48 protein-coding genes (2 of these 48 running past the window's edge) are annotated in these 57671 nt (G+C 53.4%); 39 read left to right on the top strand and 9 right to left on the bottom strand.

All coding sequences use genetic code 11. The annotated features are described in order from the left end of the window. The 3 genes in view from MK323_00790 to ccsA are tightly spaced (at most 57 nt apart) and all read right to left on the bottom strand, a layout consistent with a single transcriptional unit that may run on beyond the window. A protein-coding gene (locus tag MK323_00790) for a substrate-binding domain-containing protein (GenBank protein ID MCH2480704.1) crosses the window boundary here: on the bottom strand, positions 1-697 show its 5' portion. 137 nt of this gene lie to the left of the window's left edge; 697 of the gene's 834 nt are visible here — the first part of the coding sequence; its start codon is at positions 695-697; its stop codon lies off the left edge, out of view. A gap of 57 nt (positions 698-754) precedes the next feature. Beyond that, on the bottom strand, positions 755-1399 hold the full coding sequence (locus MK323_00785; protein ID MCH2480703.1) for a DUF924 domain-containing protein: 645 nt from the start codon (positions 1397-1399) through the stop codon (positions 755-757). A 12-nt stretch (positions 1400-1411) separates the two neighbouring features. Continuing rightward, positions 1412-2224, bottom strand: a complete 813-nt coding sequence (gene ccsA / locus MK323_00780; protein ID MCH2480702.1) for a cytochrome c biogenesis protein CcsA — start codon at positions 2222-2224, stop codon at positions 1412-1414. 154 nt (positions 2225-2378) lie between these two features. Here ccsA and ffh point away from each other — a divergent pair, with 154 nt between their 5' ends. The 8 genes from ffh (at position 2379) to MK323_00740 (ending at position 9979) form a co-directional block, all read left to right on the top strand. Next, on the top strand, positions 2379-3740 hold the full coding sequence (gene ffh / locus MK323_00775; GenBank protein ID MCH2480701.1) for a signal recognition particle protein: 1362 nt from the start codon (positions 2379-2381) through the stop codon (positions 3738-3740). Positions 3741-3820: 80 nt separating this feature from the next. Further along, a complete protein-coding gene (gene rpsP / locus MK323_00770) occupies positions 3821-4075 on the top strand; it encodes a 30S ribosomal protein S16 (GenBank protein MCH2480700.1) in 255 nt (84 codons plus the stop codon). A 1-nt stretch (position 4076) separates the two neighbouring features. Continuing rightward, a complete protein-coding gene (rimM, locus tag MK323_00765; protein ID MCH2480699.1) occupies positions 4077-4628 on the top strand; it encodes a ribosome maturation factor RimM in 552 nt (183 codons plus the stop codon). A gap of 35 nt (positions 4629-4663) precedes the next feature. Beyond that, positions 4664-5425, top strand: a complete 762-nt coding sequence (trmD, locus tag MK323_00760; protein ID MCH2480698.1) for a tRNA (guanosine(37)-N1)-methyltransferase TrmD — start codon at positions 4664-4666, stop codon at positions 5423-5425. Beyond that, positions 5409-5756 carry a 50S ribosomal protein L19 gene (gene rplS / locus MK323_00755; GenBank protein MCH2480697.1) on the top strand — a complete coding sequence of 116 codons (348 nt, stop codon included), beginning with the start codon at positions 5409-5411 and terminating at the stop codon, positions 5754-5756. The genes trmD and rplS overlap by 17 nt, the downstream gene beginning before the upstream one ends. A gap of 74 nt (positions 5757-5830) precedes the next feature. Beyond that, entirely contained in the window at positions 5831-7828 is a 1998-nt protein-coding gene (locus MK323_00750) for a hypothetical protein (protein MCH2480696.1), read from the top strand. 2 nt (positions 7829-7830) lie between these two features. Then, positions 7831-8730 (top strand): site-specific tyrosine recombinase XerD, encoded by a 900-nt coding sequence (gene xerD, locus MK323_00745; protein ID MCH2480695.1) that lies wholly within the window; start codon positions 7831-7833, stop codon positions 8728-8730. Between the two features lie 139 nt (positions 8731-8869). Then, the gene (locus MK323_00740) at positions 8870-9979 is read left to right on the top strand and encodes an S-(hydroxymethyl)glutathione dehydrogenase/class III alcohol dehydrogenase (protein ID MCH2480694.1); all 1110 of its coding nucleotides are present in this window, start codon (positions 8870-8872) and stop codon (positions 9977-9979) included. A gap of 66 nt (positions 9980-10045) precedes the next feature. Here MK323_00740 and trxA read toward each other — a convergent pair whose 3' ends face one another. Beyond that, complete coding sequence (trxA, locus tag MK323_00735; GenBank protein MCH2480693.1) at positions 10046-10909, bottom strand: thioredoxin; 864 nt, start codon at positions 10907-10909, stop codon at positions 10046-10048. Between the two features lie 139 nt (positions 10910-11048). Between trxA and MK323_00730 the strand changes: the two genes are divergently transcribed. The 18 genes from MK323_00730 to MK323_00645 all read left to right on the top strand — a co-directional run bounded on the left by MK323_00730 (position 11049) and on the right by MK323_00645 (position 31781). Continuing rightward, positions 11049-11975 carry a DMT family transporter gene (locus MK323_00730; GenBank protein ID MCH2480692.1) on the top strand — a complete coding sequence of 309 codons (927 nt, stop codon included), beginning with the start codon at positions 11049-11051 and terminating at the stop codon, positions 11973-11975. 17 nt (positions 11976-11992) lie between these two features. Further along, positions 11993-12487, top strand: a complete 495-nt coding sequence (locus MK323_00725) for a TlpA family protein disulfide reductase (protein ID MCH2480691.1) — start codon at positions 11993-11995, stop codon at positions 12485-12487. Between the two features lie 114 nt (positions 12488-12601). Beyond that, positions 12602-13480 (top strand): DMT family transporter, encoded by an 879-nt coding sequence (locus MK323_00720; protein MCH2480690.1) that lies wholly within the window; start codon positions 12602-12604, stop codon positions 13478-13480. 206 nt (positions 13481-13686) lie between these two features. Then, on the top strand, positions 13687-14937 hold the full coding sequence (locus MK323_00715) for a Zn-dependent hydrolase (GenBank protein ID MCH2480689.1): 1251 nt from the start codon (positions 13687-13689) through the stop codon (positions 14935-14937). Between the two features lie 149 nt (positions 14938-15086). Then, positions 15087-16493, top strand: a complete 1407-nt coding sequence (locus MK323_00710; protein MCH2480688.1) for an MmgE/PrpD family protein — start codon at positions 15087-15089, stop codon at positions 16491-16493. Positions 16494-16508: 15 nt separating this feature from the next. Further along, a complete protein-coding gene (locus MK323_00705) occupies positions 16509-17015 on the top strand; it encodes a MaoC family dehydratase (protein MCH2480687.1) in 507 nt (168 codons plus the stop codon). A 37-nt stretch (positions 17016-17052) separates the two neighbouring features. Further along, entirely contained in the window at positions 17053-18213 is a 1161-nt protein-coding gene (locus MK323_00700) for an acyl-CoA dehydrogenase family protein (GenBank protein MCH2480686.1), read from the top strand. 25 nt (positions 18214-18238) lie between these two features. Continuing rightward, complete coding sequence (locus MK323_00695) at positions 18239-19426, top strand: CoA transferase (GenBank protein MCH2480685.1); 1188 nt, start codon at positions 18239-18241, stop codon at positions 19424-19426. 32 nt (positions 19427-19458) lie between these two features. Then, entirely contained in the window at positions 19459-20301 is an 843-nt protein-coding gene (locus MK323_00690; protein MCH2480684.1) for an LLM class F420-dependent oxidoreductase, read from the top strand. 157 nt (positions 20302-20458) lie between these two features. Next, positions 20459-21781, top strand: coding sequence for a Coenzyme F420 hydrogenase/dehydrogenase, beta subunit C-terminal domain (locus MK323_00685; GenBank protein MCH2480683.1), 1323 nt, complete (start codon positions 20459-20461; stop codon positions 21779-21781). Continuing rightward, positions 21778-23562 carry a 2-oxoacid:acceptor oxidoreductase subunit alpha gene (locus tag MK323_00680; GenBank protein ID MCH2480682.1) on the top strand — a complete coding sequence of 595 codons (1785 nt, stop codon included), beginning with the start codon at positions 21778-21780 and terminating at the stop codon, positions 23560-23562. Before MK323_00685 ends, MK323_00680 begins: the two co-directional genes overlap by 4 nt. Next, positions 23559-24422, top strand: coding sequence for a thiamine pyrophosphate-dependent enzyme (locus MK323_00675; GenBank protein ID MCH2480681.1), 864 nt, complete (start codon positions 23559-23561; stop codon positions 24420-24422). Before MK323_00680 ends, MK323_00675 begins: the two co-directional genes overlap by 4 nt. Next, positions 24423-25196: a coenzyme F420-0:L-glutamate ligase gene (gene cofE / locus MK323_00670; GenBank protein ID MCH2480680.1), complete on the top strand. Its 774-nt coding sequence runs from the start codon at positions 24423-24425 to the stop codon at positions 25194-25196. It abuts the gene before it with no gap. After that, positions 25193-26167: a 2-phospho-L-lactate transferase gene (cofD, locus tag MK323_00665; GenBank protein ID MCH2480679.1), complete on the top strand. Its 975-nt coding sequence runs from the start codon at positions 25193-25195 to the stop codon at positions 26165-26167. Before cofE ends, cofD begins: the two co-directional genes overlap by 4 nt. Continuing rightward, complete coding sequence (cofC, locus tag MK323_00660) at positions 26167-26901, top strand: 2-phospho-L-lactate guanylyltransferase (GenBank protein ID MCH2480678.1); 735 nt, start codon at positions 26167-26169, stop codon at positions 26899-26901. Before cofD ends, cofC begins: the two co-directional genes overlap by 1 nt. 65 nt (positions 26902-26966) lie before the next feature. Next, on the top strand, positions 26967-29321 hold the full coding sequence (cofH, locus tag MK323_00655) for a 5-amino-6-(D-ribitylamino)uracil--L-tyrosine 4-hydroxyphenyl transferase CofH (GenBank protein MCH2480677.1): 2355 nt from the start codon (positions 26967-26969) through the stop codon (positions 29319-29321). A gap of 14 nt (positions 29322-29335) precedes the next feature. Continuing rightward, positions 29336-30292, top strand: coding sequence for a TIGR03619 family F420-dependent LLM class oxidoreductase (locus MK323_00650; GenBank protein MCH2480676.1), 957 nt, complete (start codon positions 29336-29338; stop codon positions 30290-30292). Between the two features lie 142 nt (positions 30293-30434). Further along, entirely contained in the window at positions 30435-31781 is a 1347-nt protein-coding gene (locus MK323_00645; protein MCH2480675.1) for an aspartate aminotransferase family protein, read from the top strand. Positions 31782-31787: 6 nt separating this feature from the next. Here the strand turns inward: MK323_00645 and MK323_00640 are convergent, their stop codons facing one another. After that, positions 31788-32738, bottom strand: a complete 951-nt coding sequence (locus tag MK323_00640; GenBank protein MCH2480674.1) for a GlxA family transcriptional regulator — start codon at positions 32736-32738, stop codon at positions 31788-31790. Between the two features lie 129 nt (positions 32739-32867). On the opposite strand from MK323_00640, the gene MK323_00635 reads away from it, so the two are divergent. From MK323_00635 to MK323_00625, 3 genes are read left to right on the top strand one after another with little or no spacing between them, the layout of a single operon-like run. Next, positions 32868-34412 (top strand): trimethylamine methyltransferase family protein, encoded by a 1545-nt coding sequence (locus MK323_00635; protein ID MCH2480673.1) that lies wholly within the window; start codon positions 32868-32870, stop codon positions 34410-34412. Positions 34413-34468: 56 nt separating this feature from the next. After that, positions 34469-36895 (top strand): FAD-dependent oxidoreductase, encoded by a 2427-nt coding sequence (locus MK323_00630; protein ID MCH2480672.1) that lies wholly within the window; start codon positions 34469-34471, stop codon positions 36893-36895. Positions 36896-36917: 22 nt separating this feature from the next. Beyond that, the gene (locus MK323_00625; protein ID MCH2480671.1) at positions 36918-37991 is read left to right on the top strand and encodes a TauD/TfdA family dioxygenase; all 1074 of its coding nucleotides are present in this window, start codon (positions 36918-36920) and stop codon (positions 37989-37991) included. A 16-nt stretch (positions 37992-38007) separates the two neighbouring features. On the opposite strand, the gene MK323_00620 is transcribed toward MK323_00625, so the two are convergent. Further along, positions 38008-39735: a gamma-glutamyltransferase family protein gene (locus MK323_00620; GenBank protein ID MCH2480670.1), complete on the bottom strand. Its 1728-nt coding sequence runs from the start codon at positions 39733-39735 to the stop codon at positions 38008-38010. 243 nt (positions 39736-39978) lie between these two features. Between MK323_00620 and MK323_00615 the strand changes: the two genes are divergently transcribed. From MK323_00615 to MK323_00605, 3 genes are all read left to right on the top strand, one after another. Further along, a complete protein-coding gene (locus tag MK323_00615; protein MCH2480669.1) occupies positions 39979-41070 on the top strand; it encodes a TRAP transporter substrate-binding protein in 1092 nt (363 codons plus the stop codon). A gap of 222 nt (positions 41071-41292) precedes the next feature. After that, entirely contained in the window at positions 41293-42315 is a 1023-nt protein-coding gene (locus tag MK323_00610; GenBank protein ID MCH2480668.1) for a TRAP transporter small permease subunit, read from the top strand. A 2-nt stretch (positions 42316-42317) separates the two neighbouring features. Further along, positions 42318-44981, top strand: coding sequence for a TRAP transporter large permease subunit (locus tag MK323_00605; GenBank protein MCH2480667.1), 2664 nt, complete (start codon positions 42318-42320; stop codon positions 44979-44981). Positions 44982-45314: 333 nt separating this feature from the next. Here the strand turns inward: MK323_00605 and MK323_00600 are convergent, their stop codons facing one another. Beyond that, positions 45315-46100, bottom strand: coding sequence for an SDR family oxidoreductase (locus MK323_00600; protein ID MCH2480666.1), 786 nt, complete (start codon positions 46098-46100; stop codon positions 45315-45317). 1209 nt (positions 46101-47309) lie between these two features. On the opposite strand from MK323_00600, the gene MK323_00595 reads away from it, so the two are divergent. The 5 genes from MK323_00595 (at position 47310) to MK323_00575 (ending at position 52193) form a co-directional block, all read left to right on the top strand. Further along, complete coding sequence (locus MK323_00595; GenBank protein ID MCH2480665.1) at positions 47310-47492, top strand: hypothetical protein; 183 nt, start codon at positions 47310-47312, stop codon at positions 47490-47492. 209 nt (positions 47493-47701) lie between these two features. Continuing rightward, positions 47702-48490, top strand: coding sequence for an aldolase (locus MK323_00590; protein MCH2480664.1), 789 nt, complete (start codon positions 47702-47704; stop codon positions 48488-48490). Between the two features lie 15 nt (positions 48491-48505). Then, positions 48506-49330, top strand: coding sequence for a TauD/TfdA family dioxygenase (locus MK323_00585; protein ID MCH2480663.1), 825 nt, complete (start codon positions 48506-48508; stop codon positions 49328-49330). A 106-nt stretch (positions 49331-49436) separates the two neighbouring features. After that, positions 49437-50669 carry an MFS transporter gene (locus MK323_00580; GenBank protein MCH2480662.1) on the top strand — a complete coding sequence of 411 codons (1233 nt, stop codon included), beginning with the start codon at positions 49437-49439 and terminating at the stop codon, positions 50667-50669. Between the two features lie 132 nt (positions 50670-50801). Beyond that, positions 50802-52193: a M20 family metallopeptidase gene (locus MK323_00575; GenBank protein MCH2480661.1), complete on the top strand. Its 1392-nt coding sequence runs from the start codon at positions 50802-50804 to the stop codon at positions 52191-52193. Positions 52194-52211: 18 nt separating this feature from the next. Here MK323_00575 and MK323_00570 read toward each other — a convergent pair whose 3' ends face one another. Together MK323_00570 and MK323_00565 are read right to left on the bottom strand one after the other, a co-directional pair. Further along, the gene (locus MK323_00570; protein MCH2480660.1) at positions 52212-53399 is read right to left on the bottom strand and encodes a beta-lactamase family protein; all 1188 of its coding nucleotides are present in this window, start codon (positions 53397-53399) and stop codon (positions 52212-52214) included. A gap of 47 nt (positions 53400-53446) precedes the next feature. Further along, positions 53447-54433: a dipeptidase gene (locus tag MK323_00565; protein MCH2480659.1), complete on the bottom strand. Its 987-nt coding sequence runs from the start codon at positions 54431-54433 to the stop codon at positions 53447-53449. An 89-nt stretch (positions 54434-54522) separates the two neighbouring features. On the opposite strand from MK323_00565, the gene MK323_00560 reads away from it, so the two are divergent. After that, complete coding sequence (locus MK323_00560) at positions 54523-56289, top strand: hydantoinase B/oxoprolinase family protein (protein ID MCH2480658.1); 1767 nt, start codon at positions 54523-54525, stop codon at positions 56287-56289. Further along, positions 56286-57671 carry the 5' portion of a hydantoinase/oxoprolinase family protein gene (locus MK323_00555; protein MCH2480657.1) on the top strand. 732 nt of this gene lie beyond the right edge of the window, so only the first 1386 of its 2118 coding nucleotides appear in the window; its start codon is at positions 56286-56288; the stop codon falls past the right edge of the window. Before MK323_00560 ends, MK323_00555 begins: the two co-directional genes overlap by 4 nt.

Below are 57671 nucleotides of genomic sequence, written 5' to 3'. Positions count from 1 at the left end.
GGTTTACCAGGATGATGCCGTATGGGTTAAACAACGGCGGGTCACCCTGGAAGAGAATATCGAGCTGTCCTTTGTTGCCGAATTTGAGCCAGGTTGCACGGTCGCTCAGTGTATAAGCGTCCAGCGCGCTCGCCATATTCAAAGTACCCCCCATACCGCGGCCTGTTTCCCGGTACCAGCCGTTGCCTACTTTAGAGGTATCAATACCACTTTGGTTCCAGATTTCCAGTTCTTTTTTGTGGGTGCCACTGTCATCGCCTCGAGAAACAAATAAGCTCTTGTTGGTTGCGATGCGTTGAACGGCGCCAATAACATTGGAAGCGGAAAGGATGGACGCCGGGTCATCGCGAGGGCCAACGAGGACATAGTCGTTGTACATCAGATCATGCCGGGCCACGCCATATCCTTTTGAAACGAACTGGTCTTCCGAGGGGCGATGATGCACGAGAAGGACATCAGCGTCGCCGTTTTGGGCGATACGGAACGCCTGGCCCGTGCCCACCGCAACAACCCGAACCGCAATACCGGTTTGTTCACGAAAGTGAGGTAGCAGAAAGTTGTAGAGACCAGAATTGTCGGTAGACGTCGTGGATGCAACCACGATGAAACGTTCACCGCCATGCGCAGACCATGGCATAAAGACCTGGCCGGCAAGGACTGTAATCAAGAACAGGAAGATTTTTATTGCGGCGTTCATTCGTCTGTTGGTGTCATTCGATCCTTTTGTGTTTGGTCAGTGTTCAGCTGAGTTGATTTATTTTTGGGGCACCCCGAAAGTATCGCCACCGCTGTTCAGGTATGCTTGTTCGGCGGCCGTCGTCGAGCGACCCAGTGCCTGGTTCCGGTGAGGAAATCGACTGAATCTGGAGAGGATATCCTGATGCTTGCGTGCATACTCGACTGCCGATTCCAGATGTTCCCTGAACTCAGTCGGCGCAGTCTGAGCCAATCGTTCGAAAAGTCCAACCGAAGTCACCTGGTCCCTGGGATCTTCGGAGTGTTCAAACGGCAGATAAATAAAGGTCGCTTCCAGTGGGTGGACTTTGCCGTCTATACCGAGATCTATCGCAGCCTGTGCCACCAGCCTGGCTTTGTCGTCATAAGCAAATGAGCGTGCGGTTCCGCGATACATATTGCGTGGAAACTGATCGAGGATCAGGATGAGGGAGATGACGGACAGTGGATCTTTTTGCCAGTGGTCGAACTCGTCGTTGAGCGCCCGGTCAGGTAGATCGCAGTAGGCGCGCCGGATTGTGTCGTCGAATGACTTGCCACCTCCAAACCAGTCGGTTTTACGGTTCTCAAGTTCCTGTGGACACGTCAGGCAGTCCTGGAACCAGAATCGGTGGATGTCGTTCGGGCGCACAGCCAGCGAGGATGCTTTAACACCATCAGTCATCAGAGAAGATGTTCAGTCAGATAACAAAACTTCGAGTATGAAGCGGGTTCCGAAATAACCCAGAACCAGAATAACAAAACCTGCCAGAGTCCAGTTAACTGCTGTGCGTCCGCGCCAGCCGAAGAGCCAGCGACCACCGAGCAGTACGGCAAAGCTCAACCAGCCTAAAACGGCCAGGGTGACGTGATGATTAAATACAAACGGTTGTCCAAACAAGTGATCAGAAAACACCGCACCGCTGATAAGGGTGACTGTAAGCAGGATGAAGCCACTGAAGATCAGTCGGAACAGAATCAGTTCCATGGTCTCCATGGGAGGGAGGCTCAGCCAGAAGCCCGCGGGATGCTTATTCCGGATCAACCGGTCCAGATAAAACAACAGGATCGACTGTGCAACTGCCAGGCTCAGCAGCCCATAGGACAATCCGGCAATCAACAGATGGGTTTTTGCAGCGATACTGCCCAATGCCGGCGCATGCGATGCACCGGGGTAGAGCCACCCGACTAGCACAGCAATTGCGGCGGTCGGCAGGATCAGAATGCCTAGTGAGGTGAGTGGTGCGCGAAGACTGCTGACAATAAACAACACCACGATGAGCCAGGCAACACTGGACAAGGTAGTGCCCAGAGCGAGATTTGGAGAATCACCGGCGCCCAGAATCGTAACCAGAGCGCTGCCGTGCAGCAAAAGCCCGACGGCGAGGACTAGGCGAAGTGCCTTCAGATCGGACTTGCCTTGAGTTTGGGCCAGCCCCATCCATCGAATCGTCAGCGCTGTTGCAGCCACATAGGCGATTACCGCCAGAATATTGAGACTATCTGTCAAGTTGCTTTTCCTTTGGTCAGATACACAGTCAGATGCTGGATTCGATCGAGTAGGAATGAAGACAGAGTGTAGAATCGCAAGGGCAGTTTAGGAAGCCCGAATTCGGAAATAGCTTCTGAGTCATTAATCTCGCACTCAAGGAGAACAGAACTCAATGTTTAATCAACTCGGGGATCGTCTCAAAGAAACCTTTCGTGGTCTGCGCGGTCGCGGCCGGCTGTCGGAGGATAACATCAGCCAGGCACTGCGCGAAGTCCGCCTGGCACTGTTGGAAGCGGATGTTGCTTTGCCGGTCGTCAAGTCCTTTTTAGAGAGGGTGCAGCAGCGGGCTGTGGGAGAAAAAGTGCTGGAGAGCCTCACACCTGGGCAGGCTGTTGTCAGGGTGGTTTACGATGAGCTTGTTGAGTTAATGGGCTCACGAAATGATGCGTTAAACCTCGCAGCTCGCCCGCCGGCGGTGGTTCTAATGGTGGGACTCCAGGGTGCAGGTAAAACAACGACTGCTGCCAAGCTGGCACGGCTGCTTAAAGACCGAGAGAACAAAAATGTGCTTCTCAGCAGTGTCGATGTTTACCGGCCTGCGGCGATGGAACAGTTACGCAGATTGTCTGAGGAGGTCGGTGTTGCCTATTTTGGTGACGGGGACGGTGCTCTGGAAATCGCACGCGGTGCTGTCGCCCATGCAACCACGCAAGTGATGGATGTAGTCATCATTGATACTGCTGGCCGTTTGCACGTAGATGAAGAGATGATGACGGAGATCGGTCGAATCCACAACGAAGTATCACCTGTCGAAACACTGTTCGTGGTCGACAGTATGACCGGACAAGATGCGGTCAACAGTGCCCGCTCTTTTGACCAGGTACTCGAGCTCACAGGGATCGTTCTGACAAAAACCGATGGAGATGCCCGTGGCGGTGCAGCCTTATCCATACGTGAAGTCACGGGTAAACCCATCAAGTTTCTGGGCACAGGAGAGAGTGTCGAGGCGCTGGAGGCCTTTCATCCAGACCGAGTTGCTTCTCGAATCCTCGGAATGGGTGACGTATTGACCTTGGTTGAAGAGGTCGAGCGAAAGGTAGACCGAAAGCAGGCTGAGAAAATCGCAGCCAAGCTCAAGAAGGGTAAGGGCTTCGACTTCGAAGATTTTAAAGATCAGTTGGTTCAGATGGAGCAGATGGGAGGTCTGGCCGGGATGCTTGATAAGCTGCCTGGAATGACGGATCTGCCGGAACATGTGAAAAACCGAGTTAACGACAGTGAAACTCGGCGGACTATCGCCATCATCAATTCGATGACTGCCAGAGAGCGGCTGTTTCCCGCGCTGATCAAAGGATCGAGGCGACGGCGGATTGCGGGTGGATCGGGCACCCAGGTGCAAGACGTTAATCGACTGCTGAAGCAATTCACGCAAATGCAGAAAATGATGAAAAAAGCAAAGGGAAAGGGGGGCCTGGCGAAAATGATGAGTCAGATGAAAGGCGGCGTGCCGGGAATGTCGCCTTTTGGACGTTGATTTTTGGTTTTTGCCCCGGTAGTTGACTCGGAGTTATGCTAAAATCCGCCGGTTTTTGAAGCACATAGTGGAGAATCTGGATGGTTAAGATACGGCTCGCTCGAGGCGGATCGAAGAAAAGACCTTTCTATTCGATCGTAGTGTCAGATCAGCGACGTCAGCCGCGCGGACGATTTATTGAGCGGATCGGGTTTGTTAACCCCATGGCTGTTGAATCGGAAGAATCATTGCGTATCGATACGGAGCGGGCAGACTACTGGATCAGTCAGGGTGCGCAGCCGTCAGAACGGGTTGCGAATATTCTTAAACAGGTCAAGCGCAACGCTGCTGCTTGATATGCGCACTGCCGGCGCCCGGGCCGGTGTACGGTGTAACTCAGTGAACCATGAGCAGGACGGCACAGTGATGGTGGGCCGAATCCGTGGCGTCTTTGGAGTCAAAGGCTGGGTTAGGGTTCAAGATTATTCCAGTCGGGTTGGCGACATCCTGCAATACGACACGTGGTTGTTGAAACAGGACCAGGGCTGGATGGCGCGAACAGTGGTCGAGGGTCGTCTTCACCAGAAAGGTGTTGTCTGTCATCTGAAGGGTTATGACGATCGAGCCCAGGCGACGGAACTGGTGGATGTGGATATTGCTGTAGCGGCAGATCGATTCAGTAAACTCGAGTCTGGAGAATATTACTGGTATCAGCTCGAAGGTCTGGAGGTTGTCAACTTAAGTGGTGAGAGCCTGGGAAAGGTAGACCGGCTGCTCGAGACAGGTGCTAACGATGTATTGGTGTTGAAGGGAGAGCAGGAACGACTAGTGCCCTATACACCGGGGGTGGTCGCAGAGGTCGATCTGAATAGGGGTCGAATTCAGGTCGATTGGGAAAAGGATTACTGACCGGCGCCTGTTGGAGCCGGTAGGGTGGCAGGACGATGCGACTCGACGTCGTCACTATATTTCCCGGTATGTTCGATGCAGTACGCTGCTGGGGAATGACCCGACGGGCCCTGGAATCAGGTTCGCTTGAGTTGGCCCTGTGGGACCCGAGGGAATTTACCGACGATAACTATCGCCGGGTAGATGACCGGCCTTATGGCGGGGGACCCGGCATGGTAATGATGATCGAACCGCTGCGTCGCGCATTGACAGCGGTTCGCGCGGCGGGTGGCGGCAAGGTACTGCACTTGTCTCCACAAGGTGGTAAGCTGGATCAGGCGCGTGTTAAAGCGCTGGCGGATGAAAGTTCGCTGGTACTGTTAAGCGGACGATATGAGGGTATTGATGAGCGTCTGATTGAGACTGAGGTCGATGAGGAAATCTCGATCGGAGACTATGTGGTTGCAGGGGGTGAGTTGCCAGCGATGGTGTTGATAGAGGCGCTGGTCAGGTATTTGCCAGGTGTGCTGGGTAACGAAGGTTCGGCAGCGGCTGATTCATTCAGTGATGGCCTGCTTGACTGGCCGCAGTACACCAAGCCGCAAGCGTATCGTGGTTATAACGTACCGCCGGTGCTGCTGAGTGGTAACCATGACGAGGTCCGTCGCTGGCGACTGAAGCAGGCACTGGGACGAACCTGGATGCGCAGGCCAGACTTGATGGCCAAGAGGAAACTGAACAAGGAAGAGCATCAGTTGCTCGAACAGTACAAACGCGAGCGAGAAGAACGGGAGAGTTCAAATGACCAACCTGATTAAAGAACTAGAGCAGGAACAACTGAAAACCGACCTACCGGAATTTGCGGTGGGTGATACTGTTCGCGTCCAGGTAAAAGTCAAAGAAGCGAACAGAGAACGTCTGCAGGCCTTTGAAGGCGTTGTCATCGCAAAAAAGAACAGAGGGCTAAACTCATCGTTCACGGTTCGCAAGATATCCTATGGTGAGGGTGTAGAGCGTGTTTTCCAGACCCATAGCCCGATGGTGGATTCGATCGAAGTACGCCGACGCGGCGATGTTAGACGAGCCAAGTTGTATTATCTGCGCGGCCGTACGGGAAAATCTGCCCGGATCAAAGAAAAGATCTCCTGATACATCCTCCAACGCTGGTCGCATTGTCCGGCCAGGTTGTGATATGGCCCCCAGCTGCCGGAGTGGGTCCGCGGATGACTTCGCGCAGTGGCCATGCTGCGGTCCCCCACCGTATGTGCAGGTTGTTTAAGTTACTGATCGGATGCCTGTTCAACAGGTGGCAAAATCTGTTGTCCGGCATGGCTGCTGCAGTGTTGCTGTATGCCATGTCACCTAACGTCCTGTCTGACCCGACTAATCCACCGGTATCGCTTCCGCTCTACCTGCGCCAGGCAGCTGACGACACGCGTTTGTGGTTGCCGCAACTAGATATTGGTTTCAGGACTCAGATTTCGGTCCAGCAGAGTCTGTTGCCGGAGCCTGGTACCACTGCCCCCGAGTTTTTACCGGTAGACACATCGACTACGCTGGCCCGGATCCGCATGCTCCGGCAGGCTGGCGCGTCGGGCCTTGCCCTGGCTCTGCTGAAGGAAATAGAAATCGAGCACAAATCTGATTGGCTGGAGTGGGAGCAGGAGTTGTGGTTGGCACTGAGGGCGGCGGGTCACTCCACGATGTTGCTGTCACGTCTTCAAACCGCGTTGTCGAGGCTCGATGGCGCGCTTAAGGCCCGGGTCTATGTCGACATCGCCGGTGTGCACATTGATCAGGGTGATCCGAGGCGTGCACGGTCAGTGCTGCGTGCGATGTGGGTTGACAGCGAGCCTGACAACCAGATCGCGATGACAGCTAGGCGGTTGATGATCGATGCTTACCGAACCGAAAAACTGTTTCAAGATGCGGATGCGGCCTGCAGCCGATTTCAGGCCGAGTACTATCCAGATGAAGCGAGCTGGGGGGAGTTGAGGGCCACGATATTGCTGGAGTCCGGTCGACCGGGGGAGGCTTTACGCTATCTGATTGGTCAGCAAGGGGCAAAAGCCGAGCGATTGCGTTTCATCGCGCGACTCAGGGAGGGTTCCTATACCGCAGACGACGTGCTGACTCGCCTCGGCCTATCGGCAGAACAGCCGAACGTCAGGGTAGATGCACACTTCTATTGGGGGATAGTGGCGGAAGCCGCGTTGCTGGCAAAGGACTGGTCGTCTAGGGTTAAAGCACTGGAATGGTTGTTGGTGCCCGGTGTGACGATAGAAGCTCCTATGCTGCCACCGACACGGGTCCAGTTGTTGACTGCCTATGACAGACTCGCTGCGGAGATTCTCCCGGCGATCCCCTATGTGTCACAGGACCCGGGTTCCTGGATCAATGCCGTAGAGGGTGCGGGTGTTGGGCTGGAGGGACAGCGGGCGTTGCTGGTGACCATGCTGCGTTCGGGCATCGAGGAAGATGCAGTCGGGATCCTGACGCGTTCTCTGGTGGAGTCTCTGATTGAAGCAAAATTATCGCCGTTGGTGCTGCTCTTGTATGGAGATGCTGCCCCGATGGGATCAGAGAGTCAGATCGAGGATGATCTTCTACAGACCCTGGCTCAGGAAGCGGTACAGAACCGGCGCTATGCGCTGGCCTCCCGTCTCTCGGGCAGGATGCGTGCACCGCCTCCAAACATGAACGAAGGAGAATGGGTGCTCCGACGGTCACGAATCCAGATATTTGCAGGGCAGGCAGATGATGGGTTGATCGCAGTGGTGGATTGGCTTTCGGGGAGCGATCAGCTGTCGGAAGGAATGCTAGACCGTGTCATGCAAGTGTTTTTTGATCTTCAGACTATTGGCAAACACGCACTGGCATTGAAGGGGTTTGCGCAGGCCGCCAATCTGGTCCAGACGCCCCGCCAGCGGCAGGAACTGCTTTTCTGGATGGCCGAATCCCACGCTGCTCTGAATAAACATGTGCGAAGTGCGGACTTGTTCCTGCGTTCGGCGGTGGTCGATACCAGTGCTGCCACGGCATCGCGGTGGAATCAGAGTGCTCAATTCAAGGCGGCTGTACAGCTCACACAGGCCGGCTTGTTGGTCGACGCTCGGATGGTTTATCTCGACTTGTTGCAGCAGGCTGATGACCGAAATCAACAGTTGGTTCTCAGACAGAAAATTCAAGATCTGGATCTGCGCAAGGCCTGGAGTCAGTAAAGATGTCTGAAAAACGAAATTTCCAGCTAATCGATCAGTTTCTAGACGCAGTCTGGCTGGAATCCGGGTTAAGCGCCAACACCCTGGCGGCCTATCGGTCGGACCTGAGGAAGGTGTCCAATTGGCTAGGAAAACAGAAGCGTTCTATGGAAAAAGTTTCCAAGTCTGAGCTTCTTGACTATCTGGCGCACACAGTCCGCTCGGGGATCAGTGCAAGATCTTCAGCACGGCAGCTATCGAGCCTGCGCCGTTTTTACCGTCATCTTGCCCGGGAGGGAATAGCTGAGACAGATCCGACGTCAGATCTACAATCCCCGGTTATCGGCAAAGCACTGCCTAAGACACTGTCTGAATCCAGTGTAGAGCAACTTCTGGCGGCGCCGACTGAAAACACAGCACTCGGTATTCGAGATCGAGCGATGCTTGAGACGATCTATGCCACCGGGTTGCGGGTTTCAGAACTGGTAAATCTGACACTGAGTGAACTCGATGCCACTGCGGGCCTGGTGCGAGTGACCGGGAAAGGGGGGCGAGAGCGTATCGTTCCACTTGGCGAGGAGGCACTTACGTATCTGGGGCAGTACCTGAATGATGCCCGACCCGAGTTACTGGGAGACAGGGTTTCCGAAGCGGTTTTTGTCACGCGCCGAGGCGGCCCGATGTCGCGGCAAGCGTTCTGGCAATTGATCAAACGCTATGCGACCGTGGCTGGTGTGGGCGACGCGCTGTCGCCACATTCTCTCAGGCATGCTTTTGCTACCCACCTTCTTAACCATGGCGCAGATCTTCGCAGTGTGCAGATGCTGCTGGGCCATTCCGATCTTTCAACAACGCAAATCTATACCCACGTCGCACGTGCCCGTCTGCAGGCACTGCATGCTGAGCACCATCCCCGCGGTTAGTCAGGGACGGATTCTTGCTTCGAGCTGGGCATGAAAGCCGTCGAGGTCGCTCAGTCATCGGCGGATTCTGGCTGCAACCCAGGTTCGCTATAATTGTGCGAAATTGACTGCTTAAACAAAAATCAGGAGTTACATCATGATAGCCAGTCGTGCCGCTGTTGCCCACGAGGCCGGTAAGCCACTCAGCATTGAAACAGTTAATGTAGACGGGCCTCGCGAAGGAGAGGTTTTGGTGGAGATCAGGGCGACGGGTGTGTGTCACACCGATGCGTTTACCCTTTCTGGAGAAGATCCGGAGGGTCTTTTCCCTGCCATACTCGGACACGAAGGGGCCGGTGTGGTGGTCGAAGTCGGGAAGGGCGTGACCACGCTGAGCGAGGGCGATCACGTCATCCCACTTTACACGCCGGAATGTCGCGTGTGTGAATACTGCACCTCGGGCAAAACAAATCTGTGTCAGGCGATTCGTGAAACGCAGGGGCGTGGCTTGATGCCGGATGAAAGCAGTCGTTTCTCACTGGGCAATGACAAACTATTCCATTACATGGGCACATCGACGTTTTCAAACTACACCGTATTACCTGAGATTGCTGTCGCCAAAATCCGCTCTGATGCGCCGTTTGACAAAGTCTGCTACATCGGTTGCGGTGTGACCACCGGCATCGGTGCGGTGATTAATACTGCCAGGGTAGAACCTGGGTCAAATGTAGTCGTGTTCGGCCTAGGCGGTATAGGCCTGAACGTTGTTCAGGGCGCAAGGCTCGTTGGCGCCGACATGATTATCGGTGTTGACCTGAATCCCGAGCGTGAGTCTCTGGGGGAAAAGTTCGGCGTAACCCATTTTGTCAATCCAAGCGAGGTAGAAGACGACCTGGTTGCGCATCTGGTCGATCTCACGCGGGGCGGTGCAGACTACAGCTTTGAATGTATCGGCAATGTAGAAGTAATGCGCCAGGCGCTGGAGTGCTGCCACAAGGGCTGGGGTGAAAGTATCATTATTGGTGTCGCACCTGCAGGCGCTGAGATAGCTACCCGGCCGTTTCAGTTGGTAACCGGCAGAGTCTGGAGAGGCACTGCTTTTGGTGGTGCCAGAGGTCGGACAGAGGTTCCGCGGATTGTTGACTGGTATATGGATGGAAAGATCAATATCGATGACCTGATTACACACACAATGCCGTTGGAAGAAATCAATTCAGCCTTTGATCTGATGCACGAGGGTAAGTCTATACGCAGCGTTGTGACCTACTGACATTGTTCGAGAGCGCATCTCTCAATTGACTGTTTTGCGTGACAGTCCGGTTGTACCCTGCTGCGGTCAGTTTAATGCTTGGGCCAGCAGGCGTCGATAACGAACGACGTGCTCGTTTGAATTACCCAGGGCTTCGAACATCTGTAACAGCGCTTCACGCCCGGAGTCTCTGAATTCTTTACGACCACCCTTGACGATCTCCAGGGCCTGGGACATGGCACCGTCGATGTCGTCCTCTAGAAAAAGAAGTGTGCTGAGTTGTCGGCGTACTTCGTAGTTGTCAGGTGCAGAGGCGATCTGCATTCTGAGCGACTCGGCGTCGAATTCTGGCCCCGCGAGTTCATTCATATCGATTTTTATCAGCAGCGCTTTGTATTCGGCATCCTGCTGTCTGGACAGGGTAACTGTTTTGAGGGTAATCCGCGCACCGGTCGGGTCTCCATCAGCAAGCTGATACGACGCCAGTCTAAATTGGAGTTTGTCGTAGTCCGGATCGTCGGCTAAAGCCTGCTGCAGCAAGGCAATGGCTTCAGAACTATTACCGTTATCAACCAGTTCAGCGGCGTTTTTCAGAGCCTCATCCGCTGGTCGATCTAGGTGCCGCTCAAGAAACTCCCGAATCGATTTTTCTGGAAGTGCGCCAATGAATTCGTCGGTAACCTCCCCATCTTTAAAGAGTTTCACCGTTGGCAGGCTGCGGACACCGTACTGTGCTGCAATTTGTTGTTCGCTGTCTGTATCTACCTTGGCCAGTTGAAACTTGCCGGCAAGTTCGTCAGCCAGTTTTGCGAGTATTGGCACTAACATCTTACACGGGTTGCACCATTCAGCCCAGAAATCAACCAATACAGGAAGTTCTCTGGATCGATCGATAACCTCATGTTCAAAAGTTTCTTGTGTAACGTCTATTGAAAAAGGATGATCTGTCATCTGTCTAGAATCCGGACAATAAGTTTTAGTGAGTGGAATTATGTGGGACTGTAATCAGTATTATCTACAAAACAGTCCTTATTTGTGTGCAATCGTTCGTATTCTTAGATTTCGATGAATACAGCTTAGATAGTTGACTATGCCAAATTCAAAACCTGTTACGGAGCAAATGTTGCTGGCTTGTGCCCCCAGTTTGTTCGTGGTTTTGTGGAGCACAGGTTATATCGGCGCGCGACTAGGTCTTCCGTATGCCGAGGCAGGAACCTTCCTGATGCTGCGGTTCGCGCTGGCTGCAGTATTCATGGTCGTGCTAGTGGTTGCCTGTCGTGCACCACTGCCGACAAATCTGCGTGACTTGGTGCACTGTGCTGTCGTCGGAGTCTTGGTCCATGGGTTGTATTTATATGGAGGGTTTGCTTCGATCCAACAGGGACTAACGCCGACCACTGTCTCGGTTGTTGTGGGTATGCAACCAGTGATTACGGCTGTGTTGATTGGCCCAATTTTGGGTGAGACCGTGAATATCAGGCAATGGGGAGGCTTCTTTCTAGGTACGCTCGGCGTGATTCTGGTTATCATGCCTAATTTTGTCGGCATCGGCATCAGCAGTGGGGCGCCTGCAGTGATTCTATCTCTGATCTGTGTATTGAGTATCAGTGTTGGAACGCTGTATCAAAAAAGATTTTGCACTTCTGTCGATCTACGTTCGGGTACGATGATACAGCTCATAGTTGCTGCGCTGATGATGTGGTGGGTCTCGAGCCAGTTCGAAGATGGACACGTCGAGTGGAACGGTACGTTCGTATTTTCATTAATCTGGTTGGTCTTGGTGCTTTCAGTAGGTGCTTACGCGTTGTTATGGTGGCTGGTTCGCCGAAAGTCGGCAACCAACGTGGTTAGTCTTTTCTTTTTGATGCCACCCGTTACCGCTATATTCGACTGGCTTCTTTTTGATCAAAGGGTGTCCTTGATAACGCTGATGGGTATCGTTATTGCTGTGGCGGGTATTGTGATTGTTATTCGATACGGGCCGCAGTCGTCGTCTGCGGCCTCACGTGCCCAGTGATGTGAGTCATAAACGAGATGCGATCTATATTGGCGGTTGTTGTCTGTACGGCATTGCTGATGTTTTGCCCAGAGAGATCATTTGGGCAGCAGATGTTCGAGAATTTCGAGGGCCAACCCGTAACGATCGAGCAGTATTTTGATGGAGAGCACTGGCTTGTTGTCGTGATCTGGTCATTCAGGTGCCCAATTTGTCAGAAAGAATTACCAACCTATGCAGATTTGGCCCGTCGACAACAAAGTGGAAGGTTCATAGTCATAGGTTTATCAATAGATGGTCAAGAGGGTTTCGGTGGTGCTTGGGCACTGTTGGAAGAGTTAGGTAACGACTTTAAGTCTCTGATCGGGGAAGCAGACGGGGTTGCAGATTTCGTCTTGTCCCATAGCCGTCAGCCTTTTCGGGGTACACCCACTATAAGGATCTTTAATCCCAGTGGAATTCTCGTTGCTTTTCAGGGTGGCCCTGTTCCGGTCGATTCTATCGAGGGTTTTATTGCCCAACGTTCTAACTGACCGTAGTCATTCTCTGGGTTAGAGCGCCGATGGTATTTTGCCGGACGGTACGCGTCCCTAATATGATGTTGTGGTAACAGCACCGACTATCCCCTGGGAAAACTGGAGAATGTCTTGAGTTCTGATTACCGTAAAGGTTTTTGGCTAACACTGGCAGGTGTTCTTATCTTTACGCCAGATGCCTTGCTGATCCGACTTGCCGATGTAGAGTTCTTCACGCTTGTTGTTTATAGATGCACGATTGCTGGTCTCCTGATGTTGGTGGGATATTCCCTCTACTGTGGAAGAGATTTCGTACGTCACATACTGATGATTGGTTTCTGGGGTCTAGTAGTGGTCGTGCTCGAGGGTGCGGCAAGCTGGACATTCTACTTGGCGCTGGAGCGAACGCCGGTAGCGAACGTCCTTGTCATATTTGCAAGTACACCATTGATTGCCGCACTCCTGACCCGAATATTTCTGGATGATGTGATCGAGCGACCCACATGGCTCGCCATCTGGTCTGCAGGTCTTGGCCTCGTGGTCGTGGCAAGTGGTGGCGTGACTACCGGTAACTGGCTGGGCGATCTGCTAGCACTGATTAATGCTGTTGTTATTGCTGGCGTGTATACAGTGATTCGTCGTAGACGTGATCTCAATATGATTCCTGCCGCTGGTTTGGGACTATTGTTAGCCGCGTTTGTCGCCTATCCATTTGCCCAGTTTCCTAGTTTGGGGTTACATCAATGGTTGATTTTGGTGATTGGGGCTAGCGTTGTGTTGCCCGTGGCGCTCGCACTTGTGACTCTTGGGCCACGCTATCTCCCAGTACCGGAGGTGGCCATGCTAACTCTTTTGGAGACAATTATCGGTCCGGTGTGGGTTTGGTTGGTGATTGGAGAGGAGCCTGGTATTAGAACCCTACTGGGTGGTAGTGTTGTTGTTACTGCATTGTTTTTTCATGCACTATGGCGGTTCAGGAAAACTCGACAAGATGCATCGAGCCTACCGTGAAAAAAGTACTCAGGCCATCGAACCCGCAGTGTTGAGAAATTGACCCGTGCCGGGACAAGTGCTAGAAAGATTGTTCGAAATCAGAATGTACGGTAGCGCTAGTCAGCGTTCATTTTACTGGTTGTACAATTGATTTAGCCGGTGCCGCGTGTTGCACAGGGCGTTGGACGGTTTAAGACCTGCATAGAGTGACCAGGAGCAGATGTATGAAAAACGATAAACCGCGTCAGATAAACGCCGAGCGTTTATGGCAGAGCCTGATGGACATGGCCCAGATCGGGGCTACAGAAAAGGGCGGGTCTTGCCGGCTGGCGTTGACCGATGAAGACAAGGCCGGCCGCGATCTTTTTGTACGCTGGTGCAAGGAAGCCGGCTGCAGTATTTCTGTAGATAAAATGGGTAACATTTTCGCTTGTCGTGCGGGTAGTGAACCCGAATTGCCATCAGTTATTGCCGGCAGTCATCTGGACACCCAGCCAACCGGCGGGCGATTTGATGGGGTATACGGGGTGCTGACCGGACTGGAAGTTATTCGGACCCTGAACGATCTGGGTATAGAGACAAAGCATTCTGTTGAAGCGGCGTGTTGGACCAATGAAGAAGGCAGCCGTTTTGCCCCAGCTATGGTCGCCTCGGGCGTTTTCGCTGGGGTTTACGACCTTGACTATGGTTTGAGCCGGTCGGATGACGAGGGCCGGAGTATGGGAGAAGAATTGCAGAGAATCGGATATGCCGGCTCAGAACCCATGGGACGTCCTCTGCACGCCTATTTTGAGGCGCACATCGAACAGGGCCCAATTCTTGTCGAAGAGGGAACGACTATTGGCATCGTAACCGACGCACAGGGGCAAAGATGGTACGAAATCACGCTGACCGGAGTTGAGTCTCACGCCGGCCCGACACCGATGGATCGGCGTAAAGATGCACTTGTTGGAGCTGCCCGGATCATCGGACGGGTTAACGAGATCGGTTTGTCGCATGCTCCTTTGGCCTGTTCGACGGTCGGTATGATAGACGCCTACCCCAACTCCAGAAATGTCATTCCTGGTCGGACCTTCATCACGGTTGATTTCCGCCATCCTGATGATGACGTGTTAAGTCAGATGGATCGAGAGCTGCGCGAAAGCGTGGCTGATATCTGTCAGAAGTCAGGACTTGCATACAACTTGGAACAGATCTTCTACTATGCACCGGTTTCGTTTGACCAGAGCTGTATCTCGGCTGTGCGGGCAGGTGCTGCGCAGGCGGGATACTCGGCGCGGGAGATTGTGACCGGTGCCGGACATGATGCCTGCTTTGTTGCCCAGACAGCGCCAACATCGATGATATTCATTCCCTGTGTTGACGGCATCAGCCATAATGAGGTTGAGGATATTAAGCCTGAGTGGGCCACTGCCGGTGCCAATGTTATGTTACAGGCGATACTGGAAAAATCAGGCGTGTCCGAACAGCCATGAATGTTAGAAAGATTTGCCGGCAAAAGCCGAGTGCCGACAGAAAAGCTGTGTATTAAGGGTCCGCTGTGGTTGGACCCGGCACCCATTGCCGATTATGATCTGGCGTTCGACTGTTGCGATCTTGTTACAGCAGAAACGGAGTGACCAAGATGAAATCAGAAACTGCCAACCTTGCACAATTTGTCGCTGACCTTCAGTTCAGCAAGCTNCCACAAGATGTTGTTGAGCGCACCCGCTTGCTGGTGTTGGACCATGTGGGTATTGCGCTGCGGGCCCGCCATGCGGCCGCTTTGAATTCTGCCATGCCAGACTCCCTGGACGTGCTTGGGCTTTCAGGCGGTGACGCAGTGGTGATTGGAGATGAGCGGAGTTACTCGCCCGCGGCAGCGGCGTTTTACAACGGAAATCTTGCACATTCACTCGATTTTGATGACACCCATGCGCGGGGCTCAATCCATCCCAGTGCCCCTATCGTCCCCGCAGCACTTGCCGCGGCAGAGATCACCGGGGCCGATGGTCAGCGCGTTGTCGCTGGCATTGTGGCGGGTTACGAGGTTCAGATCCGACTCAGCATTGCGCTGAATCCCACAGAACACTACAACCGGGGTTTTCATCCAACGGCAACCTGTGGTGTATTTGGTGCTGCGGCTGCAGCTGGCAGCATTCTGGGACTGACCGTCGATCAGATCGTCAGCGCATTCGGGCTTTGCGGCAGTCAGGCAGCGGGTTCCATGCAGTTCCTTGTTGATGGAGCCTGGAACAAGCCCTTTCACGTGGGTTATGCCGCAATGGGTGGACTGGTGTCGGCGGTGATGGCGTCTAAAGGATTTATCGGATCCAGGGAGTCGCTGGAAGGTACTAAAGGTGGTTTTCTTAAGGCCTATGCGCCCGATGCAAATCCCGCTGAGGTGACTGCAGGATTGGGTGAGATCTATGAAACCATGAACATCGCAGTAAAGCCCTATCCTTCCTGTCGTTACGGCCATGCTGCGATTGACGCACTCATTGCGATCAGGGCGGCCAATGATGTCGACTACCGTGCCGTCGAGGCCATAGAAGTCGGATTGCCCCGGACCGGCTGGAACCTGATCGGTGATCCGGAAAGTGAAAAACAAAACCCGAAGAACTACGTCGATGGCCAGTTTTCAATGGCTTTCGTCGGTGCGGTTGCTATTCGTGAAGGGCGGATGGGCTGGGATGATTATGAAACTCATCTCAATGATCAGGACACCCTGGCGCTGTGTAAGAAAGTCAAAGCGGTGGTTGATGACCGGGCTGAGGCGCATTATCCGTCAAACATGAGCGGCGTAGCGCGAGTGGATATCGGGGGTAATAGTTTTGAGCAGATGGTGGTTGACCCGAAGGGCGAGCCAAATAATTTTCTGAGTGATGCTGAGATGCGGGGTAAGTTTGATACGCTTGTTGCGCCTTATCTAGACTCAGATACCCTTGACCGGCTGGCAGAAGGAATACTCCGGCTCGATGGACAAAAGAATATCCACGGACTGCTTGACCTGACGCGTACCCAGCAGGCAGCAGCGCTCAAGGCTGTTTAGGTCGACTGCATTTCGATGGTTGTTGAAAGAAAAGAGGTGGGCCCTGGACGATATCGGGAGTCCTATGGTCGTTACTTCGAAGACTTTCAGATTGGTGATATTTACGAACACCGGCCGGGAAGAACGATCACGGAAACCGATAACACCTGGTTTACGCTGTTGACAATGAATACACATCCGCTCCACTTCGATGTTGAGTATGCAGCTAAAACAGAATTCGGCAGGCCATTGGTGAATTCGGCATTGACCTTATCGATCGTCTCTGGCATGAGTGTGAGCGACCTCAGCCAAAAAGCAATTGCCAACCTGGGTTGGACTGACATTAAGCTGACCGCGCCGGTCTTTGCTGGAGATACTTTGTATGCGGAATCGGAAGTGCTGGACAAACGAGAGTCCAAAAGTCGTCCGACCCAGGGAATCGTGTCTGCCCAGACCACGGCGATGAAGGCCGACGAAACTGTCGTGATGACCTACCAACGAGCTTTCCTCGTGCCCAAACGAGGTTATGCAGTGGACGATTAACCAGTCGTCGGTTCAGGCCAGCAAGAGGTAACCATTCATGAGTGGTGTAGAAATGCGCACCAGCGAAGAGGCGATGATGCTGGATTCCGTTGACAGGTTTCTGGAGCGAGATGTGCGTCCCGTTGCCAGGGAGTTGGAAGCCAGCGATACCTACCCACAGTCCATTGTTGATCGAATGATTGAATTGGGACTGTTCGGCGCTACGATTTCGACCGAGTATGGTGGTCTGGGACTGTCTGCCACGACCTATGCGTCTATCGTTGAGCGGATATCAGCAGTGTGGATGTCGGTATCAGGACTATTCAACTCCCACCTTATTATGGCTGCTGCCGTTCAGCGGTTTGGCACAGAACGCCAGAAAAACCACTATCTCCCCAGATTTGCATCCGGTGAACTGCGAGGGGGAATCGGGCTGACCGAACCCGACTGTGGAACTGATCTGCAGGGAATCCGAACCCAGGCTGTCGGTGAAGATGATCATTACGTGGTTAATGGGGCCAAGACCTGGATAACCAACAGTGCCGAGGGCGGTATTCTGGCTGTGCTGGTGAAGACAGACCCGCGGGCCGAACCCGCATACCGCGGTATGAGTTTGTTATTGATAGAGAAAGGACCGGGTTTTACGGTTGTGCGAAAGCTGGATAAGTTGGGGTACAAGGGAATTGACACGGCAGAGTTGTTGTTTGAGGATTGCAAGGTCTCACGCGCCAATCTTGTTGGCGAAGAGGAGGGGCGAGGCTTGCAGCAGATACTGTCAGGTCTTGAACTGGGGCGGATCAATATTGCAGCTCGGGGTGTTGGGTTAGCCCGCGCTTGTCTTGAGGAGTCGATCGCCTACGCCCAGGTGCGAAAGAGTTTCGGTAAACCCATATGCGAACATCAGGCGATTCAGCTTAAGCTGGCGGATATGGCCACGAGGGTGGAAGCCGCTCGGCTTCTGACAGAATCTGCAGCACAGGCGTATGACAGTGGCGAGCGTTGTGATATGGAAGCCGGCATGGCGAAACTGTATGCGTCTGAAGCAGCCATCAGCAACAGTGTTGATGCGATGCGTATTCACGGCGCCTATGGTTATTCGCGTGAGTTCAATATTGAGCGCTATTACAGGGATGCGCCGCTTCTGGCAATTGGTGAGGGCACCAACGAACTGCAGCGAATTATCATTTCCAAGCAACTGGTAGCGCGCAAAAAAGTATGACTGTTAGCCCGTTAAAGATCCGTTGATGTTGCCGTTGGCAGCTGTCCGAGTCGTCGCCGTCGAACAGTATGGCGCTGGCCCGTTCGGGACGATGTTTCTGGCTGACCTCGGCGCAGAGGTGATCAAGATTGAAAATCCTTCCGACGGCGGTGATATCTCCCGAGACGTCGGCCCTTACTTTTTTGAAGACCGGGACAGTTACTTTTTTCATGCCCTAAACCGAAACAAGAAAAGCCTCACCCTGGATTTGAGCAGAGCGGGATCTAAGGAAGTATTTCACGACCTTGTCAGGTCGGCTGATGCTATCTGCTCAAATCTTCGCGGCGATGTTCCCGAAAAGTTGGGTTTGACCTATCAAGATCTCAATACAGTTAACTCGGCTATTGTCTGTGCACACCTGAGTGCGTATGGCCGCGAAGGGCCGAGAGCCGACTGGCCGGGCTACGACTACCTCATGCAGGCCGAGGCGGGTTATCTTTCGCTGACGGGTGAGCCTGGGTCTCCGCCTGCGAGGTTCGGTCTTTCTGTGGTCGATTTTATGACAGGTCTTGGATTGGCCTATGCCATTTTGGCCGGCTTGACGGGTGTACGATCGACCGGGATTGGCCAAGATATGGACGTCAGCCTGTTTGATTTTGCTCTGGCAAACACCAATTATCTTGCAGCATGGTACCTCAACGAAGGCAGTACGCAGGAACGTCTACCTCGGTCTGCACATCCGTCTCTGGTGCCATGTCAGCTTTACCGCACCGCTGACGGATGGTTGTTCATTATGTGCAACAAAGAAAAATTCTGGTTGGCTCTATGCGATGCGATTGCCAGACCGCAGTGGAAAGGAGATGCACGGTTCAGTTCTTTTAAAGAAAGATTGGTACACCGGGACCATTTGACCGAACTGATCGACGAGGCACTGACGTCGCAAACGACTGAACAGTGGCTTGATAAGTTGTCCGGACTCATCCCGGTCGCACCCGTGAATGATATCGCCCAGGCGCTTGAAAACCCTTTTGTGACAGAACATGGTCGGCTGCAGACTTTAACCCACCCGACGAAAGGGGATTATCGATTGGTCGCAAATCCAGTACATGCAGGTGCTGGCAAGTCACCGTCAAACCCGGCGCCACGCCTGGGAGAGCATACTGAGCCATTGCTTAAAGACTTGGGTTACAGCGAAACCCGTATCCAAGGGTTGCGCAGTGACGGTATCATCTAACTGACTGTAGAAAATCTGGAGGAGTTTACGATATGAAATTTGGGGTATTTGTTTTTCCGACTGAGTATTCAATATCAACACAGGACCTGGCAATGGGTCTTGAAACGCGGGGCTTCGAGTCAATGTTCGTGTGTGAACATACACACATCCCGGTCAGTCGCTGTACACCATTTCCGGGCGGGGAGCCGTTGCCCAAAGAATACTCTCATACACTGGATCCTTTTGTTGCCTTGTCAACTGCCGCTGCAGTCACGGATACGCTGCGTCTGGGAACGGGGATCTGCCTGGTGGCTCAACGCGATCCCATTGTTACAGCCAAGGAAGCGGCTAGCCTGGATCTGGTTTCGGGCGGTAGATTCGAGCTGGGGATCGGAGCTGGCTGGAACCAGGACGAAATGGAGAATCACGGGACGCTTTACGAGACTCGATTCAAGGTCATGGCTGATCGCGTGAAAGCGATCAAAGCTCTGTGGACCCAGGAGGAAGCCAGCTATTACGGTGAATTTACGCAGTTTGAGCCGGTGTGGTCGTGGCCAAAACCGGTTCAGAAACCGCATCCGCCGGTGCTGCTGGGTGGGGACACCCGGCATTCCCTACGTCGAGTACTGTCCTTCTGCGACGGTTGGCTTCCGCGCGGAAATATGGCGATGGCAGACCCGCACAAGGGCATGGCAGAGCTTCGAAACTGTGCGGAAGAACTAGATCGGGATGCCGCATCAATTCCGGTTAGCGTATTCCGTGCACTGCCTGAAGAAGATTACTTGAACAAGTGTCGGGAGGCGGGCGTCACACGGGTGCTGTTCCAGGTGCCGTCCAAGAGCAAGGATGAAGTCATGCCATTGCTCGATCAGTATGCGACATTGTTTGATCACTGAATTGCCGGTACGTGGGTGAAGCTTGAGGCAGCTCATAGCAGTTAAAATACCGGTGTTTCAACAACCACTACATGACCGATCGGTGTAAACCAACCCACTAAGACAGGCCATAACGACAACCACCCGGTTATACGTTGACATCACGCCTGATTTAAATATGACAGATGACTTAACCAAACAAGTCCAGAAGCGTTACCACGCACTGCTTGAAGAGGGTGCCGATCCGAATGAGTGGGCATACGCCTGGCGCTCGGAGTACAACCGGGGAGGGTTCAAGGCCGTCGACTTCCTCATGGAAGAGGTGGTCAATCCCGGTAAGTGTATCGGCTGTGCAGCGTGCCTGACGATATGTCCGGTTGATGTTTTCGATTATGAGAACGAGAAACCGGTCGACGTGCGAAACAGTGCCTGTGTTTTTTGTGAGTTATGTGTGGATGCTTGTCCTGTTTTGCGACCGACTGATCGGGACCTGGCCCAGCAGATTGAATTGCGCCAACCCGTTATGGACGATGGGTTTGGGCCTTACGCCTACGGTGTACTCGCGCGTACCACAAAGGAATACATATTGGAAGCCGGTCAGGATGGAGGCATCTGTTCAGCGCTTGGTATACATGGTATGCAAACAGGGCAGTTAAAGGGCATGGTGGTGGGCAATGAAGATCCAGACAATCCGCAGATGGGTTACGCCCATCTGGCGACTACCCCTGAGGAAGTAATTGCGAGCGCCAGGTCGCGCTATTCCTACCAGCCAAACACACTGGTTCTGGTCGAAGCCATGAAGCGGGGCATCGCACCGCTGGCGGTTGTAGGTGTGCCGTGCCAGGTCGACGGTGTACGGCAGCAGCAATATTCCAGTATTCGGCTGGACGTAGCTGAGTGGTACAGGCAGAACATCGGACTGGTGATTGGACTTTTTTGTTCTGAGGCCTTTACCGAAAAGGGTATGGACTGGCTGGCGGACGATCTGGGAGTGTCCAAGCGCGATGTTACCAATATCAATATCAAGGGCCGGCTTGAGATTAAGTTGCGGGATGGCCGAGAAGAAACCCGTTCGCTGAAAGCTTTCGGTAAGTATGCCAGGCCTGCCTGTCTTTATTGTATGGATTACGCTGCTGACAATGCGGACATCGGGTTGGGTGGTATCGGACTCAACGGCTGGACGTTTACGGTTATTCGGACAGAGACTGGGCACAGGGCCTGGCAGGCACTGATCAAGGCCGGTTGGGTCGAGATCAAGGAACTCTCCGAGATGCCCAAGTCCAAAGAACTTTTGAGCCGTCTTGCGCGTTATAAACGCAACCGGCCTTTGCCTGCGCTGATGCCCACTCATTTAGAGCGTGAACTGATTGGAAATCTCGATCCCAAGCACTATTACCGGGGTTGGGAGGACGGCCATTCCGCAAAAGAATGGCGGCCTTTGCCTCCACCACCGCCCAAAAAGAAAGATACAGCCGCGAAGAAGCCAGGGAACGGTTCATGAACGGGGCTAGACCACGGCTTGAGGATCTAAGCATCATTGTCTCGGGCCAGGGAGGCGACGGTTCACTGACTGTCATCAATATTCTGGCAGACGCCTTACGATCAGTCGGATTTCGTGCTTACACAGAACGTGATGTGCTGTCGCGTATCAAGGGGGGCATCGTGACTGCGACCTTGCGTGCGTCTAAAGAGGAGCACCTTGCGATCGGTAGCCAGATCGATTTGATTGTGGTGTTTGATCAATCTGCGATTAAAAAGAACGCCCACCGACTCAATGACCGAAGTATTGTGATTCACGACAATTCTGGTGGTGATCTACCGCCCAACAGTGGTGTGCCTGAGGGAGCGCGGGTGATCGGCATTCCATTCAGTCGGCACGCAATCCGGGAATTTCGCCAGGATATTTACAAGAACAGTGTTTCGTCTGCGGTCATCGGCCGTTTGATTGGGTTGAGTGATGACGACATGCACCAGTCGTTCGAGAAGCGATTTGCCCGTCGGGGCGCACAGGCGCTCAAATACAATCTGGACGCTTTGAAACTCGGCCACGAACTTTCCGATGAGGTTGGGCTGACGGCTGACAACGGTCTTTACGAGATCGTCAGTACCGATTCGCACCCCCAGATGTTGATTACCGGCAACGAAGCTGTGGCGTTCGGTTTTGTGGTTGCGGGCGGACGATTTTTCGCCGGCTATCCGATAACGCCGTCAACAGATATCATGGAGTGGCTTGAAAAATGGCTGCCCAAGTTCGGAGGTATCGTGCGGCAGGCTGAAGACGAACTGTCAGTGGTGAATATGGCAATCGGCGCAGCGTTGACGGGCACGAGGACGATGGTTGCAACCTCAGGGCCCGGGTTGTCTCTGATGCAGGAGGGTATTGGTCAACTGGGGATGGCAGAAATCCCGCTGGTCGTGGTTGATTCTCAGCGCAGTGGTCCCAGTACGGGCATGCCGACTAAACCTGAGCAGAGCGATATAAATTTACTGGTTTATGGGGGCCATGGCGATTTTCCTCGCGTAGTGCTTGCCCCCAGTACACCAGAAGAGTGCTTCGGTATCACAATAACGGCCTGTAATCTGGCAGAGCAGTATCAGGTTCCGGTATTTATCGCGCTGGATCAGGGGCTGTCGCAAAACCTTGCCACCATCGACCCAATCGACCCGCAGCGGGTTGTAATCAATCGAGGTGATCGCCTGGATGATGACGCACTTGCAGTTATCAAAACCTATAAGCGCTACGCGTTTACCGACAGCGGTGTGTCGCCTTTTGCACCACCAGGAACGCCCGGGGGGATGTCCTTGGTAACTGGAAATGAGCACGATGAGTTTGGGCAGGTGTCGACAGATCCCGGTAATCGCGTCCGTATGATGCGGAAGCGTCAATCCAAATTGCATACTATGCGACCCGATCTACCATCGGCGATCACTCACGGCAGTGAAACCGCTGATATTGGTTTGATTGGTGTGGGTATGACTTACGGCGTGATTACAGAGGCGCTGGAGATTCTTGACGATAAGGGTATATCGGTTCAGTATCATCAGCCGCGAACATTGTGGCCAATGCTAGATGAGACGCCGGAATTTACCCACCGTATGGGCTGTACCATCGTTGTTGAATACAATTTGACGGGACAACTGGCTCGGCTCATAGTTGCCCATGGCGGTGACGAGTCACATATTCACAGTATCCTGGGCTTTGACGGTGTGCCGCTGCGCGCACATGACTTGGTTCAGAAAACAATTGAAATCCTAGAATCAAGGAGTCATAAGGTCGCATGACAGAGACTTTCACACCTACCCGACCGATCTGGTGTGCAGGCTGCGGTGATTTCGGTGTGTTGGAGGCATTAACACAAGGATTGGATGAACTGGCGGTCCCCGAATATCGGCGTATGATCATTGCCGGCATAGGTTGCTCCGGGTCGCTGCAGAACTATCTAGCTTGTTATGGCTACCATGCGCTCCACGGTCGCGTTCTGCCGACGGCGACCGGGTGCAAGCTGGCCAATCCCGACCTCACCGTCGTTGCAGTCGGGGGTGATGGTGATGGTTACGCTATTGGCGCTGGGCATCTGGTCCACGCGTTCAAGCGTAATCCTGGAATCACCTATATCGTGATGAACAACGGCACTTACGGTCTGACTAAAGGGCAGGCATCACCGACCAGTACGACCGGCTTTCGGGGCAATATCGAAGAAGACCTCGACCCAGTTCTACTGGCCTTGAGTATTCCGGGTTCGACATTCATTGCACGTGGCTATAGCGGCCAGCCTGCACAATTGCTGAACTTGACTATCGCTGCACTGAAACACACCGCTGCAGGACGCGGGATGGCATACCTTGAAGTACTGTCTCCGTGCGTCACTTATAACGACACTTACCGTGAGTGGCGTACCAATGTCTATAACGTCGATGACGACACCGGCTATGACAGAAAAGATCGAGCTGCGGCATTTACTCGAATGACAGAATTGAGGGAGCAGGGGCGATTACCGCTTGGTTTGATTTACGAAGGTGAACGACCAGCGCTGGAATCATTTGTGAGCAATACTGCGTTTGATGTACCCGCTCGACAGGATATTTCTGACCCCAGTCTCGTTGACGGTTACCGTGAAGCATTGCAATCATTCATAAAATAAATGGACGGGTCAAACGACCTATTGCTGACTGCTGTACCGGGCATCCCGCTGATCGATATAGATTGTGATGTTGTTGAGCTGATTCTTGTGGCAATGGCCGAACACGACCTGGCCTTGAAAACCGGGGACATTCTGGTCATCGCGCAAAAAATAGTCTCGAAGTCGGAAGGGCGCATGGTTAATCTCGCCGAAGTTGAACCCGGCGATCAGGCGCATGAACTCGCACGTAAGACCTCTAAGGATCCCCGCCTGGTTGAACTGATATTGTCAGAATCAACGGAAGTGTTGCGCGCTATCGAAGAGCTGATCATTGTTGCGCATCGACTGGGGATTGTTCTGGCAAACGCCGGAATTGATGCCTCCAACGTGGCACCGTCCACTACTGTCGAACAGGTGCTGCTGCTGCCAAAAGATCCCGATGGCAGCGCGCGGGAATATCGCAGGCGTATCAAACAGCAGACCGGCAGCAGTGTCGGCATCATTATTAACGACAGTGTGGGTCGGGCCTGGCGACTGGGGACCACAAGCCTTGCCATAGGTGTGGCCGGTGTAACTGCGCTGGAGGATCATCGTGGAAAGCCCGACCTGTTTGGTGTGTCGCTAAAGGTCAGTGAGGAAGCGATTGCCGATGAATTGGCGAGTGCAGCAACTTTGTTACAGGGCCAGGCGGCTGAAAAAAGTCCCGTGGTGTTGATCCGCGGATTCAGTTCAGGATCAGATGAGCAGTCAGCCTCGTCGCTCATTCGCCCGGTTGACCAGGACCTCTTTAGATGAACAGTGTTGATGCCGATATCACTGACTGTCGTTACGCGATTTTATCGGGCGGCGTCGGTGGTGCCAAGCTTGCGCTCGGGCTATATCTCGAGCAGTCCAGCGAAGAGTTACTGGTCATCGGTAACGTGGGTGACGACTTCAGCCACTGGGGCCTTCATATTTCACCGGACCTCGATACGCTGATGTATACCTTGGCCGGTGTCGCAGATCCGGATCGAGGCTGGGGTAGAGCGCAGGAGTCGTGGACCGTGCTGAACACTTTGTCCGATCTCGGCGGCATCGACTGGTTTCGCCTGGGCGACCGGGACCTCGCGGTACACCTGGAACGCTCTGTTCGCATGGGTGAAGGAGAGACTTTATCGGCGGTCACACGGCACCTGTGCCGGGCCTTCGGCGTTACTGCAATACTCGTACCGCCGACCGATGATGAGGTCCGGACCATAATAGATACCACCGACCGAACCTTGTCTTTCCAGGAATATTTTGTCCGTGAGCGATGTGAGCCGCCGGTAACCGGCCTTCGTTATCAAGGTGCATCCCAAGCCACGCTTTTGCCTGAGATCGGTCGGTTGCTTGCAGGAGATCGACTGGAGGCAGTGATACTGTCTCCATCAAATCCCTATCTGAGTTTGGATCCTATACTCGAGATCGCCGATTTGCGGCACCGTCTGGCAGCATCACCTGCACCGGTGGTTGCTGTGTCACCGTTGATTCAATCTCATGCCTTCAAGGGTCCAACCGCAAAAATCATGATGGAATTAGGGTGTGCGGTCTCAACCTTGACGGTGGCTCAACACTACGCTGATATTCTGGACGGTATTGTGATCGACCCGGCTGATCGGGAGTTATCGGGTGCGATCGAGGATTTAGGCATTAAGGTACGGATTACAGATACCGATATGGCTAACGAACGAGATAAGCGGCTTTTGGCTACCGAAGTGATCTCGTTTTCTGAGACAATAGCCGGGTAGTGTCTATCGAATCCGCAGCGGGTACCGCAATGGCCGATTATTTTCCGTGGGCGATCCTGCCGTTGAAACCGGCTGCTGAGGCCAATTCACGCCTTTCTCCGGTTTTGTCGCCACATCAGCGACGGCAGTTGTACGAGGTGATGCTGGCTGATGTGCTGTCTGCGCTGACTAGCGTCTCATCGATAGGAGGTGTTCTGGCGATCACCAGTTGTTCCGTAGCGATGTCACATCTCCGTCGCGCTGGCGTAGAATCTCTGGCAGACCCAGGTCATGGTGGGCTCAATGAAGCCATTGCCTACGGGTTGACTGAGCTTGATCGACGAGAGATAACTGGCGCATTTACGATACCCGGCGATATACCTGTTGTGACAAGTGATGAGATTTCTGGTTTGATCAGGTCTATACAGGACAACGGTTCGGTCACGATCGTGCCTTCACACGATGATCGGGGAACCAACAGCCTCGCAATGGCACCGCCAACATTGTTGCCCCCCCGATTCGGACACAGCAGCAAAGATACCCATATCGCCCTTGCCAAGCAAAACGATCTCTATCTAGAGTTGATGCCGTTGTCGGGATTCGGATTTGATATCGATACGCCTGCCGACCTCAACCGGATGGCTGGGTTAATGGGTCCATTCCAAACCAAGTACTTTCTGGACGAGATCGGATTTTTAGAGCGCAAGACACAATCACCGATGCCCGTACAGTCCGGATTGGGACTTTCTGGATGACCGGTCCTTCCCTAAATTTGGATCGCTTTTGGTCTCGACGACCTGGGCCGGACGAAGCCCGAGCAATGGCTGAATTGCCGGCAGGGAGAACTTTACTGGAACTGGCGGCAACGCTTCGGGATCAGGGTTTCGGCTCGTTGGTCACTTATTCGCCCAAGGTATTTGTGCCGCTCACAGAACTCTGTCGTGATGTCTGTCATTACTGTACGTTTGCCAAGCGTCCACGACAGCTTTCGAACGTGTATCTGACAGAGCATCAAGTGCTAGACATAGCGGGCAGGGGTGCAAGAGCCGGTTGCCACGAAGTGCTGTTTACCTTGGGCGACAAACCCGAGTCACGATATCGTGCTGCACGTGAGGCGCTGGATACGCTGGGTGTTGAGACCACAGTTGATTATCTCGTGCAGATGGCAGGGCGTGTCGTCGAGCAGACAGGACTGTTGCCCCACATCAATGCCGGCATACTGTCCGCCGATCAGATGGCTGCGCTGAAGGAAGTTTCTGTATCGCAGGGCATCATGCTGGAGTCTGCGTCGGCGCGTCTGGCAGCACCCGGCGGTCCGCACCACGGTTCACCAGATAAAGATCCTGCGATTCGCTTGGCGAATATCGAACTTGCCGGGCAACTGAAGGTGCCCTTTACCACCGGGATTCTCGTCGGGATCGGGGAGACACGCCAAGAGCGGATTGAATCACTGCTTGCCTTGCGGGAGCTGCACGACCGATATGGCCATATTCAGGAGGTCATCATCCAGCCTTTCCGGCCTAAGTCTGGCACGCTGATGGTCAACCATGTTGGGGCTGACGACGACGAGCTGAAATGGTCAATCGCGGTGGCACGAATTATTTTCGGCCCGGAAATGAGCATTCAAGCACCGCCAAATCTTTCACCGGGCTTCGAGATCGAATTAATTTCTGCGGGAATCAATGATTTTGGTGGCGTCTCGCCGGTAACTCCTGATCATGTGAATCCGGAAGCACCTTGGCCACAGTTGGCGGTACTGAAAAAGAATACAGAGCGGGCAAATAAAGTGCTGGTTGCACGTTTGCCGATCTACCCCAGGTACATATCAGCAGAGTCGGGCTGGGTCTCGTCGTCAATCGCTGACGACCTGTTGCGGCATGTAGACGCGTCAGGGTTGGCTCGAACAGACAGCTGGGTACCCGGAGAACTTACCGAAGCACCCTTTGGCGTGGGCCAATTTAAGAAGGTCCACAAAGGAAGTTATATTGGGCGTATTGAAAAGCGGCTAGATCAGGGTCTGGAGTTGTCGGAGACCGATATCGTTCAGTTGTTCAACGCGCGCGGCTCAGAGTTTGAAGAAATCTGCCATTTCGCAGACGATCTCAGGCGCAGTGTGGTCGGTGACACCGTGACTTATGTGGTTAACCGCAACATTAACTATACGAATATATGTACTTATCGATGTGGATTCTGTGCGTTCTCGAAAGGTTCCACGCTTAAGGGTTTACGCGACAAGGCTTACGTGCTGGATCTTACTGAGATTGTCCGAAGGGCAGAGGAAGCATGGGAACGGGGCGCAACGGAGGTCTGTCTTCAGGGTGGTATTCATCCTGATTTCACTGGCGAGACCTATCTGGAGATCTGCAGGGCGATTCGTTTTGCGCTGCCGGATCTGCACATCCATGCGTTCTCCCCGCTTGAAATTCAACAGGGCGCCGCTACGCTCGGCATTTCTGTTCGTTCTTTCCTCAAACAACTTAAGGAATCGGGGCTCTCTACGTTACCCGGCACCGCAGCAGAAATACTCGATGACGAGGTTCGCCGAATAATCTGCCCAGATAAGTTGACCACAAACGAGTGGTTAGAAATCGTGGAAACAGCGCACCAGTTGGAATTGCGAACCACAGCGACAATTATGTTCGGTCATGTCGATCAACCACACCACTGGGCAAGACATCTCTGCCGGATACGTGATCTGCAGATCAGATCGAACGGGTTTACTGAGTTTGTGCCCCTTCCCTTTATTCATCAGGAGGCGCCGTTGTACCGCCGTGATAGCTGCCGACAGGGACCAACATTCCGGGAGACTGTCCTGATGCACGCGGTTTCCAGAATCGTTTTGCATCGCCACATTTCAAACATTCAGGCTTCTTGGACAAAAATGGGGCGCAGCGGCATTACTCAGTTACTTAATGCCGGTGTCAATGATCTTGGCGGCACGCTGATGAATGAATCGATTTCCCGTGCGGCGGGCACGCGTAACGGCCAGGAACTGCCGCCACAGGAGATGGATCAGTTGATTGCTAGTGTTGGCCGAGAACCGTTACAGAGGACCACTCTATACGGGCGCCCACTTGGTGATCGCGTTCTGTTTTCTTATCAAGCCAAACCGTTGAAAGAGCTTCATGTTGGGACAGTGTCGCGCAGCGTTGCTGCGCCACAACCAACTGTCTGAACGGCGACAAGACAGTGGACTTTGGTTTCAGCATTCCAGGCCGGGGTCCGCTAGCGACGCGTGAAGGCATCAAAGCGTTCGCGACCCGCGGTGAAGAATTGGGATTTGCCTGCTTGGGGGTGCCTGACCATATCGTGATACCCAGAAACATCGACTCTCGCTATCCCTACAGTTCCACGGGCACGTTTCCAGGTGCAGCATCGGGAGATTGCGTGGAGCAGTTGGCCATTATGGCTTACCTTGCTGGGATTACCAGTGAGGTCAAATTACTGGCTTCAGTGATGGTCGTGCCGCACCGCAGCGCGGTATTCGCAGCCAAGGCATTGGCGTCCATTGATCTGCTTTCCAACGGTCGAGTGATTGCCGGCATTGGTTCAGGCTGGATGGCTGAGGAGTTTAAAGCGATTGGGGCACCACCTTTCTCAGATCGGGGCCGGGTCACTGACGAATATCTGGAAGCGTTTAAAGTTCTGTGGGCGCACGAGCAGCCGGTTTATCATGGAAACTATGTGTCTTTCGAAGATGTTACGTTCCTGCCGCGACCAGTGCAGCAGCCCCATATTCCGATCTGGGTGGGTGGCGAGAGTAAAGCTGCACTCAGGCGGACCGTAACCCACGGTGATGCCTGGTATCCTGTGGGATCAAATCCCCGGTTTCCGCTGAATACTGCGGCACGTTACTCAGAAGCCCTTGAGCGTCTCTACAGGGTGGCCGCTGAGCATGACCGGGATCCTGCGTCGATCATACTGGCCTATTGGGCACACTGGCCGAACGATGGTGCGCCAATAGCACTTTCCGATGGTCAGCATCATCTATTTACCGGGAGCCCGGACCAGATCGTCGAGGATATTGGGGTGTTTCGAGAACTGGGTGTTCAGCACCTGTTCTTTAATTTTCAACGAGAAGATATAGCCAGTTCAGTGCGCAGCATGGAAGAATTTGTTGATCGGATTCTGTCACAGGTCGGCTAAATATCTTGATCGATTATTGCGGGATAGGGGCATGAACTAAGTACAACCGGTTGTTTCTTCTGACCCGTTTCATTGTTCCAGAATGTCAGATAAGATGATTATCACAGTACCATTCTCTAATTGATTCCAGGGAGAGCGCAACGTGACCACCGCAGCTGAGAGGAGTTTGATCGATAGAGACACGGCCCACCTTGTCCATCCACTACACAACCCGGCCGCACACGAATCCGCTAAAGTTTGGGTCGGAGGGAAAGGGGCTTATATTGTAGATTCTGAAGGCAATGAGTACATCGATTGTCTATCGGGGTTGTGGTGCAACACAGCCGGTAATGGCCGGCCTGAACTCGCCGATGCGGCAGCTGCCCAAATGCGGCAGATGGGATTTGTCTCCGGTTATGCGGGCAGTTCAAACCCCCGTGCAATTGAACTGTCGGAACGACTGGCCCATCTGACCTATCCGAGTATCAATCATTTCTATCTGACCTCGGGCGGCGGTGAATCGACCGACAGTAATATCAAGCTGGCCCGGTATTACTGGAAACTCAAAGGCAAGCCCGATAAGACTAAAGTCATATCCCGGATCTGGGGCTATCACGGGGTGACGATGGCGGGGATGTGCGCGACGGGTATACCGGCTTACTGGGCGATGTTCGAACCGAGAATCCCCGGGTTTTCACATATACCCTCGCCTTATCCTTATCTTTATGAAGCGCCAGAAGGCGCGAAGAGCCAGGGTATTGCCGCCGCTGACGAACTCGAGAAGCAGATTCTTGAAGAAGGGGCAGACACGGTAGCTATGTTTATCGCAGAGCCGGTTCAGGGTGCCGGCGGCGTGATTGTGCCGCAGGAAGATTACTTTAAACGGATTCGAGAGATCTGTGACCAGTATGAGGTGTTGCTGGTCGCTGATGAGGTGATCACCGGGTTCGGTCGTACCGGGAAAATGTTCGGACTCGAACACTGGGGCATTGAGCCCGACCTGATACAGTTTGCAAAAGCTATCACCTCAGGCTATTTCCCGCTGGGCGGTATCGGGATCAGTGATGAGATCGCCAGCGTGATGAACGACAGTGGTTCCCCGTGGATGCACGCGTATACCTACAGTTCACATCCCGTCGGTTGTGCGGTCGCTCTGGCCATGATGGATATCATCGAAAATGAGGATTTCGTTGGACAAGCTCAGACCAAAGGCAAACACCTGCTGGTTAAATTAAAGGAGGCCCTGGCCGATCATCCGCATGTCGGTGAGGTCCGTGGCCTGGGTATGATGTGTGGCGTTGAGCTAGTGAAGGATAAAGCGACTAAGGAGATGTTCGACGCCAGTGACGGCATTGGAGCAAAGGTTCATGCTGAAACCGTCAAACGGGGCATGTTCAGTCGGGTCAGGGGTGATTGCTATTGTGTAGCTCCCCCGATAGTCACCTCAGAATCCACCCTTGACGATATTGCGAGCATACTGGGTGATTCTGTGGGAGCGGTGCTCGGTTAAGTTCATTCAGTTGAGTCGGGTTTGCGTGGGGGTTTCGGCGTAGCGGTTACGATAACGTTGGGTCATGTGGGATCGGGAGTTAAAGCCTGTCGCGGCTGCGATGTCTGATAGCGCCATGCTGGTATTCAGGATTAGAGAGTGTGCCCGTTGAAGCCGGATATCCAAGCCAAATTGTACTGGTGTTGTGCCGAGTTCCTGTCGAAATAGCCGCAGAAGATGGCGTGAAGTCACACCCGCAAGTCGAGCAAGTTCATTGACACGGGTGGGTTCGTCGATACTGAATTCGATTTGCGCAACCGCGCGTGCAACTGCTGTGCTCAGGGGTTTGCCATGACGATTCAGTCGGTGTCCTTGTTTATCCTCGCCCGGTCGCTGGCGGTCCATCTGCATCTGTTCCGTAATGCGTGTGACTACCGTACTGTCGAGATCATCGCTCACAAGATCGAGGAAAAGGTCGATTGTGCTTGTGCCCCCTGAGCAGGTGATCCGATCTCGATCTCTGACGTAGTGCTGAAATACCGGCGTAACTTTGGGGTACAACTCAACCAGGGAGGCAAAACTTTCCCAGTGCACCGTGGCCCTGTATCCATTCAAAAGCCCTGCTCGAGCCAGAATAAGCCCGCCGGTGGATACACCACCGAGGATACAGCGTTGTGCCCTTAGTCGTTGAAGGACGGCCAGTAATTTCCGATCCGTAATTTTTTCTGCACCCACACCCGCGACGATAACGAACACATCCGTGTGTTCCAGGGTATCGAGACTGAGGTCCGCCCTTATTTGCAGACCGTTGCTCGCGGTGACATAACCCCCATCAACACTTGCAATCATCGTGTTGTACACGGCCTTAGGGCCGAACCGGTTTGCATGGCGATACACCTCCATGGGCCCACTCAAACCCATGACGGAGAATTTATCGATCAGCAGAAAGGTGACATTTTGGCGAGGTATCGGCAACATTGCCCACTCATTATATGTCCGAAACATAGTTTTTAATGTCTCAAACATGATAATACCGGAGTTGAATATCGCCTTTAATTACGGATTCGGTCACGGCCTGTAAAGTGGGATTCTGAACGGGAGAACACCATGAGACGGGGTGCACGAACTTCCAAGCGGGAAGTGCGTAAAGCTGTCCGCAGTGCTAAGTCGGCGCTGAACCAGTTAGCGCCGCAGGTTCTGGACAACCCTTATCCGCCGTTGTGTCCATTGACACCGGATCAGCTTGAAGAGATTCATAATGCGTCGATGACTGTGCTCGAATCATTGGGCATTGAGGTCACCAGCGATCGGGTAAGAACCATGTTCCAGTCTCTCGGCGGGAGTGTCGATGAAACGACACAGATCGTCAGGATAGACCGTGAGACGATCATGGCGCTGGTTGGTAAAGCACCTCAACACTTTTCGTTGACACCACGGAATGCTGCCAACCAGCTATTGATAGGCGGGCGCCGAATCAACTGTGGTTTGGTTTCCGGTCCGCCCAACGTGCATGATCGGATCAATGGAAGACGGCCGGGAAACTTTTCCGACTACCAGACCCTGATTAAACTCGGGCAGACCTTCAATGTGATTAACTTTTTTGGGAACCAGAGTGTTGCACCCACCGACCTGCCGGCGAATACGCGCCATCTCGACACCTACCGGGCAAACATTATTTTGTCCGACAAGGTATTTTCAGCTGTACCCATCGGTAAGGGCAGGGTTCAGGATGCAGTGCACATGGTTGCACTAGGTCGGGGTATGACGACGGACGAGTTATCCGAAGACCCGTCATTATTCGGCAACATCAATATCAACTCGCCGCGAAAGCTCGACGATTCAATGTCTGACGCTGCGCTGGAACTCGCGCACTACGGGCAGGCTGTGATCGTGACACCGTTTACCCTGTTGGGTGCGATGACGCCGGTGACCCTGGCGGCAGGGCTGGTGCAGCAGAATGCGGAGGCGCTTTTCGGGCTGGCAATGATACAGGCGTTTTGTCCCGGGGCACCGGTGGTGTACGGTGGGTTCACGTCCAACGTCGATATGCGTTCAGGTGCGCCAGCGTTCGGTACGCCGGAGAACGCCAAGGCCAACCTGGCCGGTGGGCAACTCGCTCGACGCTACGGACTGCCCTATAGAACCAGTGGCTGCAACGCCTCAAACACCACAGATGCCCAGGCGGTCTATGAGACCCAGATGTCCATGTGGAGTGCTGTTTTGGGTCACGGCAATCTGCTCTACCATGCGGCTGGCTGGCTTGAAGGCGGGTTAGTGGCTTCATTTGAGAAGCTGATTATTGATGTTGAGATGTTGCAGAATCTCATCACCATGTTTTCTCCAATAAATACCAGCGAAGAAGAACTGGGTATCGACGCCATCGGAGCAGTTTCCCCAGGGGGCCATTTTTTCGGCACAGACCACACCATGGCGCGTTATGAGACTGCTTTTTATACTCCACTGGTCAGTGACTGGCAGAACAATGAAAACTGGCAGGCGGCTGGTGCAAAAGATGCAACGGAGCGAGCCACGGCACTTTGGCAGCAGGCCATCGAGACATTTGAAGCGCCCCTGATTGATAGTGCCCGGTGCGAGGCTATGGATGAGTATGTGGATAGACGTAAAACGCAGATCGGCTCCAGCGATCCGTAGTCGAAATGAAATCCTTGACAAAAGACCCTGACAGATAAGTAAGGAACGATCTCATTATGCAAGCACACGCACAGGCGGTTGTTATAGGGGGTGGAGTCATCGGCTGTTCAGTGTTGTATCACTTGACGAAAGCCGGCTGGACCGATGTTGTGCTCCTGGAACGCTCGGAGCTGACCTCGGGCTCAACCTGGCATGCAGCCGGTGGTATGCATACCATCAACGGCGATCCCAATGTCGCCAAGCTCCAACAATACACTATTGAACTGTATAACGAGATCGAAGAACTGTCTGAACAGTCGATCGGGCTTCACTTGACGGGCGGTGTTTTTCTGGCAGCGACCAAGGAACGCTTCGACTGGCTTAAAAGCATGCACGCGAAAGGGCATTATCTCGGTATGGACACCGAGATAATCAGCCCCAAGGAGGCGGCTGATATTTTCCCATTGCTGGATCCGGACAAGTTCGTGGGTGCGATGAGTGATCCGTTAGAAGGCCACCTGGATCCCTCGGGTACCACCTGGGCCTATGCAAAGGCAGCACGCAAGAGTGGTGCCGTCATCCACCAACAGACCCGCGTGACGGATCTTCAGCAGAATCAGGATGGCAGTTGGCGCGTGATTACGGAAAAAGGTGAGATTCATACCGAGCATGTCGTTAACGCTGGCGGCCTGTGGGCCCGAGAAGTCGGCCGGATGGTTGGACTCGAACTGCCTGTTCTCGCCATGGAGCATATGTATCTGTTGACCGAAGACATGCCTGAAGTGGTCGCCTTCAATGAGTCATCAGGGTTGGAAGTGCCGCATTGTGTTGATTTTGATGGCGAGTTGTATTTAAGGCAGGAGGGTAACGGTATGTTGATGGGGACCTATGAAAAAGCCTGTAAGCCCTGGTCGCCTAAAGAGACGCCGTGGGATTTTGGACATGAACTGCTGCCCGAGGATATCGACCGGATAGCACCTTCTCTGGAAGTCGGGTTTGAACATTTTCCGGCCTTTCAGAAGGCTGGGATTAAGCAGATCATCAACGGACCATTTACCTTCGCACCCGATGGAAATCCGCTTATCGGTCCCATTAAGGGGCTGCGTGGCTACTGGTGTGCTTGTGGCGTGATGGCAGGCTTCAGCCAGGGAGGCGGAGTGGGATTCGCACTGTCGAACTGGATGATTGAAGGTGACCCCGGATTTGATGTCTGGGCCATGGATGTCGCGCGTTACGGTGACTGGGCGACCCTCGCTTATACCAACAAGAAGGTTCAGGAGAACTATTCCCGTCGTTTTTCGATCCGGTTTCCCAATGAAGAGCTACCCGCGGGCCGTCCTCTGCGTACCACACCGGTCTATGACCGGTTGCTGGCAGCCGGTGCCCAGATGGGCGAGGCCTATGGGCTGGAACAAGCGCTATGGTTTGCCCCGGAAGGTGTTGTCGATGAATTTTCCTGGCGAAGGTCGACCGACTTTGAGCATGTGGCTGAGGAAGTCAATGCAGTGCGAACGGCAGTTGGCATAATGGAAATTGCGAGTTTTGCCAAGTATACGATCCGAGGGTCGGGTGCTTCCGATTGGTTGGACCGTCTACTGACCTGCAGATTACCCGCGGACGGGCGTATGACACTTGCACCAATGCTGAACCATGGTGGCAAGCTGATTGGTGATTTCAGTCTGGCGAACCTGGGTGATGGGGAATTTTTCATAGTGGGTTCTGGTCTTGCCGAGAATTACCATATGCGCTGGTTTACGCAAAACCTACCTGAAGACGGCAGCGTAGAGATCATTGCGCGGGGCCCTGGACTGGTCGGCCTATCCATCGCCGGTCCGAAATCTCGAGAACTGCTTCAGCGGCTGGTGGACGACGATGTCAGTAACGAAGCATTTCGTTTTTTGGATATCCGTAAGCTCGACGTGGGTATGGCGCCTTGTCTGGTAGGTCGAGTCAGTTTCACGGGTGACCTGGGCTACGAGATCTGGATGGAGCCTGAATTCCAGCGTTATGTTTTCGATCTTATCCAAAATCAGGGAGAAGATTTGGGTTTGCGCTTATTCGGTTCACGGGCGCTGAATTCTTTACGGGTCGAGAAGAACTTCGGTTCCTGGGCACGGGAATACCGTCCGATTTATGGTCCCTATGAGGCGGGTATGGGACGATTTGTGGCGCTTAAAAAGGACGCCGACTTTATCGGCAAAGCCGGAGCGGCAGCCGAAAAAGAACACGGTGGAAAGTTGCGGTTACGAGTATTTGTCGTCGACGCTACCGATGCTGATGCCATCGGCGATGAGCCAATCCGACACCAAGGTGAAGTGAAAGGTTGGGTCACATCCGGCGGCTATGCACACGCATCTGGGCTTTCAGTGGCAATGGGGTACGTGCCCAAAGAGATAGCCGACGAAAAAGATGGCTGGTCGATTGATATACTGGGTGAAACCCTCTCTGCGACGCTGCAGCCCGAACCGATATTTGACCCCAAGGCTGAGCGCATGCGAGGATAAGCGCCGATCAGGATTGCCGTTTGTGTCACGGGAACTGCATGTCACGCGGGGTAACCAGATGACCCTCAGTCGTAATTTTGACCCGGCCGTGTGGTATCGCGCCGACTGGGAGCAACGTGATGACTGGATCATTGGGCTGACTGACGAGGAGATCCAGGAACTAGAGGTCGCAGTCAGCCGTACCCAAGCGGTACCTATCCCCGAGTTGAGTGCCAGCTCTTTCGTTTTGCCAGCGTTCGCTTCACGTATCCGAGAATTGCGGGACGAACTCATCTACGGGCGTGGATTCGCTGTGTTACGTGGGTTGCCAGTCCTCGAATGGAACCGCGAAACTTCAGCCCGCGCATATTATGGGATCGGCTGTCATCTGGGCGTACCAGTTTCACAGAATGCACAGGGTCACCTGCTCGGCCATGTCTACGATCTGGGGCTCGACCCTATGGATTCGCTGAACCGGGTTTATCAAACCAGCTATCGACAGCTCTTTCACACCGATTCCACCGATATTGTCGGCCTGTTGTGTCTGCAACCCGCGCGTACGGGAGGGCAGAGCTCGATTTGTTCATCATCGACGATTTACCATGAAATTGCCCAGCGTCGTCCTGATCTACTGAAAGTGCTCTGTCGGCGGTTTCATATAGACCGCAAAGGCGAGATCCCTGAAGGCGACGACGAGACCTATGAATTGGCCGTGTTTTATCCCGAAGAAGAGCGGGTCACCTGTATTTACGCACGTGACTTTATTGATGCGGCACAACGCCATCCACACATACCGCCATTGACTGCAGAGCAGGCCGATGCGTTGGATTTGGTTGATGAACTGGCATCGAGTGATGAGCTGCGTCTGGATATTGATTTTCTTCCAGGCGATATACAATTTCTGCACAATCACCAGATACTGCATGCCCGGACCAGTTACCAAGACTGGCCCGAACCGGAACGAAGGAGACATCTTCTAAGGCTCTGGCTATCAGCCGCAGATGGTCGTTCGTTGCCTGCTGATTTTGAAGCGCGTTACGGAACGATCGAGCCAGGACAACCCCGTGGTGGCATCAGGGTGCCCGGTGCAACGTTGCAGGCGCCTCTGGAGCCCTGATCAAACGCCGCTCGTTTTACCGACCGATCGCATAGGTATCCCGGCGCGGGTCTGCACCCGCACGAAGCAGGCCGGCATCCGTATCCACGGTGATGGCGCCCATAACACCCATGTACATTGAATCCCAGTCGTCGGAAAACACGACGTCGTGGCCAAGGTGTTTGAGCTGTTCAACTAACGCTGGGTCCATACGACTTTCCAGGTTAAGCCGACCCGGCAGGTAGCCATGGGGCCAGAACGAATTCGGAAAATTCCAGGTTGCGAATCGAGGCTGTTCGACGGCGACCTGGGGTGCCATGTCAAATTCGACGATATTGAGAAAAACCTGCACCATGGCCTGACACTGAGCATCTCCACCCGGGCAGCCAAAGGGCATGAAGAGCTTCCCGTCTTTCAGCGCAATGGCTGGATTGGGCGTCAGTCGGGGTCGTTTCAAGGGCGCTAAACTTGAAGCGTGAGCAGGGTCGAGCCAGCTTTGATACCCCCGACATGAGAGACTAAAGCCGAGCTCAGGAATGATTGGATTGGGCGTGTTCTGATCACTGGGTGTTGCTGAAAACGCGTTGCCCCATCGATCGACGGTACAGGTATAACTGGTGTCGGTCGCCGCCCCAGAGTTTGGTGATCCAGTGGATGGGGATGGGGCAGGGTAATGCGGTTCAATTTCAGTTTTACCCGGCGGGGGCATCTCGCCAAAAGCCTTGGCAGGATCGATTTCTGCTCGACGAATTTGGGTATAGGCCGAAGACAGCAGAGTCGATATCGGCACATCGACAAAGTCAGGGTCGCCAAAATAATGCTCTCGATCAGAAAAGGCCAGGTTTAACGCCTCGGAGATGAGGTGTATGTACGAACTGCTGTTGTGGCCCATATTTTTGAGATTGTCATTGGCCAGCATTTGAAGTACTTGTGCGACGACAGGTCCCTGACACCATGGTCCGCAGGTATAAATCGAGTAATTTTGAAATTGTCCGCTCACAGGCGCTTCGTGACCGACCGAAAAATCACGCAGGTCTTCGTAGCAAAGTAGACCACCTTCGGATGCGCTGAAGTCGGCGATTTCGCGAGCCAGTTCGCCCTGATAAAAATAATCTCGCGCTGCCCGTATCGCGGCTGAACGTCCACAGTCTCTGGCGCGGTGCTCAACATCAATCAGGCGCTTAAACGTATCGGCCAGTGCAGATTGTACGATCCGGTCACCCACCTGCGGCAGGCGACCCCCTGGCATGAATATTCTGCCGTTGGCTTTCCAAACAGGACCGGTGGTGAATTGTTTCACTATCTCGTTTTGCACCACGGCGGAGAGTGGGAAACCTTCCTCAGCCAATTCAAGTGCCGGAGTGATCACTTGTTCTAGGCTGAGGGTGCCGTATCTTTCAAGCGCGGTGAGCCAGGCGTCAGGCGCGGACGGCACCACGGCTCGCAGAATACCTAAGGGCAGGTCTCCATCGTGTTCTCGTTTGAAGTAATCGATCGATGCGGCGCGCGGCCAGCGTCCCAGGCCACTGATGGTCACAATGGAATCGGTATCCGCAAGATAGACAATGATGGGCGCTACGCCGCCAAAATTGGTGTTCTCGGGCAGGACAACATTGATGGCGATACCTGCAGCGACACCTGCATCGATGGCATTGCCTCCTTCTTCAAGTATGCGGTAGCCTGCGGCCGCAGCGAGATTGTGGCCAGCGCAGACCATGTGCGTGGTGCCCATAATCGTAGGTCGGTGGGTTCGATAATCAGTCATGGGATAGAGTCAATTCGTACGATGCGATAACACGATAATACTGCACTTTGTACTGTTTCTCTTGCATGTTAAAGGAGGGTGGATTCAGCTTCTCACTGAATTAATATGAGAATACCCCCAAAAGTCTTTTCGACATGCTAAAGTGATTGTAAGGGATGGTTTCTAGACCATCCCGCAGCAGAAGATAACCTGCCTGGGTGGCTGGAAATCTGCTCAGGTCCTAATGCAAGATGAGGAGGAAACATGAAACGTAGAGATTTTCTGAAAACTGCCAGTGCGGCAGGGACCGCGGCGGCTGCGGCAACGCTGGCCGCACCGGCCATCGCCAAGGAGCGCATCGAAATGGTGATGGTCAGCACATGGCCACGCGATTTTCCGGGCCTCGGTACGGGTGCACAACGCCTCGCTAAGAACCTGGAGATAATGAGTGGTGGCCGGATTCATGTGGAGTACTTTGCAGCCAACGAGCGGGTCAAAGCATTCGATGCTTTTGATGAAGTCGCCTCTGGCAACGCACAGGCCTACCATGCGGCAGACTATTACTGGAAAGGCAAGCACAAAGGCTATGCGTTTTTTGGGTCTGTGCCTTTTGGGTTGACTGTTAACGAAGTCAACACCTGGATCGATTGGGGTGGTGGTCAGGAACTGTGGGATGAGCTCGGTGCCCCGTTCAATATCAAGTGCTTCAAGGCGGGTAACAACGGGGTACAGATGGGGGGTTGGTTTCGCAAGGAGATCAATTCTGCAGATGACTTCAAGGGACTCAAGATGCGTATTCCAGGGATGGGCGGTGACGTACTGGCAAAAATGGGTGCCTCGCCGGTGTCTCTGCCGGGTAGCCAGATCTACGAAGCACTGGTTTCCGGTGCAATTGATGCCACTGAATGGGTGGGTCCCTGGAATGATGGTTTCATGAAGTTCTATGAAGCGGCGAAGTATTACTACTGGCCGGGTTTCCACGAGCCAGGCACCATGGAATCATTTGGAATGAACAAGACCTGGTGGGACGGGTTGTCAACAGCTGATCAGAAGTTGATCGAGGCGGCCTGTGCGCTCGAGAATAACTTGTTGTATTCGGAGTACTGTTGGAACAACGGCTCTTCAATGGTTAAGCTTGTCGAAGAGCATGGCGTTCTGCTGCGCGAGTTCAGCGACGACATCTTTGATGCAGCCGGCGAAGCGACGTTAGAAGTCTTCGAGGAGTATCGTGCGGACAGTGATCTGACCGCTCGCATTTTAGACAGCATGCTTGCCACACGTCAGTCTGTTGGAAGCTGGATGAACACTTCTGAGGTACCCTACATCACACAACGTAACCGGGTGCTCGGTATCTGATTCATCGCCTGAATCTAAGGATTTAAATAGAACAAGCAGTCGACTGAGGGCGGAGTCCAACGACTCCGCCCTTTTTTTTCTAGTTCTCGGGCCATAGTCGCGGGAGGTCGCCAATCTGTTGCAGCGACTTCGAGCGGGTGACTGCACATTGACTACGAGGGCATCTTGATCAGTTTTTCCAACCGGAGCACGCAAGACCAAACCTCAGCGGCAAGTCATGCTGTGACTTTGTGGCTCCGTGCCAGTGCGTGGGGCATGGTTGCGCTCGTGTTGTTGTTTCTACTGAATAATTTTCTGATTTTCTGGTGGGACTGGCCCGGGGTGCTGGCGTTGTCTGCCCACCAAGGGTGGTTCGGTTTGAACCCTTTGTCTAAACCGTTGATCGATGAGGCGATTACCCTGGGGTGGATTCAAGTTGCCATCGTCTTCGTGGGTTTGGGCGCTGCCGTTGTCTACCCATGGTTAACTCGTGATGTTGGGCTGCGGACAGAAGCTGTTCGGCTGACTGCGTTGGTGACGTATCTCGTGCGGGCTCTTTTTTGGGCGATCTTGTTGGTCGGTATTGTCGATGCGGTGATTTCATTTCTTCGTGTGGAAGATCTCTTGATTTTCCTGGTCGGGCAACAGATGACACTGGATCTTGGTCGAACGAGCTATCGGGGCACATACGTGCACTATCCGCTGGTTCTACTGGGTTTTTTCATCGCATTGTTTGTGCGCGGGCTGGGATTCACTTGGCTTGCGCTACTGATTGTTGTGGCGGAATTTTCGATCGTTATCACGCGGTTTATTTTTTCATATGAACAGGCCTTTATGGGTGACCTGGTCCGGTTTTGGTACGCGGCGCTTTTCCTTTTTGCCAGTGCTTATGCGTTGATTACCGAGGGTCATGTGCGTGTCGATGTGCTTTACACCCATTTCAGTGCGCGTGGCAAAGCATGGGCGAATGGTATTGGATCTATCTTTATGGGTCTTCCGTTGTGTTGGGTCATATTGACTACCGGTATGTGGGGTAGAGGCAGTAGCCTGAACGGCCCGTTGTTGAGTTTTGAAGTGAGCCAGCAAGGTTATGGCATGTATGTAAAGTACTTGATGGTTGGGTTTCTAGTGACCTTTTCGGTGACGATGACGATTCAGTTTATGAGTTATTTCCTGGAAAGCGTCGCCGATCTTCGAGGCGAGCCCAAGTTGTCTGAGGATCGTGACTTAGACAATGGCGAAGAAACCGTGGCCTCTGGGGTGTAATGATGGAACTCCTGTTCCTGGCAGTGCTTTTCCTCCTTATGGTCGGGGCTTTGAGTTCGGGATTTCCGGTGGCGTTTTCCCTACCGGGTTCAGCTATCTTGACTATTGGGTTGGCTGCGCTGTGTGGGTGGATTTTCGCAGGTGACATCGATGCGTATTTCTCACAGGGAGGTCCAGTGCAATGGTTGAGCGCCGGGGTGACCAATTTTCGCAGCCTGTACTGGGACGTAGAGCGGGATACGCTGATTGCCATTCCGCTGTTTGTCTTCATGGGCATCATGTTGCAGCGCTCTCGCATTGCTGAAGACCTGTTAGTGACGATGGCGCAGTTGTTCGGACCGATTCCCGGTGGACTCGGTATCTCGGTAGTCTTTGTCGGGGCGTTGCTGGCAGCGACAACGGGCATTGTCGGGGCCACCGTCATCGCAATGGGGCTGATCTCACTGCCGGCGATGTTGCGGCACAAGTACGCGCACACTCTTGCTACCGGAACGGTGTGTGCATCCGGTACGCTGGGACAGATTATCCCGCCGTCCATCGTACTGATCATCCTGGCCGATCAGTTATCGGGGGCGAGCGACGTTGCTAATGGCATACGTTTTGCCGAGTACAGATTCAGTACCGGTCAGATGTCAATGCCGAGCGAGTATGACGTGACTCCGGCCAGTGCCGGTGACATGTTCATGGGTGCGCTCATCCCCGGATTGATCCTCGTCGCGCTGTACATGGCGTATATCCTGATCGCGTCATTCATTCGCCCGCATATTGCACCACCAGTGCCTTATGAAGGTCAGTTTGATCGACAGTTTGCCAAACGGGTGTTTCTTGCCCTGGTACCACCACTGGTCCTGATTTTCGCCGTTTTGGGATCAATTATTGCGGGCATCGCAACGGTGAATCAGGCTGGCGCGATCGGCGCAATTGGTGCGATGGTCATGGCCGGTTATCGACTGGCTGGAGGCCAGAAGTATACCTATGTCCCAGCCGTATTGGCGACGGGTGCGCTCGTCGCGCTACTGGTGATCCTGAGCATTTATGACCTGAACATAAAATTCATCCGAACTGCTGATGAGGTTATAGGTCTCATACTGGCGGGGATAGCGACTGCGGTACTCCTCACGGGTGTGGTTTGGAGCGGTTGGCGCACGTTAAAGATCGACAACACCATGCATGGTGTGATGGTAGAGACCGCGAAGACCACCTCGATGGTCTTCATTATCCTGATCGGTGCGGCAATGCTCACCTCCGCGTTTCGTGCTTTTGGCGGTGAAGAACTGGTGCGCAATTTTCTCAGTAGCCTGCCAGGGGGATTCTGGGCCCAGTTCATCGTTGTTATGGCGGTCATTTTCTTTCTCGGGTTTTTCCTCGACTTCATCGAGATCGCAGTGGTCGTTGTACCGATCATTGCGCCGATTCTTTTGTCTGATCCGTCAGCGAATATCACGGCAGTTTGGTTGGGTGTGATGATCGGAATCAATATCCAGACTTCTTTTTTGACCCCACCCTTTGGTTTTGCGCTGTTTTACCTTCGGGGCGTTGCGTCGGCAGTGGTTAAAACGATTGAAATCTACAAGGGCGCTGTGCCATTTATTCTCCTCCAACTTGTCGGTCTTGCGATCGCCGGTTATTACCCGAGTCTCGTTAACTACCTGCCCAATCGGATCCACCTCAGTTCAGAAACGGCGCCCCCACCGATGAATCCCCAGTTGCAGGAATGCCTGGAGGAATATGTATTCGCCTATTACGACAGCGAAGGTAAGACCTTGTTGGCTGGTGTGTCCCGTGCGAAAGGCCTTGATATCAGTTATCTACCCGAATCTCAGCAGAAGGCGCTGGTCGCTGGATTTGAGGTGGTAATGGGTGTGTCGGTGTTGGTTGATGATGTTATAGCGGCTCGAAATGCTTTGGACGCGTACATTCCCGAATATCGGCCGCTGCATCGCGAGGTGCGCAGCATGCAGCGACGGGCACGTCTCGCTGACAAGCGGCTCGCGGAACTTGAGCGGAGAATTCGGAACTGGTCTGCCGAATATGATGGCCCGGAATCAGAGAAGGTTAAGTTCGAATCAGAATTTGCAGTCTTGAGTGAAGAGCGCAATACCCAACTTTCTCAGGTGCCGGCATCGTGGCAGGGTGCACGGGATGGGTTCGTCGAGCGTGCGAAGGTGTTGAAGAAGGCACGGATCCGTTATCGACAGAGCGTCGATAGTGCTTACGAGAGTGTAGTGAAGCTACGAAGTCTCATCGAGGATGCCGACAAATTGGCGGCTTTGGATAAGGAACTCACGAACCTCAAGCGGACGGTCCAGGATTCGTCGCCGGAAGCGGCAATCGCCGCGATTAAGGCCGCTGAGAAGAAACTTGGCGCTGTTGCCGGTAGCGGTAAAGTCAAATCCAAGCTCTCAAAGGCCCGACGTGCGCTCAAGAAAAAGACACCTAAGACCGATAAAGCGCTCAATCTCTTGTCTCAAGGGATGGGGTTGTTTGAGGCGGAAGTTACGTGGCGGTCACGGGCTAAGGCTGAGCTGCTTGGTGACCTCCTGGTTTATGATGATCTCCTCAAAAATTCAATTGGCCTTCGCCTACAGCGTTACATGACGACGGAACAGGCGCAATACGTCGCTGTTTGCCACTCGCATCACAAGGATGTGTCTCTCAATTTCTAGCATTTTCAACACGGCGATCCATAACCTACGCGCCTGTCATTCAATAGAGGTGTTTCATTTCTTCTCTTCCATCACTACTAGCACCCCATTAACACTGTGAACTTTCCAGACTGCAGATAGCTTTAGCCATTATTGCTGGATACCTCAAGGTTTTACTCGTGTCTGTGTATTTTTTGAGAGTTAGTGTTTTATTACCCATCATCATGGCACGTCTTTCGGTCATGTTTTTCCCATACCTGAAACTACGACCATCAACTATGAGTGCTTGAGTTGTAGGCATAGCTATTGCACGTTACCAGAAAAAGCACAGGCGATTTTCGCCATCAATGTCGACTAAACAACGGATCGCCTAGCGGTGATGCCGCCGTCGATCGTCACTACACAGCCAGAAATAAATCCGGCTCGCGTGGATGAAAGGAAAGCGATTAGATCCGCGACTTCTTCAGCAGTGCCGCCCCGCCCACCCGGAAATCGCGCAAGTAGTTCCCGCCAACGACCCTCGTCATCGAGCATCTTCCCAGCTCGCTGTTTGAGCATCTTTTCCATTCGCCCGGTGTCAATTGGGCCAGGATTAACTGCCACCACACGCACCCCGTGATCCAGGCTGTGCCCGCCAAGCGCCCTAGAAAACGCCATCAGGCTTGCGTTGCCTGACGAACCAGCGATGTAATCAATATCCGGATTCTCGCCCGAGTTGCCAATGTTGTTAATGATGACTCCGTGACCACGATCAGCCATGTGCTTGTAGAACGTGCGGCACATATTCACGTAACCGAAAACCTTGAGTTCCCAACCTTGTCGCCATGCCGCGTCATCAACCACCTCAAGTGAGCCAGAGGGTATGGCACCAGCATTATTGACCAGGATGTCGACGTCGATCGCTGACGCTATCAGATTGTCTCGTTCGGCCACATCTGTCAAATCCAATGGGTAGGTATGGACCTCGCAATCGTGCGCCGACTGAATCCTGGACTTGAGCTTGTCGAGTAGATCACTGGAGCGGGCGGTGACATGAATAATGCTGGATCCTTCCCGCGCGAATGCTTCCGCCGTCGCTTCACCGATCCCTTTTGAAGCACCCGTGATGAGAACACTTTTCCCGTTAAGTTCCAGATTCATTATTTACTCCAAACTTTTGATTTGGCGGAGAGGGCGGGAGTCGAATCCACGATACCGATCAAGGTACAACTGTTTTCGAGACCGCCCCATTCGACTGCTACAGGATCATCAAATAGATTGGCTACTACAACGGAATTCGCTTGAACTATGTCGCTCAACATGAAAACTACAATGCCAAACAGGCGCTTCATACGCCCATTCTACGCCTCTACTCCCAACTTCCCACTGACACCGTAAACCTCTCTGCTTTTTCGTCATCTCAAGGCCCGATGATCTCTACGGAGACGGCGTTTCCGTCTATTCCAAGCCGAGTAGGTTACGGCGCTGACCGCGGTTGCCACTCCAATCATAAACAAGAGCAGATAAACGATCTCACCCCCGGAGTCCAGCTTTGGTTAGTGATTTGCCAGCACTACCGGCATCCCGTCAACGACGTATAACCTAGCACCACAGGCTACAGCGACTAGCGATTTAAACCTCATTGGTTTCCGTTGCTCATGCGTCATCAACCAATAGAATCAGCGACAAACAGATGGAAAGAACACGACTCAGGTTGCCTATCCTACTCCTCTACTTCAGGTAGGGTAAAATGTCGCAAAAATCATCTAATTTCCTCGTATTCACAATTCTATTGTACTGGCATACGCATAGCGTCGAGTTGACCGCTTGCCGGAGCTCCTAAATCTAGCTAAAGGGGGTGACAGACCCGATTCAGCGAAAGCAGAAGCGGGTATTTGTTGCATGCAGACCGCTAGATTTGAGTCGAGTATTTGAATGGCTTGGTCAGAAAGTGAAACGATGTGGTCTCGCTTCATCTTCGCGACGTGAATACGCCAGCCAGCTCGTTCTAAATGAATGTCAGTCCACTTTGCATCTCGCACCTTACCCGGACGGACAAAGACCAACGAGGCGACCTGCAGGGCACAACGAGTCACCAGGGATCCATGGCGGCCATCTATTGCCCGCACTAGAGCATCAATCTCCTACAGGTCCGTTATCGTTGCAAAATGGATGGATTGCGTCGGGGGCAGGGCTCCTCGTCGATCAGTTGTGGGATCACGCACTCATCTGCCTATTGCTACACTGTAGCGAAACACCCCAGATACGGTCTAATTCACGCTATGGGGAACGAAGGCATCACTGCACCTCTGGGACTGGAACCGGCTGGATTCTGCAATCGATACAGGCTAGCACGATGAGCTGAAGGAGTTGAGCGATCCCAGGCAGGATGGGTACATGTGGATGCTGGACAACTATGTCAGGTCGTTCGGGGGTCGGTCACCTACCATGCCGTCGTTTCGTGCCACGCTTTCGGTTCAAACCGTCAGTGATACGATTCTCGCACCCAGGGTTGAAGCCGACGGCGATCGGTCTGCCGTGCAATCGCCCTGAAGTCTCGCGACGACCTGTGGTTCGGACTGACAATTCGCGACTTCCCGGGACCGCACCACCCGGGTGCGATTTGAACGGGGTCTGGTACAGGTCCGGCCCGTGGCTTGATAACCAGGGTCCAAAGCTTCACACTGAACGGACGAAGAAGCACAGAAGCGTGTCTAAACTCCAGTGCCTTTCTGGGCGGCTCGATGAAGAGGAGTCAGAATATGGGAACACCCATACCGGTCGAAAAACCTGGAAGCACAGATCCCGAACCCCAGGTCAGCCAGGGGCGAGTCGACCTCGCGGCTGCACTGCGCTGGGCTGTACGGTTGGGCCTTTCAGAGGGTGTTGACAATCATTTCTCCATGGCCGTTCCGGACGAAGACGGCGTGGTCCGGGGAAACCGATTCCTGATCAACCCCTACGGCTGGCACTGGTCGGAGATTACTGCGTCTTCGCTGGTTCTGGCCGATTCCGAGGGAAACGTGCTTGAGGGTGAGAATACGGTGGAAGACACGGCATTTTTTATTCACAGCCGGATTCATGTCAAGGTGCCCAGTGCGATGGTCGTGCTGCACAACCACATGCCGTATACCACCGCTCTGACGTTGATTGAGAATGGCCGCCTCGAGATGTGTGAACAGAATGCTCTGCAGTTCGACGGCCGAATTGTGTATGACGACGAATACAGCGGTCTTGCACTTGATCGGGAAGAAGGAGATCGGCTTGCCAGCCTGATGGGTGATGCGAACGTTCTGTTCATGGCCAGCCACGGAGTCACCGTTGTTGGTGAATCGGTTGCCCGGGCTTTTACCGATCTTTATTACCTGGAACGTGCGTCGATGTTTCAGGTGCTCGCGCGTTCAACCGGAGGTAAATTGCGCACCATCAGCGAACCGCTCTTGGCGGCAACGAAGAAACAGATGGGGCCGGAACTACCCCTGATTGCGGACCGGCATTTTAAGGCGCTGAAGCGGATTCTCGACCGCGAAGAGCCCGAGTATCGCAACTGATCAATACCTCTCCCGATGTCTGACTATCAGCACATCCGGGTCGAACCGCTCTCCACGGCTTTGGGCGCCGTGATCCACGGGGTTGACTGTAAGGCCGAACTGCCTGATCAGGTCGTTGACGAAATCCGAAAAACCTGGTTAGAACATCTGGTCGTGTTTTTTCACCGGCAGTTTCTCGCACCCGCCGAACAGTTGGCATTTGCTCGACGGTTTGGAGAGCCTGTGGAATATCCAATGATTCAGGGGATGGAAGAATTCCCGGAAGTTGTAGAGGTGATCAAACTGCCGCACGAAAAACATAATTTTGGTGGGATCTGGCACTCTGATACCACGTATCTTGAGTCCCCGCCTACAGGGGCGTTGTTGTTGGCCCAAGAATTGCCACCGGTCGGCGGGGATACCTTGTTCGCAAACATGTACCTGGCTTACGAGACTTTGTCGACAGGAATGAAGAGCATGCTAGAGAATCTGAAAGTTGTTCAGAGTTCCGCTAAGGCTGGTGCCGCCCGGAGTCGGGAGGACAGATTGCCCGGTGCAGCCGCCAATGCCCAGCAGGTGCTGGAGTCTGAGCACCCAGCAGTGAAAATCCATCCGGAAACCGGCCGTCGAGTTTTGTTCGTGAATTACGGTCACTCCATTCGATTTAAGGATATGACCGAAGCAGAGAGCAAGCCGATACTGACCTATCTGTTTTTCCACCAGACCCGCCCGGAATTCACCTGCCGGTTCCAGTGGGCTGTCGGGTCGATGGCGATGTGGGATAACCGCTGCACCCAGCACAATCCAATCAATGACTATCAAGGATTCAAGCGGGTCATGCACCGGATCTCGATAAAATAAAGCACACCGATAATTGCTAAATTGTCTCACCGATTGTGCCAGCTCTGTCAAGCACGCTGCATCTAGTAACGGCTCGCGACACAATTAACGGGAAATGTGATTTCCGATGAGTACCTCAAAAATATTTTACGGTCACTATATTGTCGGCGCGAGCATGGTTACGCAAATGATGTACCTGGGTTTGTTTTTTACCTTTGGTGTGCTGTTCCCTGAATTCGAAAATGAGTTTGGTTGGTCTAGGGCCCAGATATCGGGCGCCTCTTCGACCATGTTTGCCATCATGGGGGTCCTGGGTATTGCCATGGGCCGAGTCAATGACCGGGTTGGGCCCAGAATCCTGCTTGCTGTGTCGACGGTTGTATTTGCACTGGGCTTTATTCTGATGTCACGGATGACTTCTATATGGCACCTTTATCTTTTCTATGGGCTGTTCTGTGGTTTGGGGATAGCTGCTCACGATGTGGTGACGCTGTCGACTGTGGCGCGCTGGTTTGAGCGAAGCAGGGGCTTGATGTCCGGTCTGGTTAAGACTGGCGCAGGCATCGGCCAGCTCATCGTGCCGTTGTTAGCGTCGTTTCTAGTGATCCATTATGGCTGGCGGGAAGCCAGCATGGTGGTGGGTGTAGTTGCCTTGATTGTGATGCTGGTCGCAGCGCAGGTTATGCGGCGTGATCCGATGTCGTTGGGTCTTAAGCCTTGGGGCGGTGAGCAAAAAGACCAAACTGGCACGGATATAACACAAGAAATGGGTCTGGGCTTGAAACAGGCATTACGGACCCGACAGTTCTGGCTGATTTCAATGGCGAAACTCGCCGATTGGTATTGTCTGTTTACGGTAATTATTCACATCGTACCGCATGGGATTGATCAAGGGCTCGAGCCGGCCACTGCGGCGACGCTGCTCTCCGTTATCGGGGGTTGCAGTATTCTGGGAAGAGTGACGTTGGGTGCGGCGTTTGATGTGCTCGGTGCGAAGTGGTCGCTTACGATCGCTTTTGTGTTGTTATTTCTGAGTGTGCTGTTCTTGCAGCTTTTACCAGGTCCAAACTGGTTGTTTGCGTTTGCATTGATCTATGGCATTGCCCATGGCGGGTTTTTTGCCGTCGCATCACCGAGCGTCGCTGAGTATTTTGGCACCCGCTCACACGGCGTGATCTTCGGTATCGTGATGTTCGTAGGCTCTATAGGGGGTACGGTTGGCCCATGGTTAACCGGCTGGATTTATGATCTGATGGGTACCTACGACATTGCGTTTTTGCTCGTCACTGGCTTTAGTGTGTTCGGTCTTCTGATGGCTTTAGGTCTAAAACCGATTACCTCATGTATGCACGGCCATTGATATGTTATATGTTTATCGTCGGTCCGTGTCGCTACGTGCAGCACCGGTCTGCAGGGTCATTAAGCAGCCAGAGGAGATTGGCTGTGCCATGAGAGCAGAGTATCCCACTTAGGCTGTTAAGCGGATCTGATAATGAGTCGAACGAAAGCCACGGAGCGAATCGAAAATTATTTCGATCAGAATCTGTTTTTCACAGACCTCCATCGCAGGGTCAGTATTCGGACTGAAAGTCAGGTACCTGAGCAGCGCTCTGAACTGTATCGGTATCTGGAAAATGAAATTGGGGAGGAACTGCGTAAGATTGGGTTTACCTTTGTGATTGAAGAGAATCCGATAACCGGTGGTGGCCCAATTCTTCTGGCACAACGCCATGAGGATTCTGCACTGCATACAGTGCTGACTTATGGTCATGGCGATGTGGTATGCGGCTATGACAACGAATGGCGACAGGGCCTGAGCCCTTGGCAGTTGACTCGTGAAGGCGATCGCTGGTTCGGTCGGGGTGCTGCGGACAATAAAGGCCAGCACACGATCAACCTGGCCGCACTCAAATGTGTGCTGGAAGAACGGGGCCGACTTGGGTTCAACATTAAAATATTAATCGAAACCGGGGAGGAGATCGGATCGATCGGGCTGCGCGAACTTTGCGCGGCAAACAAGGATCGACTGTCTGCGGATGTATTTATTGCATCAGATGGACCGCGCATCGCGCCAGCGCGACCGACTGTTTTTATGGGGTCAAGAGGTGCATTTAACTTCAATATGACAGTCGATCTGCGTGAAGGTGGTCACCATTCAGGCAACTGGGGTGGGTTGTTGGCGAATCCCGGGATTATTCTGGCGCATGCAATTGCCGCGATCACGTCATCCACCGGTGAAATCAAAGTGCCACAGTGGCGCCCGGATAAAATACCGAGTTCGGTTCAGGATGTGTTGGGCGAGTTGACAATAGACCAAGACGAAAACAGCCCCGAAATTGATCTCCACTGGGGAGAACCCGGGTTGACACCACCCGAGCAGGTGTTTGGCTGGAATTCTTTTGAGGTGTTGGCGTTTGAGACAGGTAACCCGAAAAACCCGGCGAATGCGATTCCTCCGAAGGCCTCTGCCCATTGTCAGGTGCGCTTTGTGGTCCCCACCGACCCTGAACAGTTGTTACCCGCACTGCGGAAGTTTCTGGACGAACATGGGTTGAGCAGCGTGGTGTTGTCTGCCGAAGGCAAGGCAGCCAGAGCGACCCGGCTGGAGCCTGATCATCCCTGGGTGAAATGGGTGATCGCATCCATAGAGACCACTACTGGAAAAAAAGTTGCAGTCATCCCGAATCTAGGAGGCACATTGCCCAACGATGTATTCGCTGAGATTCTGGGCCTGCCAACAATCTGGGTACCGCATTCCTATAGCGGCTGTTCCCAGCACGCAGCTGACGAACATCTATTGGGTAGTGTCAGTCGCGAGGCCTTACAGATTATGACCGGTATCTGGTGGGACCTCGGTGAGATGGGGTTACCGGTCGGGCTTTGAACGCACAGTGATGTGACATCAACGGTTGAGTAGCTCACAGATCGCCTCATAAGCCAAGTAGCTTGAATCCTTATCAATGGGGTCGAGTGCTTTTGGTCGGGATGAGAACCGCGCGATAACCACGTCCGCGGCGGGATAGATATAGAGAAACTGCCCGAATACACCGAGACCGGCGTAAACCCCGATTGGAGAGATGTACCACTTGCTCCGATATCGCCAATTCGGCATAAATTCTGCGAAGTTGCCCGCATTCCATACGGCCTGATCTCCATTTTGGCGAATATCCCTGAGCCACCAGTTCGGTACGACTGACTGCCCATTGGCGAGGCCCATGTTTAGACACATCTGTCCGAAACGACCAAAATCCCGCAGCGTCACGCAGATACCGCCCGCGGACCGCGGTGCACCCAAACGATCTACATTGACGTAAGCATCGTATTCGGCACCCATAGGCCGCCAGATTAGCTGACTGAAAAGTTCTGCAAACGGGAGCCCGCTGGCGCGTTCAAGCACCCATCCCAGAAGGTCAGTGTTGGGAGAGACATAATGGAATGCGACTCCGTGGTCTCCCTCTTTTTTTAAAGTGGGTAGAAATGATCGTAGATTGTCCGGGGCTCCTGGCTCGGTTCGCGGAATCCAGCCCGTTGCCATGCGGTAGCGCGCGAAGTCGTCGGCTTCATTCTCGTAATCTTCGTTAAATGAGATGCCGACCGACATATCCAGGAGATGTCGCACAGTAGCACTTTCATACGCAGAGTTATTGACTTCAGGGATGTATTCTGTAATCGGTGAGTCGGGATCAAGAAAACCTCTATCAACTAAAATCCCGGCCAGGATCGCTGTCATTGATTTTGAAACCGAAAAAAGAATGTGTGGGGAATTTGGTAGCAGGCCGTGGTCATAATGTTCAAAAACGATGGCACCATTGTGGAAAACGATAAAGCCGTCTACGTTGTTGTCAATGAGAAATTTGCCCAGAGTAGCTTCTTTGCTCTGGATGTCCTGAAATGGCAAGTCCGTTAGATTCCTGGGTGTTCGAGAGAGTCCCCACTGATGGTTCCGACTGGCATGGATCGGTGCTGTTGGCAGCAGTTGGCGAATGTTACGAAATGCCCAACTGCTAAAAGGTGATGTTCGCCAGTTCTCTGTTGTGACCTGATTTTTGGGACTGGGCGGAAATCCCTGCATAAGTCCTGACTGTGACATGGCGGCCTCTGGGTTCGTTTAAGGTAATAATTGGTCGTTAGTCGCACTCATAACCAGACACGCTGAGCGAGCGCAAAAAAATTACCACCGAGTATTCCCGTAATGTCTTCGCTCGAGAAGTTTCGGCGTAACATAATGTCAACCGCGTCAATCAACCGGTTGGGGGCCATAAACTCCATCGTCCCGCTGTACCACTGAGGCGGCCAGAAGTTTGATTGCCCGGTTATGGCGTCTTGCAGATCGTCGCTTCCATCACTGTAATCCAGAGCAACGCCAACATGCTGAGCGCCAACAAGGTCGGCGGTGTACGCGATGTGATCGACAAAATTTTCCGGATCAATTGAGTCTCCAAGAAACTTCCCGATCCCGTTGATGCCGATTACACCGCCAGTGGCTGCACAGCCCCGGATCTGGTCATCGGTGATGTTACGGGGGTGGTCACAGAGTGCTTTAGGGTTTGAGTGAGAAAACGTAACCGGTGATGCAGACAGTTCCATCGCGTCCATTGTGGTGAGGTAGGCGCTGTGGGAGCAGTCCACCAGCATGCCGATGCGATTCATTTCCTCTACAACTGATCTGCCAAACGCTGTCAGGCCGATGTCCTCATCGTGGCAGCCGCCACCGGCGCGGTTGTTACGATTGTAGGCAAACAGCATCTGGCGTACGCCAAGATTGTAGTAGAGCTGGAGCATGTCGATATTTCCATCCAGGGCTTCCATACCCTCGATATCGAAGGCTATGGCCAGACGGCCGTCAGATCGGGCCTGCAGAATATCGTCCACGGTTTTGGCCAGCAAGTAGTCATTGGGTCGTGCTGCGATCCAACGACGAACATAGGCCAGTGTGTGGACGGTATTGGTCCAGGGTCTTACATCGTAGCCCACATTGACTGAGACAAAACTGGCACCACTGTCACGCCAGTGATTGAGTTGGGACAGGTCGACATCGGGGCGACTCTCAAATCCCGCATGGTTGTCCCAGATCAGCGCCTGCTCATAAATAAAGTCGGCTGGACGGTGCACGGAGTCAGTCATGTTCATGTTAGTCGATAAACGAAGAATGTTGAATTGTCATATAGGACAGTCTATAAGACCAGATCAGGAAGAGAAATGGTGCGTAGATTATGAAATCAGATCCAGTCACGCTCGAATTATTCAAAAATGCCCTGTTGTCGATCGCAGATGAGATGGCAGTAACGATCTGCAGAACGACTTATTCCGGTGTTCTACGGGATAACATGGATTTTTCCACTGCGTTTACAGACGCGCAGGGAAAGCTGGTTGCCCAGGGACTGACGATTCCCCTCCATTTGGGCTCTATACCCACAGCCCTGGAGTCGGTCCTCGAACACTTTGGCGATGATATCTGCCCCGGTGATATTTTTGTCATGAATGATCCCTATGCGGGCGGCATGCACCTTCCAGATGTCTTTATTTTCCAGCCGATCTTTGTCGAAGGTGAGCGGCTTGCAATAGCAGCGACCATATCGCACCAGGCCGATGTCGGTGGTCGTGTACCGGGTTCGAATGCGTCGGATTCTACCGAGATCTACCAGGAGGGTCTGAGAATACCACCGGTTAAGCTGTTCAGTGCTGGAAAACCGAATGACACGATGTGGCGGCTTATTGAGAAAAACGTTCGTATACCGGTACAGGTATTCGGTGATTTGCGCGCCCAGTTATCGGCGTGTGCGATCGCGGAAAAACAGTTCATAGAGCTGGTTGAACGGTTCGGTAAAGAGACGACCCGCTTTTACATGCAGGAGTTGATCGATCACACTGAGCGACTGACCAGGGCGGCCTTGCGGAACTTGCCTGATGGTGTTTTCGAGTTTGAAGACTGGATAGACGACGACGGAATTGATCGCGATCAGCCAATACGTCTGTATTGCACAATCACGAAACAGAATGACTCCATTTGCGTAGACTGGGAGGGCAGTTCCGCCCAGGTCAAAGGCGCGATCAACTGTACATTGTCTTTCACCAAGGCAGTTTCATATGCCGCAATCCGGTCGGTGCTCGACTATGACATCCCGTGTAATGAGGGTCTTTTCCGGGCGATTGAAGTGACTGCGCCTCCAGGGACTATCACTAATATGGTCCTGCCCGCAGCCTGTGCCGCACGGGGGTTGACCGGGTTTCGAATGGGCGACTGTGCATTCGGTGCGTTGGCGATGATGTTGCCGGATGAAGTGGGAGCAGCGTCGGATGGCGGGAATTCCGGCCTCAGTATTGGTGGGTACGACAGTGCTCGGCGTCCTTTCATTTTTGTTGATTTTGCCTGTGGCAGCTGGGGTGGGCGCCCGTGGGCAGATGGGGTCCAGGGTAATTCAAACATGTTTGCGAATATGGCATCGCAGTCAGTGGAGTTGATCGAATCCCAGAATCCCCTGCAGATCCTGCGTTATGAACTGATAGCGGACAGGGCCGGTGCCGGTAAATACCGAGGTGGGGTGCCGTATCGTCGCGACTATCGGTTCCTTGAGGATGAGGCCGTGCTACAGGTGCGTTCCGATCGGAGAAAAATAAGACCTTACGGTCTGTACGGCGGGAAACCGGGTAAGTCGTCACAGAACATGATGAACCCCGACGGCGCCGCCGAACTGTTGGATTCAAAATTTACGATGACTCTTCGAAAGGGTGACGTATTTCGGCATGAGTTACCCGGTGGCGGTGGCTGGGGAGATCCACTCGAACGAGATCCGGCAAGGGTTCTGGAGGATGTCAGAAACGAATACGTTACCCCGGAAGGGGCATCAAATGAGTATGGTGTAGTCATTGACCTGCAGGCCCTTAGTGTCGACAAGGAGGCAACCCGCGAGCTGAGGAACAGTCTTCGTGAAGCCAGGGGAGATGGTCCAGTGGCAGACATCAGTTGGAGTGATTCATGACGTTGTCTACTCAAAAAACAAGTTCTCAGCAGGTTTCATACCGTCTGGGTGTTGATATTGGCGGGACGTTTACCGACGTCGTGCTGGTGGGATCCAGTGGTCAGATCATGACGCGCAAGGTCTCGTCGACTGAAGATGATTATGCCCGTGGAATCGTGACGGGTATTCGTGAGCTGCTGACATCAGTGGACTGCCAGGATTTCACCGTGTCTGAGATCATGCATGGCACCACGGTTGCCTCGAACACCATATTGCAAATGACCGGTGCCCGGACCGGGTTGATCACCACCCAGGGGTTTCGGGATGTATTGGAACTGCGTACGCTGCGTATGCCTCGACTGTACGATTTGAAATGGGAAAAACCGCCACCACTGGTGGAGCGGTATCTTCGCGTGGAAGTGGATGAACGAATAGATCGCGACGGTGAAATCGAGAAACCATTGGACCGGGCTGATGCCCGACAGGCTATTGAACGACTGCTGGCCGAGGGTGTAGAAGCGATAGCTGTCTGTTTGATCAATTCGTTTGCCAATCCGGTTCACGAGCAGTTGATTTTTGAGGTGATACAAGAGGCAGCTCCCGATCTACCCTGCTGTATCAGCTATAACGTGCTGCCCGAGATCAAGGAGTATGAGCGAACCTCAACAACGGTCATCAATGCGTATCTGCTGCCGGTTATCGCAAGCTATTTGAATTCACTTGTCGCCAGATTAAAGGATGAGGGTATACAGGCACCGTTGTTACTGATGCAGTCAAATGGTGGCCTGACGACTGTAGACCAGACCCGCTCTTTGCCCTGTCATATTATCGAGTCGGGTCCGGCAGCCGGGGTTGTGGGCGCTCATGCCCTCAGTCAGAAACTCGGACTCGGTGACATTGTGACATTCGATATGGGCGGTACAACCGCCAAAGCATCGCTGATAGAAAACGGCAAGTATTCCCGTGCCGTTGAGTACAGTGTCGGTGGTGGCATCATGGCGGGTTCTCGTTTGTTGACGGGGTCCGGTTACCGTTTGAAAGTGCCCGCCATTGATCTGGCTGAAGTCGGTGCAGGAGGCGGTTCAATCGTCTGGCTGGATCCGGCCGGTGCACTTCAGATCGGTCCTAGAAGCGCCGGTGCGACACCCGGTCCGGTGTGTTACGGGAAAGGCGGTACCGAGCCAACCATGACAGACGCCTGCGCTATTCTGGGTTACCTGAATCCTGACCATCTGGTCGGCGGAGATCTACCCCTGAATACAGAACTCAGCAAAAAAGTGTTTGCTGATACGATTGCCGGGCCGTTAGGCCTGGAGCTTGAGCAAGCTGCGTATGGTGCCTATGAGATCGCGTCGGCCAACATGATCCGGGCGATCAAGTCTGTGTCCAGCGAGCGGGGTCGT

Source organism: Gammaproteobacteria bacterium (genome assembly GCA_022450155.1).
Classification (GTDB): Bacteria; Pseudomonadota; Gammaproteobacteria; order Arenicellales; family UBA868; genus REDSEA-S09-B13.
The sequence above is the reverse complement of the archived record's forward strand: the minus strand, read 5'-3'. Positions and strand labels throughout refer to the sequence as shown.

Coding starts and splice junctions, on each gene's coding strand:
- MK323_00570 (MCH2480660.1), bottom strand. CDS start 53,399: ATGTCACAGTCAGGACTTATGCAGGGATTTCCGCCCAGTCCCAAAAAT.
- MK323_00585 (MCH2480663.1), top strand. CDS start 48,506: ATGTCTGACTATCAGCACATCCGGGTCGAACCGCTCTCCACGGCTTTG.
- MK323_00750 (MCH2480696.1), top strand. CDS start 5,831: ATGACTTCGCGCAGTGGCCATGCTGCGGTCCCCCACCGTATGTGCAGG.
- MK323_00700 (MCH2480686.1), top strand. CDS start 17,053: ATGAGTGGTGTAGAAATGCGCACCAGCGAAGAGGCGATGATGCTGGAT.
- MK323_00615 (MCH2480669.1), top strand. CDS start 39,979: ATGAAACGTAGAGATTTTCTGAAAACTGCCAGTGCGGCAGGGACCGCG.
- MK323_00560 (MCH2480658.1), top strand. CDS start 54,523: ATGAAATCAGATCCAGTCACGCTCGAATTATTCAAAAATGCCCTGTTG.
- MK323_00695 (MCH2480685.1), top strand. CDS start 18,239: ATGTTGCCGTTGGCAGCTGTCCGAGTCGTCGCCGTCGAACAGTATGGC.
- cofE (MCH2480680.1), top strand. CDS start 24,423: ATGGACGGGTCAAACGACCTATTGCTGACTGCTGTACCGGGCATCCCG.
- xerD (MCH2480695.1), top strand. CDS start 7,831: ATGTCTGAAAAACGAAATTTCCAGCTAATCGATCAGTTTCTAGACGCA.
- MK323_00785 (MCH2480703.1), bottom strand. CDS start 1,399: ATGACTGATGGTGTTAAAGCATCCTCGCTGGCTGTGCGCCCGAACGAC.
- MK323_00705 (MCH2480687.1), top strand. CDS start 16,509: ATGGTTGTTGAAAGAAAAGAGGTGGGCCCTGGACGATATCGGGAGTCC.
- trxA (MCH2480693.1), bottom strand. CDS start 10,909: ATGACAGATCATCCTTTTTCAATAGACGTTACACAAGAAACTTTTGAA.
- MK323_00725 (MCH2480691.1), top strand. CDS start 11,993: ATGCGATCTATATTGGCGGTTGTTGTCTGTACGGCATTGCTGATGTTT.
- MK323_00690 (MCH2480684.1), top strand. CDS start 19,459: ATGAAATTTGGGGTATTTGTTTTTCCGACTGAGTATTCAATATCAACA.
- rimM (MCH2480699.1), top strand. CDS start 4,077: ATGCGCACTGCCGGCGCCCGGGCCGGTGTACGGTGTAACTCAGTGAAC.
- MK323_00680 (MCH2480682.1), top strand. CDS start 21,778: ATGAACGGGGCTAGACCACGGCTTGAGGATCTAAGCATCATTGTCTCG.
- MK323_00630 (MCH2480672.1), top strand. CDS start 34,469: ATGCAAGCACACGCACAGGCGGTTGTTATAGGGGGTGGAGTCATCGGC.
- MK323_00685 (MCH2480683.1), top strand. CDS start 20,459: ATGACAGATGACTTAACCAAACAAGTCCAGAAGCGTTACCACGCACTG.
- MK323_00730 (MCH2480692.1), top strand. CDS start 11,049: ATGCCAAATTCAAAACCTGTTACGGAGCAAATGTTGCTGGCTTGTGCC.
- MK323_00590 (MCH2480664.1), top strand. CDS start 47,702: ATGGGAACACCCATACCGGTCGAAAAACCTGGAAGCACAGATCCCGAA.
- MK323_00620 (MCH2480670.1), bottom strand. CDS start 39,735: ATGACTGATTATCGAACCCACCGACCTACGATTATGGGCACCACGCAC.
- MK323_00715 (MCH2480689.1), top strand. CDS start 13,687: ATGAAAAACGATAAACCGCGTCAGATAAACGCCGAGCGTTTATGGCAG.
- MK323_00600 (MCH2480666.1), bottom strand. CDS start 46,100: ATGAATCTGGAACTTAACGGGAAAAGTGTTCTCATCACGGGTGCTTCA.
- cofD (MCH2480679.1), top strand. CDS start 25,193: ATGAACAGTGTTGATGCCGATATCACTGACTGTCGTTACGCGATTTTA.
- rpsP (MCH2480700.1), top strand. CDS start 3,821: ATGGTTAAGATACGGCTCGCTCGAGGCGGATCGAAGAAAAGACCTTTC.
- MK323_00605 (MCH2480667.1), top strand. CDS start 42,318: ATGGAACTCCTGTTCCTGGCAGTGCTTTTCCTCCTTATGGTCGGGGCT.
- rplS (MCH2480697.1), top strand. CDS start 5,409: ATGACCAACCTGATTAAAGAACTAGAGCAGGAACAACTGAAAACCGAC.
- trmD (MCH2480698.1), top strand. CDS start 4,664: ATGCGACTCGACGTCGTCACTATATTTCCCGGTATGTTCGATGCAGTA.
- ffh (MCH2480701.1), top strand. CDS start 2,379: ATGTTTAATCAACTCGGGGATCGTCTCAAAGAAACCTTTCGTGGTCTG.
- MK323_00675 (MCH2480681.1), top strand. CDS start 23,559: ATGACAGAGACTTTCACACCTACCCGACCGATCTGGTGTGCAGGCTGC.
- MK323_00635 (MCH2480673.1), top strand. CDS start 32,868: ATGAGACGGGGTGCACGAACTTCCAAGCGGGAAGTGCGTAAAGCTGTC.
- MK323_00640 (MCH2480674.1), bottom strand. CDS start 32,738: ATGTTGCCGATACCTCGCCAAAATGTCACCTTTCTGCTGATCGATAAA.
- MK323_00565 (MCH2480659.1), bottom strand. CDS start 54,433: ATGACTGACTCCGTGCACCGTCCAGCCGACTTTATTTATGAGCAGGCG.
- MK323_00580 (MCH2480662.1), top strand. CDS start 49,437: ATGAGTACCTCAAAAATATTTTACGGTCACTATATTGTCGGCGCGAGC.
- MK323_00575 (MCH2480661.1), top strand. CDS start 50,802: ATGAGTCGAACGAAAGCCACGGAGCGAATCGAAAATTATTTCGATCAG.
- cofH (MCH2480677.1), top strand. CDS start 26,967: ATGGCTGAATTGCCGGCAGGGAGAACTTTACTGGAACTGGCGGCAACG.